The following is a 57,477-nucleotide window of genomic DNA, read 5'->3' on the forward strand; positions in this document are numbered from 1 at the left end:
GCACTTCCTCGGGCTGACGCGCATCGGGCTGCTGATGCGCGAGGGCCGGCTGCCGATCCCCAAGCCCGTCGGCCTCTGGGGCGCCTACATCATGGGGCTTGCCTTCGCCTTCGGCTGGACGCCCTGCATCGGCCCGATCCTCGCCGCGATCCTCTCGATCGCGGCCGCCGAAGCCACGGTGACCAAGGGCGCGGGGCTGCTCGCGGTCTATTCCGCCGGCCTCGGTATTCCCTTCCTGATCGCCGCGCTGATGATCGAGCAGTTCTCCGCCTTGTTCGCGCGCATGAAGGGCCATCTCGTCAATGTCGAGCGCGCGATGGGCGTGTTGATGGTGATCACCGGCATCGGCTTTCTCACCGGCGCGGTCTCCAACGTAAGCATCTGGCTGCTGGAGACGTTTCCGGCGTTGCAGACGATCGGGTAGGTCGCGGGAACCGGGTTTTCACGGATGAAGACGTAAAGGAACCATTGAGAACCGCCGGGCATGATTCTGCGAGAGCGACATGATTCCAGACCTTTCCGATCCGAATCGTTGAGGCCGGGACGATCTGCATGGTGGAGATCACGTGACCAAGACAGTGCGCTTAGAACCCTTGTCGGACAACGTGGCCCTGGTTGCCTGGCAATTCCTGGGACAGCCGTTGCAGGAGTGGCCGAGCTGGGTTCAGTCAAATTGCTCGCTTCAGAAGGATGCCGACGGAAAATTCGAACTTCGGCACGAGCGGCGCAGCGGCACCCAGATCGTCTATCTCGGCGAGTGGCTGGTGAGAGATCTCGACGGCGGCGTGGATTTCTACACGGACGCCGAGGTCTGGGCGCGGTTCGCTGCGAAGCGCTGAAGCGGATCATCGTCGCGCCTTAGTGTCTTTGGCTCGAGCTCCAGGCGATCAAAAGCCTGTGTCCGTGGTGGGGCAAAAAGCCTCGTCGGTAGGACCATGCAGAGAATGCAATCTGTGGTAATATTTCGTTTTACTGCACCCAGAGGGGCAATTTTCAAAAGCCTATATTGAAACGGGAATTTCAAGCCGATCGATAACTTCGTCGCCCCTCTCCCCTTACAGCATTTCAAGCAGGAGCAAGCGATGGGAACCGACGTCAACGTTCAGCCCGGTCATGGCAAAGCCGGACGTCAACCGACGCGACAATTTCTGGATACGCTTTCCGGGCACGACGATCCCGGCATGTTCGGTCGGATGTTTCCGACACTCGAACCGCTGGCTGTCGACGACGGCCCGCTGCATGAACTCGCCGATGCGATGAAGGATCCCAACCCCGGCGACCCCGCAGGGAACAATCCAAACGTTCCCGCCGGCTTCACCTATCTCGGGCAATTCGTCGACCACGACATCACGCTCGATCTGACCTCGTTCGGCGAGAAGGAAGCCGATCCGACCGCGGTCACGAATTTTCGTACGCCGGCGCTGGATCTCGACAGCATCTACGGTCTGGGTCCGGACGGAAGCCGTCACTTGTACGCGCGCAATTCGGCGAGCGACAACGGCAAGACCCCGGGTCCCAAGCTGTTGATCGGCAAGACGGTGAACGTCGATGCCATCACGGGAGATCATCGCAACGATCTGCCGCGCAGTCCCGAGGGATTTGCCCTGATCGGCGATCACCGCAACGACGAGAACCTGCTCGTCGCGCAAACCCACCTTGCGATGCTGAAGTTCCACAACAGGGTCTGCGACCAGCTCGCGGCGTCGGGTAAGCCGCCGGGCGAAATCTTCGAAGAAGCGCGCCGGATCGTGACCTGGCACTACCAATGGATGGTCCTGCACGATTTCGTCGAGCGGATCACCGAGAAGGGGATGGTGGCGAAGATTCTCGAGCAGGGACGGCGCTTCTACCGCTTCAAGAAGATCCCCTACATGCCTGTCGAGTTCTCCGCCGCCGTCTACCGTCTCGGCCACAGCATGGTTCGCCAGGTCTATAGCCACAACAGGATATTCACGCCGGGCGGCGTCGTTCCGGCGACGCTCGATCTGCTGTTCAGGTTCACCGGGCTCTCCGGAGGCATCATCGGAGATCTCGCGCCCAATCCCATCCAGCCGCCGCTTCCGCTTCCGGTGCTTTCAAGCAACTGGATCATCGACTGGCGCCGCTTCTATCAGGTCCTGCCGTCCAATCCGCCGGGTGTGGCACTCAATCCGTCGCGCAAGATCGACCCGTTTGTCGTGCCGCAACTCCACACCTTGCCCGGTGACGGCGGCAGCCTGCCGTTCCGCAATCTCAAGCGTGGCGTGCTGCTGGGGTTGCCGTCCGGGCAGGACGTCGCCAGGGCGATGAGGATCAAGAATCCCCTGACCTCGGCCGAGATATCCAAGGGGACCGACGGCGCAGTGGCGAAGAAGCACGGTCTGCACGAGCACACCCCGCTCTGGTACTACATCCTCAAGGAGGCGGAGCAGCGGGGCGGCGGTGAGAGGCTCGGGCCCGTTGGTGCGACGCTGCTTGCCGAGGTCTTCGTCGGCCTCGTCCATGGCGATCACCAATCGTTCCTTTGGCTCAAGGGCAAGAGCTGGAAGCCGACGCTGCCATCGCAAGTGCCGGGCGAGTTCACGATGGCTGACCTGCTGCGCTTTGTCGGGGATATCAGCCCGATCGACGGCATCTCGACCGTCTAGACGCCCGGCGATCTCTAGGCTGCACAAGTAAAGGCTGGGCCGCGAGCGGCCCAGCTCGCGCAAGGAGCGGCTGAAAGCGCGCCTCCGGTCAGTGCGCCTCGTCCAGCGTGCAAATCACGGTGCAGACGACGCCGCGCGGCAGGAAGTCGACGGTTGCCTCGCCGCCGAGCTGGTCGCGCGCGCTGCGCTCGATCAGGCGCGAGCCGAAGCCGCGCCGCACCGGCTCCGTCACCGGCGGTCCGCCGATCTCGGTCCAGATCAGCCGCAGCCGCGGCTTCGGCGTGTCGGCGATGACGTCCCATTCCAGCGTTATCCGCCCGGTCTCGTTGGACAGCGCGCCGTATTTCGCGGCGTTGGTGGCGATCTCGTGCACGATCATCGACAGCACCACGGCAAGCCGCGGCGACAGCGGCACCACGGGGCCCTCCATCCGGATGCGCTCGGGCGCGTTGAGCAGGAACGGCTGGAGCGCGCGCGCGATCACGTCCTTCAGCTCCGAGCCCGCCCATCTCTCCTGGCTGAGCAGATTGTGCGCCTCGGCGAGCGCGCCGAGGCGGCCTTCGAACTTGGCCCGCTCGTCGCGGCTGGCGCTGCGGAAGGTCTGCACCGCGATCGCCTGCATCAGGGCCAGCGTGTTCTTGACGCGGTGGTTGAGCTCCTCGACCAGGAGATTGTGCAGCATCTCGCCGCGCGCGATCGTCGTCGCCATGCGGACCGCAAAGGTGAGGCCGGTCAGCAGCAGGATGCCGCCGATCAGGCTGGTGATGGCGATGTTGCGCCAGAGCGGGGCGATCAACGAACTCTCGGCGACGCCGGCGGCGACCGTCCATCCGGTCAGTTGCGATCTTGTGAAGGCTGCGGCCAAGGCGACGCCGTCGAGCGACACCGTCGGCAGCGATGCCTCGTTGCTGCGGAACATGGCGGTGTAGAGCGACGGCGAGGCGCGCTTGCCGAATGTGTCACCGGGGTTCGGCGCGCGCGCGAACACGATGCCCTTGGCGTCGAGCAGGGACACCGTCCAAGCCGGGTCGGGCCGCTGCTTCTCCACCAGGTCCTGAAAGATGCTGACCGGCGGGCTGAAGCAGAGGTCGTAGACCACCTCGCCGTCGCGGATCACCGGCACCTCGACGGTGAGAATCTGTCGCCCGTTGAGCGCGCCGGTGAACAGGTCGGAATATTGCGGCGCCTTGGTCGCAAACACCTTCTCGACGATCTCCCGATTGCCGCGCGGCGGCAGGCTCGCGGTGTCCTCCGTCGCCGAGGAGAACAACAGCCGGCCCTTGCGGTCGGAAATCAGCAACAGGCCGCCCTTGCCATACTGGTCGAGAAAGCCGAGCGCGATGCGGCGAAAGTTCTGGAAGTCGTCGTTCCGCAGCGAATTCGTCAGCGCCAGGACCCGGAGGCCGCCGGTCATCCGCTGCACCTCGGAATCCAGCACCAGGCGCATGCTGCGCACGTTTTCCAGCACGCGGCGGGTCGCGTCGCTGCGGTCCTGCCTGTAGTTGTAGATTGCAATGCCAACGGCGAAGACGATCAGCGGCAACATCGTTCCCGCGACGAGGAGAGCGAGCCGGACCGGCAAGGTGAACCTAGACAAACGCGAGCGTCCCGATTCCAGCGCGACGGCGCCGGACAGCCAAAGCATAAAGCAGGGCCGTCCTTGTGGCACTGCTCAATTGGTCATGGACCGCACCCGTTCCCGTCCGCTGGAGGAGCATCCAAGCGGCGAAGGTTGCAGTGCAATAGATGGCGCGAGCGCGGCTCCTGCGTCGAACTGTATCAGCCGAGGGCCCATCATTGTCCGGACCACGCATCCGAATTGGCTTCCGTCCCACCACGGTTTTTCATACCCTCCTCGAACGCTGGCCGTAGACCGGCTGCGCTCACACCCCGGCGACAGGGGCGGAGCATCAAAGGGAGGGGAGACGATGAAGCGAAGATCATTTCTCGCTGGTATCGGTGCGACCACTGCGGCGGCTGCGATCGGCATGCCGTCGATCCTCAGGGCGCAAGCGCCGATCACGCTGAACGGCGCCGTCCAGTTCAACGACGACCACGCCTTCAACCGGGCCCTCGTCCGGTTCGAGGAACTGGTCAAGAAGTACTACGGCAAGCCCGTCAACTTCACCCTGCACAAGAACTCCTCGCTCGGCCTCGAGAAACAGTATTTCGAGTACATGTCGCAGGGCAAGGCGGTCGACTACGGCATCGTCTCGCCGGCTCACATGTCGACCTTCGCCAAGGCGGCTCCGTTCATCGATGCGCCCTTCGTGTTCAAGGGCATCGAGCACATGAACAAGGTCGTCGAAGCCAATATCCTGGCGCCGATCGCCGACGAGGTCGCGGCGAAAGCCGAGGTCGTTCTGATCGGTTATTCCGGCGGCGGCATCCGCAACATCTTTGCCAACAAGCCGCTCAAGAATCTGGCCGACCTCAAGGGCCTCAAGGTTCGCGTGCAGGGTGCGCCGATCTGGTCGAAGACCTTTGCGGCCGTCGGCATGAGCCCGACGGTGATCGCCTATAACGAAATCTACAACGCGATCCAGAACGGCGTGATCTCGGCCGGCGAAAACGAGGCGGCCGGTGTCGAGGCGATGAAGTTCTACGAAGTGGCCCCGCATCTCAACCTGACCCAGCACGCCGTGTCGATCCGGCCGATCTGCTTCTCGGTGAAGACGCTGAAGACGCTGCCGAAGGATTTGCAGGACGCGATCATGAAGGCCGGCAAGGAGGCCGGCGACTACGGCCGCCAGCTCGAGTCGAGCGAAGAGGTGGTCAAGCTCGACACGCTCGAGAAGGCCGGCAAGCTCAAGCGCGTTCCGTTCGAGGAGCGGGACGCCATGAAGAAACTCGCCGACCCCGTAATGGCCACCTACGCCAAGGAAATTGGTGCGGAAGGCATTTTCGAGAAGATCAACGTCGCCTGAGGTCGTTGCGTCCACCGACGACATTCCGGGCAGGCCCCGCTTCCTGCCCGGACGTGGCGGATGAGCCGCCGCACGGAGCCCCAATGTCTGAAATTCCCGTCCCGTCCACACCATCGCTGTGGCGTCGCGTCACGGCGGCTTATGCAAGGCTGCTGGAATTCCTGCTGGCCGCCTGCGTCGGCATTCTGGTCATTCCGGTCACGCTGCAAATCATCTCGCGCTACACGCCGCTCATTCCGTCCTACATCTGGACCGAGGAGATGGCGCGCTTCCTGTTCGTCTGGACCATCATGATCGGCGCCATGGTCGGCGTGCGGGAGGCGCAGCATTTCGAGGTCGACGTGTGGCCTGATCTGTCGCGGCGGTCGGAGGCTGCGGTGCGGATCCTCGCGCGGCTCGGCGTGCTGGCGCTGGCGCTGGTGTTCGTCTGGGCCGGCATCGAGTTCACCCGCTTTGCCTGGAACAGAACCTCGGAACTGGCAGATCTGCCGCTCTGGCTGATTCACGTCGCCTGGCCTGTGACCGGCGCCACGTGGATCGTCTTTGCGGGCGAGCAGATCATCGATGAAATGCGCGTTCTGGTCGGGGCTCAGCGATGAACGGAAATGTGCTCTCTGCCGGACAGGCCGCGCTGGTGCTGTTTGGGGTCTTCATCGGTCTGCTCGTCGTGCGCGTGCCGGTTGCGTTCGCGCTCGGCCTTGCCTGCGTGCCGATCCTGCTGATCGAGCCGCATCTGTCGCTGATGACGCTGGGGCAGGAGACCTTCAATGCGTACAATTCATTCATCCTGCTCGCGGTTCCGTTCTTCCTGCTGACGGCCAATCTGATGAGCATTGGCGGCATCACCGATCGCCTGGTGGCGCTGTCGCGCTCGATGGTCGGGCACTGGCCGGGATCGCTGGCGCAGATCAACGTGGTGCTGTCGGTGTTCTTTGCAGGCATCTCGGGTTCCTCGACCGCCGATGCGGCGAGCCAGTCCAAGATCTTCATCGATGCGCAGACCAAGGAGGGCTACGATCTGTCGTTTTCCATCGCCATTACGGCGGTGTCGGCGGTTCTGGCGGTCATCATCCCGCCGTCGATCCTCATGATCGTGTGGGGCGGGCTGATCTCGACTTCGATTGCGGCGATGTATCTGGCCGGCATCGTGCCGGGGCTGCTGATCGCGGGCGCACAGATGGCGACGGTGCACATCTATGCGGTGCGCCGCGGTTACCCGACCTATCCGAAGTCGACCTGGGTCGAGATGCGATGCGCCATTTGGCAGTCGCTGCCGGCCCTGATGACGCCGTTCATCATCGTCGGCGGCATTCTGCTCGGGTGGTTCACCGCGACCGAGTCCGCCTGCGTAGCGGTGCTGTATTCCGTGGCGCTCTCGACGTTCTTCTACCGCGAGACAGGTCCACGCGAATTGTACAAGGCCTTGCTCGACACCGGGCGTCTTGCCGGCGTCGCGCTGTTCTGTGTCGGCACCGCCAGTGCGTTTGGCTGGCTGCTCGCCTACTACAAGATCCCGCAGGCGCTGCTGGCCAACGTCTCGACATGGGGAATGGACGCCGTCACGGCCGGCTTCTTCATTTCCTTCTGCTTTCTGGTGGTGGGCTGCTTCCTCGACGCCATCCCGGCCATCATCATCGTCGGCACCGTGCTGGAGCCGCTGGCCAAGTCCGTAGACCTCCATCCGGTCCAGTTCGCAATCATTTCCATCGTGTCGCTGGCCTTCGGACTGGTGACGCCGCCCTATGGCTTGTGTCTGATGATCGCCTGTTCGATCGCCGGCGTGCGGCTGCGTTTTGCACTGAAGGACACGGTGATCATGCTGATTCCGATGCTGCTCGTGCTGGCGGCGGTCATCGTCTGGCCAAGCGTGTCGCTGTTCCTGCCGCGCCTGATCGTGCCGGAGATGCTCAAATGAGCGTCCGGCATCGCGATTCCGCGGCCGCCGGCCGCGGAATCGATTCAATCGGCTACAGATTGCTCTCGGTGATCGCGGCGTAGACCATGCTTCGCAGCTCGCGTCGGATCGGATAGGCGCTCGACGGCAGCACCTGCGTCATGAAGATCGCGATCAGCTCCTCGGCGGGATCGATCCAGAACGACGTCGTCGCCGCGCCGCCCCAATTATATTCGCCGGGGCTGCCGGCGATCAGCGTCTCGGCCGGGCGCATGGTTACGGCGAAGCCGAGCCCGAAGCCGATGCCGTTATAGGTCGCTTCCGAGAACAGCGAGCGTGATACTTCGGGGAGGAAGCGGCCGCCCGGAATGTGGTTGCTCGTCATCAGGGCCAGTGTCTTCGGCCCGATCAGCCTGACGCCGCCGAGCTCGCCGCCATTGAGCAGCGCGCGGCAGAAGGTGAGATAGTCGGCGACCGTCGAGCACAGTCCGCCGCCGCCGGAGATGAACGAGGGCGGAACGAGGAACGAGCTCTTGGCCGGATCGTCCTGGAGCGTCAGGCCCTCGCGGCGCTGGCCGGCGTGGAAGGTCATGCCGCCGCCCGGGTCGGCCGAATAGCAGGCGGCGAAGCGATGGGCTTTCGAGGCCGGCACGTGGAAGTCGGTGTCGGTCATGCCGAGCGGATCAAGGATCCGTGTCTTCAGGAACTGCTCGAACGGCATGCCGGAAATCTTGCCGACGAGGTAGCCGAGCACGTCGGTCGCCACCGAGTAGTTCCAGGCTTCGCCCGGCGAGAACTCCAGCGGGATTTTCGCGAGCGCCTCGATCATGGTCTGAAGCGTGCCTGACTTCTCGACCTCGCCGATCTTCTCGGCGCGGTAGGCGGCATCGACATTGGAGCGCTGCTGGAAGCCGTAGGTGAGGCCGGAGGTGTGGCGCAGCAGGTCGACGATCAGCATCGGCCGGGCCGGCGGCCGGGTCAGGAAGGCCGGCGCGGTGCCGGCGACGAACACGCCGAGATCCTTCCATTCCGGAATGTATTTGGCGACGGGCTCGTCGATCGCGACGAGGCCTTGCTCGACCAGCATCATGAAGGCGACGCTGGTCAGCGGCTTGGTCATGGAATAGATGCGGTAGATGGTGTCGTCCTTGACCGGCGCCTTGCGCTCGACATCGGCAAAGCCCTGGACCGAGCTGTGCGCGACCTTGCCGCGGCGATAGACCAGCAGATGCGCGCCCGGGAAGCGGCCGGCATCGATGTACCTGACCTTCAGATGCGCATCGACGCGGTCGAGCGCGGCCTTGGACATTCCGACGGATTCGGGCGAGGCGGGGGCAGGGGCGAGCATCGGTTCCTCCGGGCAGTTTTGTCAGGCGTTGATAGCCAAATGGCGGCCGCATTCCAAGCCGGTCCGCTTAACGCAGGCAGGCCGACTGGTGTAGTATCCAGCCTGGAACGCCTCCAAGGAGCCCCAAGGATCTCTAAAAGGATCTCTCATGGGGCCAACGAAAAACGTAGGGCAAACGCACCATGACCCAGTTCAACGAGACCGAACTCACCGCAGCCGTGGTCGAAAGCTTCGACAAGACTCCTGACACGCGGGCGAAATTCCTGCTCCAGGAATTGGTGAAGTCGCTGCACGATTACGTGAGCAAGACCGGTGTCACCTTCGAGGAATGGGAATACGCCGTCGATTTCCTGACCCGTACCGGCCAGAAATGCACCGACACCCGCCAGGAGTTCATCCTGCTCTCCGACGTGCTCGGCGTCTCCATGCTGGTGGACGCGGTCAACCACCGCGACCGCGAAGGCGCCACCCAGACCACGGTACTTGGCCCGTTCTATGTCGGCGAGCACAAGGTGACCGCGCACGGCACCGATATCTCGCCGAACAATCAAACCGGCGAGCGGATGTTCGTGCAGAGCCGCGTCACCGACCTTCAGGGCAAGCCGCTTGCGGGCGTGCCCGTCGACGTCTGGCATGCCGATGACGACGGCTTCTACGATTCACAGAAGCCGAACTATGACGAGGTCGGCGCCTCGGCGCGGGCGCGCTTCATCACCGACAGCGACGGCCGCTTCTACTTCCGCACCATCCTGCCGTGCAGCTATCCGATTCCGACCGATGGTCCGGTCGGCGAGATGATCGTGCAGACTAACCGTCATCCGATGCGCCCGGCGCATGTGCACTTCCTCGTCAATGCGAAGGGCTATGAGCCGCTGATCACGCATGTCTTCATGGACGGCGACAAATACCTCGATTCCGACGTGGTGTTCGGCGTCAAGGACGACCTCATCGCCAAGGTCGAGCCGCGCAAGGATCCGGCCATGCCCGACGGCACCAAGGCGAGCGGGCCGTGGCACCTGATGACCTACGAATTCCGCCTCAAGCCGGGCGGCGGCATGGCGCCGAAGCCGCTGGGGACGAAGGCGGCGGAGCCGGCGTGACCCGCCCGGCTATCGCAGCCGAAGTGCTGCGAGCAGCACGACGACCGCGCAGGCCAGGATCGCGGTGGTCAGTTTCCAGAACAGCAGCGGGTTGCGCTCCAGAAGGGGCGTGGTCCGCGTGGCGAGATAGGCTGGATTGGGGTTTCTGAGTTCGAAGACGAACTCGGAGAGGTCTTCGTGGCGCTTGTAGGGATCGGGATGCAGCGCTTTCCTGAGCGCGCCGTCGATCCATCCGGGGATGCCGCGCTCGGCATCGATGGCCGGGCGATATCTCAGTTTCCACGCGTCCGATCTGCCCCTGATCTTGGCGAGCTGGGCGCCGTAAGGGAGATGTCCGGTGAGCATGTGATAGCAAATGGCGGCCAGTGAAAACATGTCGGACCGCGGCGTGCCGCCCTCGCCGAGGAAATATTCCGGGGCGGTGTATTGGACGGTGCCAAGAATTTCCGCGTCCGCCGATTTCGGCGCCGCCTCGGCGACGCCCGCGACCCTGACCGATCCGAAGTCGATGATCTTCGCAGTGCCGGTCTTGTCGATCAGGACGTTGTCGGGCCTGAGGTCCTGGTGCAGCATCTCCATGCGATGGAAGGCGCGAAGTCCCGTGGCGATCTGCTCGACGATCCCACGGACCGTTTCCAGATCGGGACGCGGGTTGTCGAGCATCCACTGCCGCAGCGTCTGCCCTTCGACGAACTCGGTCGCGACGTAGAGGTAGTTGCGCCGGGTCGATCTCGACCGTGGCTTGAGCACGTACGGACTGTCGATCCGCCGCGCGATCCATTCCTCCATCAGGAAGCGTTTCAGATAGGCCGGGTTGTCGCGCAGGTCGATCGAAGGAATCTTGAGTGCGACCGGCTCCTCGGTGTCCGCATCGACGGCGAGATAGATGTGGCTGCGGCTGCTGCCATGGATCTCCCGGATGATCCGGTAACCATCGAACGCCGCCCGGGGTTCCAGCAGGGGCGGCAGAGGCAGCGCGGACGTCTGATCGAAGATGCCGGATTCCTCGTCCGGAGCTGCATCGATCCGCAGGATCTGGACGGTGATGTTGTCGTCGCTGCCGCGCCGATAGGCCTCCTCGACGATGGCTCTTGCGGCGCGGTCGAGGTCGCCGGCATGCTCATCGATGACGCCGGTCACGAAGCGCTGCTCGACGAACTCGTAGGCACCGTCCGTTGCCAGCACGAAGGTGTCGCCTTGCGTGATCTGTAGCGCCTGGTAGTCGATCTCGAGCTGCGGATTGATGCCGAGCGCGCGGCCGAGATAGGTCTGCTCGGAGGACACGATGATGCGGTGGTCGTCAGTCAGCTGTTCCAGAGCCTTGCCGGCGACACGGTAGATGCGGCAGTCGCCGACATGGAAGATGTGCGCGGTGGTCGCCTTGATGACCATGGCGCTCAGCGTGCAGACATAACCCTTGTCGCGGTCATAGGCATATTGGCTCTTGCGCGTCTGCGCGTGCAGCCAGGAATTGGTCGCCTCCAGCACGCGGCGGGCGGAGGTCTTCACCGTCCAGGATTCCGACGTGCAGTAATAGTCCATCAGGAAGCTCTTGACCGCCGACTCGCTGGCGATCTGGCTCACCCTGCTGCTGGAGATGCCGTCGGCCAGAACCGCCGCGATGCCCTTCAGGCTGAGCTGAGGCTCCTCCGGGATCAGGACGCCGTGAAAATCCTGGTTGACGGGCTTGCGACCCTTGTCCGAGTGCTGGCCGACCGAGATCTGGAGTCCGCTGGTCATCGTCATCACCAGGAGAGGGCAGGGCTGTCGCGTATGGTTTCTTGGCGGCGGCCTGAGCGCGCGCCTCGTCCTTCGAGACGACCGCTCCGCGGTCTCCTCAGGATGAGGCTAATCGGCATCGGTGCACGTTGAAACTGTCGCCGCGCACTCCGCCCTCATCCTGAGGAGCCAGCCAAAGGCGGGCGTCTCGAAGGATGGCCGCAAGAATCCCTGTTCGCGTTCGATAACTCTGCGAGCAAAGGGGAGCCTCACCCTGGTCGGGCGAGGCTCCCCTGTCGAGACGGATTCGATCAGGCTGCAACGCGGGGCTTCGCAGCCTTGTCGGCCTGGCGCTTCGGCAGGGTCATGACGTGCGTGGCGTAGAGGGTCATGCCGGTGAAGGCGAGGCCGCCGACGAGGTTGCCGAGCACGGTCGGGATCTCGTTCCAGATCAGGTAGTCCATGATCGAGAACTTCGCGTGCAGCATCAGGCCCGACGGGAACAGGAACATGTTCACCACGGAATGCTCGAACACCATGTAGAAGAACACCAGGATCGGCATCCACATCGCGATGACCTTGCCGGAGACCGAGGTCGAGATCATGGCGCCGACGACGCCGGTCGAGACCATCCAGTTGCAGAGCATGCCGCGCAGGAACAGCGTCGCCATGCCGGCCGCGCCATGCGCGGCATAGCCCAGCGTTCGGCCTTCGCCGATGTTGCCGATCGCGGCGCCGACCTTGTCGGGATCCTGCGTGAAGCCGAACGTCGTGACGAAGGCCATCATGAAGGCCACGGTGAAGGCGCCGGCGAAGTTGCCGACGAAGACGAGGCCCCAGTTGCGCAGCACGCCGCCAAAGGTGACGCCCGGGCGCTTGTCGATGAGGGCGAGTGGCGACAGCACGAACACGCCCGTCAGGAGGTCGAAGCCCAGGAGATAGAGCATGACGAAGCCGACCGGAAACAGCAGCGCCCCGACCAGCGGCTGGCCGGTGTTCACGTTGATGGTGACGGCGAACCAGGCGGCCAGCGCGAGGATGGCGCCGGCCATATAGGCCCGGATGATGGTATCCCGGGTGGACATGAAGATCTTGGACTCGCCCGCATCCACCATCTTGGTGACGAATTCCGAAGGCGCGAGATACGACATCAATGGTTCCTTTGCTTCGTAAGTGAGATCGACACGCCCCCAAAGAGAGCGCGGCTGAACGTTTTGGGCCGTGCGGACAGCTCTGCCGCGCACGAGGGCTGTGGAAGGTCTGGAAGCCTGGGGAATCGCGTCACGACGACTGAGCCGAGAAGGGCCGCGAAGCAGTTGAGCTTCCGGTTTGCAGCCGCCAGAGGCTGCAACAATGCGGCAAGCCGCAGTCTTCGTTGACGTCCAAGAGGAATGCAAGTTGCGTGCCGTCTGGTTTCGTTAGGAAAATCAAACGATATCAATTGGATGATGCTCCCCTTGATCGAGCGCTTGCGCGCCTGGCAGCCTTTTGCTTGGGCTCTTGCATAAGTTTTGTGCGACGCACAAGAATTGAGCAAGCCGCAAATTTCGCGTGCTATCACCGCCTGCGACAGTCTGGCGCGGTCGTCGTAACTCATTCATTTTTCAATGTTTTTCGTAGCTGCGGGCTTGGCATGAAGCTTGAATAGTTCCAGGCCGACGCCATTGAAGCCGTCCCGCGAGACTTCTCATCCGATTTGCTGACGCCACCCGAACGGGGGTCTCCCCGTCGTGCGTTCGCATGCGCCTTTTTCTGGCGTCACGGACGGACGGGCTGCTCGTGCGCACTGACGCAATCATTCCGCAACGACGCAAAGGACGACACCGCCTATGACCAAGCGCATACGCCGGCCTTCGGATACTGGCCTTAGCCGCCGTCAATTGTTGAAGGCCACCGGCAGCACCGCTGCCCTTCTTGCCGCCGCCAAGCTGAATTTCCCCGCCGGCGCCTTTGCGCAGGATGCAGGCCCCGAGGTGAAGGGCGCCAAGCTCGGCTTCATCGCGCTCTCCGATGCCGGCCCGCTCTTCGTCGCCAAGGACAAGGGCCTGTTCGCCAAATACGGCATGCCCGATGTCGACGTTCAGAAGCAGGCCTCGTGGGGCACCACGCGCGACAACCTCGTGCTCGGCTCGGAAGGCAACGGCATCGACGGCGCGCATATCCTGACCCCGATGCCGTATCTGATCTCGGCTGGCAAGGTGACGCAGAACAACCAGCCGACGCCGATGTACATCCTGGCGCGGCTCAATCTCGACAGCCAGTGCATCTCGGTTGCCAACGAATATGCCGACCTGAAGCTCGGCGTCGATGCCGCGCCGTTCAAGGCGGCGTTGGAGAAGAAGAAGGCCTCGGGCAAGTCGGTGAAGGCCGCAATGACCTTCCCCGGCGGCACGCATGATCTCTGGATCCGCTACTGGCTCGCGGCCGGCGGCATCGATCCGGACAAGGACATCGAGACCATCGTGGTGCCGCCGCCGCAGATGGTGGCCAACATGAAGGTTGGCACCATGGACTGCTTCTGCGTCGGCGAGCCGTGGAACCTGCAGCTCATCCACCAGAACATCGGCTATACCGCTGTCACCACCGGGGAGCTCTGGAACAAGCATCCGGAAAAATCCTTCGGCATGCGCGCCGCCTTCGTCGACAAATATCCGAAGGCCTCAAAAGCGCTGCTGATGGCCGTGATGGAGGCGCAGCAATGGTCGGACAAGGCCGAGAACAAGCCCGAGCTCGCCGCCATCATGGGCAAGCGGCAGTGGATGAACTGCCCGGTCGATGACGTGCTCGATCGCACCTCGGGCAAGTTCGACTACGGCATCCCCGGCAAGGTGGTCGAGAATTCGCCGCACATCATGAAGTACTGGCGCGACTTCGCCTCCTATCCGTTCCAGAGCCACGACCTCTGGTTCCTCACGGAGGACATTCGCTGGGGCAAGTATGAGGCGAATTTCGACACCAAGGCGCTGATCGCCAAGGTCAACCGCGAGGACATGTGGCGCGATGCGGCCAAGACGCTCGGTGTCGCGGCTGCCGAGATTCCGGCCTCCACCTCGCGCGGCAAGGAGACCTTCTTCGACGGCAAGGTGTTCGATCCCGAAAATCCGGCGGCCTATCTGAAGTCGCTCGCGATCAAGCGCGTCGAAGTCTGATGGAGCCTGCGGCCGCCCGCGCGGCGGCCGCATCGTCTTTTGGAGCCGGAGAGATATTGCGATGAATATGCCTGCCACCAAGATTGAGGTCGAGACCGCGACGCCTGCGGCCAGTGCCGCGCCTGTGGTCGCGATGACGCCAAAGCGCCCGCCGCGCAGCGAGGCCTACGCGCGGATGGCGAGGGAGACCGCCGTGCGTGTGATCCCGCCGCTGGTCGTGATCGCGCTGCTGACGCTGGTCTGGGAGTTGGTCTGCCGCCGTGCCGGCTCGGCGCTGCCGCCGCCGTCAAAGGTCTTCAAGGACACCAAGGAGTTGATCCTCGATCCGTTCTTCGACCACGGTGGCATCGACAAGGGCCTGTTCTGGCATCTCTCCGCCAGTCTCCAGCGCGTCGCGCTGGGCTACTCGCTCTCCGCGATCGCCGGCATCGCGCTCGGCGTCCTGGTCGGCCAGTCGGTCTGGGCGATGCGCGGGCTCGATCCGCTGTTCCAGGTGCTGCGCACCATCCCGCCGCTCGCCTGGCTGCCGCTGTCGCTGGCCGCCTTCCGCGACGGCCAGCCCTCGGCGATCTTCGTCATCTTCATCACCTCGATCTGGCCGATCATCATCAACACCGCAGTCGGCATCCGCAACATCCCGCAGGACTATCGCAACGTTGCCGCCGTGGTGCAGCTCAACCCGCTCGAGTTCTTCTCCAAGATCATGATCCCGGCGGCCGCGCCCTACATCTTCACGGGGCTTCGCATCGGCATCGGCCTGTCGTGGCTCGCGATCGTGGCCGCCGAAATGCTGATCGGCGGCGTCGGTATCGGCTTCTTCATCTGGGACGCCTGGAACTCCTCGCATATCAGCGAGATCATCCTGGCGCTGTTCTATGTCGGCATCATCGGATTCGTGCTCGATCGCCTGATCGCGGGCCTCGGCAAGATCGTCACCCGCGGCACCGCGACGAACTAAGGGGGAGAGACACATGACCGCCTATCTGAAGCTCGACCATATCGACAAGGTCTTTACCCGCGGTGCCGCCACGACCGAGGTGCTCAAGGACATCAGCCTGACCATCGAGAAGGGGCAGTACGTCTCGATCATCGGCCATTCCGGCTGCGGCAAGTCGACCCTGCTCAACATCATCGCAGGGCTGACCAACGCCTCCACCGGCGGCGTGCTGCTGGAGAACCGCGAGGTCAACTCGCCGGGGCCTGATCGCGCCGTGGTGTTCCAGAACCACAGCCTGCTGCCCTGGCTCACGGTCTACGAGAACGTCAGGCTCGGCGTCGACAAGGTCTTCGCCAGGACCAAGACGCGGGCCGAGCGCGACGCCTGGGTCATGCACAATCTCAACCTGGTGCAGATGGCCCATGCCAGGGACAAGCGCCCTTCGGAGATTTCCGGCGGCATGAAGCAGCGCGTCGGCATTGCCCGCGCGCTGGCGATGGAGCCGAAGGTACTGCTGCTCGACGAGCCGTTCGGCGCGCTCGACGCGCTGACCCGCGCGCATCTCCAGGACTCCGTGATGGCGCTGCACCAGAAGCTCGGCAACACCATTCTGATGATCACCCACGACGTCGACGAGGCCGTGCTCTTGTCCGACCGCATCGTGATGATGACGAATGGGCCGAGCGCGCGCATCGGCGAGGTGCTGGAAGTGCCGCTGGCGCGTCCCCGCAAGCGGCTCGAGCTCGCGACCAACACGACCTATCTCAAGTGCCGGCAGCGCGTGCTCGAATTCCTCTACGAGCGTCACCGCTTCGTCGAGGCCGCGTAAACGCGGCGTTAACGCGTGATGGCTCAACGCCTAATTTGAGATCATCAAGCTCAATCCTTGTGCGCCGCACAGGGATTGAGCGAATCGCAAAATTTGCGTGCGAAAGTGTCGTGCAAAAATTTCGGGCGATTCGAATAAGTTGCTGAATTCCCTGTACTTCCCGATCGCGGGCAGTTGGCACGGAAGTTGAATTACTTTGTCCGACGCCAACGACGACGTCCCTCAACATCATCAATCAGCATCGTGAACTCGCCACCGGGGTGAAGCCTCGGAGCGCGCCTCCATGCCTGGAGGCTGAGCCTGCAACGACGCAGCGGTGAGCCTGGAAGGGATAAGCAATGACCAAGAGTCCAACTTGGATTTCTGACTGGCGCCCCGAAGATGAGGCGTTCTGGAATGCGGGCGGTAAAACCATCGCCCGGCGTAACCTGATCTGGTCGATCGTCGCCGAGCATATCGGCTTCTCGGTGTGGCTGATCTGGAGCATCGTCACCACCAAGCTGCCGCAGGCGGGCTTCCACTACACCACCGACCAGCTGTTCCAGCTCGTCGCGGTGCCGGGGCTCATTGGCGCCTTCATGCGCTTTCCCTATACCTTCGCGGTCACGACCTTCGGCGGCCGCAACTGGACCATCTTCAGCGCGGCGATCCTGTTCATCCCGACGCTGTCGCTCGCCTATTTCGTCAGCCAGCCCGACACGCCGTTCTGGCTGATGCTGCTGATCGCCTCGACCGCGGGTCTCGGCGGCGGCAATTTCGCCTCCAGCATGACCAACATCTCGTTCTTCTTCCCGGACAGGATGAAGGGTTGGGCGCTGGGCCTCAATGCGGCCGGCGGCAATATCGGCGTCTCCAGCGTGCAGCTCCTGACGCCGATCCTGATGACGCTTGCCGTGATCAACCTGTTCCAGGCCACGCCCGTCGACGGCGTGTTCCTCCAGAACGCCGGCCTGATGTGGGTGCTGCCGATCGCGATCGCGGTGTTCGGCGCGGTGTTCTTCATGAACAACCTGACCACGGCCAAGTCGTCGATCAGGAACCAGCTTGCCGTCGTCAAGCGCAAGCACACCTGGATCATGGCGTATCTCTATATCGGCACGTTCGGGTCCTTCATCGGCTACTCCGCGGCGTTTCCGCTGCTGATCAAGACGCAGTTCCCGTCGGTGACGATTTCGATCGCGTTCCTCGGGCCGCTGGTTGGTTCGTTGTCGCGACCGCTCGGCGGCTGGCTTGCCGACAAGGTCGGCGGCTCCATCATCACGTTCTGGAATTTCATCGTGATGGCGGGCGCCACGGTCGGCGTGCTCTATTTCGTCGGGCACAGGGATTTCATCGGCTTCCTGTCGATGTTCCTGCTGCTGTTCGTCACCACGGGCATCGGCAACGGCTCGACCTATCGCATGATCCCTTCGATCTTCCGCGAGCAGAACCTGTTCAAGGCGCGCGGCAAGGGCGATGCGGCGCGCGCGGCAGCCCTGAAGACGGCGAGCATCGAGAGCGGTGCGGCGGTCGGTTTCATCGGCGCGGTCGGCGCCGTCGGCGGCTATCTGATCCCGAGCGGCTTCGGCAAGTCGATCGCCATGACCGGCGGCCCGTCGCTCGCGCTCGCGATCTATCTCGGCTTCTACGCCTCCTGCCTTGCCCTGACCTGGTGGTTCTACCTGCGCCGCAGTCCGCAAGGTGAAGGCGCGCCAAGCCTCGCCGAAGCACGGGTGTGACACTTGGTATGAAACTCGCTTCTCCCCGTACGCGGGGAGAAGTCTCTCTGATGACGTTTGACCCATGAACCTTGTTCGCAACGGCGCGCACCAAGGCAAACCGAACAGACAGGAGAACATCATGACGCCCGAACAGATCACCCTCATCCAGCAGAGCTTCTCCAAGGTCGCGCCGATATCGGAGCAGGCCGCAGTGCTGTTCTATGATCGCCTGTTCGAGGTGGCGCCGTCCGTGCGCGCGATGTTCCCCGAAGACATGACCGAGCAGCGCAAGAAGCTGATGGGCATGCTCGCCGCCGTCGTCGGCGGCCTGTCGAACCTCGACTCGATTCTTCCCGCGGCCTCGGCGCTCGCCAAGCGACACGTCGGCTATGGCGCCAAGGCCGAGCACTATCCCGTGGTCGGCGCGACCTTGCTGTGGACCCTGGAGAAGGGCCTCGGCGAAGCCTGGACGCCCGAACTCGCCACGGCCTGGACCGACGCCTACGGCGTGCTGTCCGGCTACATGATTTCCGAGGCCTATGGCGCGCAGGCGCAGGCCGCCGAATAGGAGATGCGTTGTGAGTGAACCGCTCGTCATCGTCGGTAACGGTATGGCGGCCGCGCGTCTGGTCGACGAGCTCGCCAAGACCGCGCTCGGCCGCTACGCGGTCGCCGTGATCGGCGAAGAACCGCGGCTCGCTTACAACCGCGTGCTGCTCTCCTCCGTGCTGGCCGGCGAGACCGGCTCGCACGAGATCGAGCTGCGGCCGGCCGACTGGTGGCGCCATCGCGGCGTCACGGTGCGCTACGGCTACCGCGTCACCGAGATCGACACCGGCCGCCGCGAGCTCAAGATCGAGGGGGAGGAGAGCATGGAATATTCCAAGCTCGTGCTTGCCACCGGATCGACGCCGCTGCGGCTGAACGTGCCCGGCGCCGATCTCGCCGGCGTGCACACCTTTCGCGATACCCGCGACGTCGACCTGCTGCTGACGCTTGCGGCGGCGAAGAAGCGCGTTGTCGTGGTCGGCGGCGGCCTGCTCGGACTTGAAGCGGCCTATGGGCTTGCCAAGGCCGGCGCGCCGGTGACGCTGCTGCATCTGATGGACCGGCTGATGGAGCGTCAGCTCGATCTGCCCGCGGCCGACCTGCTCAAGACGCTGGTCGAGCGCAAGGGCATCCGCATCCTGCTCAACGCCTCGACCGCCCGCATCCATGGCGAGGGCCATGTCGAAGCGGTCGAGCTCGCCGACGGTAGCCGCATCGAGGCCGACGCCGTGATCTTCGCCGCCGGCATCAGGCCGAACGTTGCGCTGGCCAAGGACGCCGGCATCGCGGTCAATCGCGGCATCGTCGTCAACGACGTCATGCAGACGGCTTCGCCCGATATCTACGCGCTCGGCGAATGCGCCGAGCATCGCGGCACCTGCTATGGCCTGGTCGAGCCCGCCTATGAGCAGGCGCGCGTGCTGGCGCAGCATCTCGCCGGCCGCCCCGCCGCCTATCAGGGCAGCGTGGTCTCGACCAATCTCAAGGTCTCCGGCGTCAGCGTGTTCTCCGCCGGCGACTTCATGGGCGGCGAGGGCAGCGAGAGCCTCGTGCTGTCGGACCGCAGGCGCGGCACCTACAAGAAGCTCGTCGTCGCCGATGGCCGGCTCACCGGTGCGGTGCTGATCGGCGATACCGTCGATGCGCTCTGGTATCTCGAGCTGATCCGCAACCGCGACAAAGTGGCGGCGATCCGCACCGACATGATGTTCGGCCGCGCGCTCGCGCGTCCCTCCAAAGCGGCTTGATAAGGCAGCTCGACATGACGGCGATCGACCCGAAGCTCCGTGCCACCAAGACCACCTGCCCCTATTGCGGGGTCGGCTGCGGCGTGCTTGCAACGCCCGACGGCAAGGGCGGCGCGGCGATCGCCGGCGACCCCGATCATCCCGCCAATTTCGGCCGGCTGTGCTCCAAGGGCTCGGCGCTCGGCGAGACCGTCGGGCTCGAGAGCCGGCTGCTCTATCCGATGATCCGCTGCAAGGGCGTGCTGGAGCGCGTCGCCTGGAGCGATGCGCTCGACCATGTCGCCCATCGCATGCAGCACATCGTGGCGCGCGACGGCGCCGACGCGGTTGCGTTCTATCTCTCGGGTCAGCTCCTCACCGAGGATTACTACGTCGCCAACAAGCTGATGAAGGGCTTTGTCGGCACCGCCAATGTCGACACCAATTCGCGGCTCTGCATGTCGTCCTCGGTCGCCGGCCATCGCCGCGCCTTCGGCGCCGACACCGTGCCTGGCTGCTACGAGGATCTCGACCAGGCCGATTTGCTGGTGTTCGTCGGCTCGAACGCGGCGTGGTGCCACCCGGTCCTGTTCCAGCGCATGCTGAAGAACCGTGGGGAGCGCGGCGCGCGCATGATCGTGATCGATCCGCGCCGCACCGACACCGCCGGCGACGTCGATCTGTTTCTTGGCCTCAGGCCCGGTACCGACACGGCGCTGTTCTCCGGCCTGTTCGTCCATCTCGCCGACAACGGCGCGCTCGACCAGGATTACATCGCGCAGAATACATCGGGCTTCGACGATGCGCTGGCCCGCGCGCGCAGCATCGCCGGCAGCGTCACCGCGACCGCGCTCGCCACGGGCCTCACCGAGCAGGACGTCGCGATCTTCTTCAAGATGTTCCGTGACACCGAGCGTGTCGTCACGCTGTATTCGCAAGGGGTCAACCAGTCGGCGCAGGGCACCGACAAGGTCAATGCGATCCTCAACTGTCATCTCGCCACGGGCCGCATCGGCAAGCCGGGTGCCTCGCCGTTCTCGCTCACGGGTCAGCCCAACGCGATGGGTGGCCGCGAGGTCGGCGGCCTTGCCAACCAGCTCGCCGCGCACATGAACTTCACGCCGCCGGACATCGACCGCGTCAGGCGGTTCTGGAAGGCGCCGCGCATCGCCACCCATGAGGGGTTGAAGGCGGTGCAATTGTTCGAGGCCATCAACCGCGGCGAGGTCAAGGCGCTGTGGGTGATGGGCACCAACCCCGCAGTGTCGCTGCCCGATGCCGATTTCGTGCGCGAGGCGCTGAAGAAGCTCGAACTGTTCGTGGTTTCCGAGAACGTGCTCTCCAACGACACCGTCGAGGCCGGCCCGCATGTGCTGCTGCCGGCGCTGGCCTGGGGCGAGAAGTCGGGCACCGTGACCAACTCCGAGCGGCGCATCTCGCGCCAGCGTTCGTTCCTGCCGGCGCCCGGCGAGGCACGGCCGGACTGGTGGATCCTGAGCGAGACCGCAAAGCGTCTCGGTTTCGGCGACAGCTTCAACTACAAATCCGCCGCCGATATCTTCCGCGAGCATGCCGCGCTCTCGGCCTTCGAGAACGACGGCAGCCGCGATTTCGACATCGGCGCATTGACCTCGCTGTCCGACGACGCGTTCGATGCGTTGAAGCCGGTGCAATGGCCGGCGCGCGAAGGCGCTGCGCCGGGCGAGCGCTTCTTCGCGGCGGGCGGCTTCTTCACCAATGACGGCAGGGGCCGCTTCGTCGCGCCGGAGGTGCCGGCGCTGCGCAGCGAGACCGGGCCGTCGCGTCCCCTGCGGCTCAACACCGGGCGCATCCGCGACCAGTGGCACACCATGACGCGTACGGGGCTGAGCCAGCGGCTGGGCGCGCATCTGCCCGAGCCGTTCGTCGAGATCCATCCTGACGACGCCAACAAATACAACATCGCCCATGCCGGCTTTGCCCGCATCACCACCGATTACGGCCAGTGCATCCTGAAAGTCGTGGTCAGCGACCGGCAGCAGCGCGGCACCCTGTTCGCGCCGATCCACTGGAGCGCGATGAACGCCTCGCACGGCCGTGTCGGCGCGCTGGTCGCACCGTTCACCGATCCGTTCTCGGGGCAGCCGGAATCGAAGGCGACGCCGGCTGCGATCACGCCCTATGAATACGTCTTCCGTGGCTTCGCGCTGTCGCGCAAGCAGCTCGACCTGCCGCCGAACCTGCTGTGGACGCGCGTCACGGTCAGCGGCGGCTTTGGCTATCTCTTTGCCGACAACGCCGATCTGTCGCGCTGGCCGGCCTGGCTCGAGAGTATTGCGGGCGAGGATGTCGCCGAGTACCGCGACTTCGGTGGCGGCGTCTATCGTGCGGCTTCATTCGCGGGCGACCGCATCGAGACCTGCCTGTTCGTCGGCCCCGCCCATGACGCCGGCGACTGGGAGGTGGTGAAGAGCCTGTTCGTGGCCGATCAGGTCACCGACGAGCAGCGCCGCATGCTGCTCTCGGGCAAGTCCAGCGAAGGCGCCGCCGCGACCGGCCCGATCGTCTGCGCCTGCTTCGGCGTCGGCCGCGGCACCATCTGCGACACCATCGTCGCCGGCGCGCGCACTGCCGCCGAGATCGGCGCAAAACTCAAGGCCGGCACCAATTGCGGTTCCTGCATCCCCGAGCTGAAGCGCCTCATTGCGACGACGGAAGTCGCGCCGGCGAAACCGGTGAAGGTCGCGGGAGCTGCGGGGTAGGTCTCGTGCCCCGGACGCTGCGCAGCACGAAGTGATGCGCTGCAGAGCCGGGGCCGATTTTGCAGAAGAGTGTGTGGCGTTCCTGGGTCCCGGCTCTGCACTGCAACGCTGGCGCGTTGCAGTGCGTCCGGGACACGAGAGCGGTATAGGATAGCACGCAGCCATGCCCTCCGCCCCAATCGACGCGCCGTCGATTGTGCCCTATGTTGCCGCGCTTCCCAATCAGCCCCAATAACAACAATGATGTACCTGGAAACGCCGCCGAGCCTGATCGAAACCAAGCTCTTCTCCGCGATGCCCGAAAAATTCCGCCGCAAGAGCGTGCGGACGGATTGGGCCGACGCCAACCGGCCAGGTGTGGCGACCGACAGCTTTATCGAGGGGCCGTCCTTCGACAAGGACGGCAATCTCTACATCGTCGACATTCCCTTCGGCCGTATCTTCCGCATCGCGCCCGATGGCGAATGGTCGCTGGTGATCGAGTATGAGGGCTGGCCGAACGGGCTGAAGATCGCAGCCGACGGCCGCATCCTGGTCGCCGACTACATGCACGGCATCATGGAGCTCGACGCGAAAGCCGGGCGTATCAAGCCGATCTTGACTGCGCGCAATTCGGAATCGTTCCGCGGCTGCAACGATCTGCATCTGGCGTCCAATGGCGACATCTATTTCACCGATCAGGGCCAGACCGGCCTGCATGATCCCAGTGGTCGCGTCTACCGGTTTGCGCCGAACGGCCGGCTCGAGTGCCTGCTCGACACCGGCATCAGCCCGAACGGCCTCGTGCTCGATCCCAGCGAAACCGTGCTGTTCGTCGCGATGACGCGCGACAATGCGGTGTGGCGATTGCCGTTCATGAAGGATGGCAACGTGTCCAAGGTCGGCCGCTTCTGCTCGCTGTTCGGCACCAGCGGTCCTGATGGCATGACCATGGATGCGAAGGGGCGCCTGTTCGTCGGCCACGCCTCGCTCGGCCACGTCTTCGTGTTCGCTCCGAACGGCGAGCTGATCGCGCGCATCAAATCGTGCGCAGGGCCGAATTGCACCAATGTCGCCATCGGTGGCGCCAGGAAAGATCGGCTCTATATCACGGAGTCAGCGACCGGCAGTGTGCTGGTCGCGGATATCGGCAGCCTCTAGAGTATCTGAAGGATCGCACATGAACACAAAACCCTTTGGCAGGACCGGCGCGAACGTCTCCGTCATCGGGCAGGGCACCTGGTATCTCGACCATGGCGACCGCAAGCGCGCGATCGCGGCGCTTGCGCGCGGGCTCGATCTCGGCATGACGCATATCGACACCGCCGAGATGTATGGCGACGCCGAGCTCGTCATCGCGGATGCGATTGCGGGCCGGCGTGACGAGGTGTTCCTCGTGTCGAAAGTGCTGCCGAGCAATGCGTCGCGCCGCGGCACGATCACGGCATGCGAGCGCTCGCTGAAGCGGCTGAAGACGGATCGGCTCGACTGCTATCTCCTGCACTGGCGCGGCTCCTATCCGCTCGAGGACACCGTGGCCGCGTTCGAGGAACTGGTGAAATCAGGCAAGATCAAATCCTGGGGTGTCTCCAATTTCGACGCCGACGATCTCGACGAGATTCTCGATGTCTCCGGCGAAGGACGTATCGCCTGCAATCAGGTGCTCTATCATCTCAAGGAGCGCGCGATCGAGCATGCGGTGATCCCGTGGTGCGAGAAGCATGGCGTCGCCGTCGTCGCCTATTCGCCGTTCGGTCACGACGACTTTCCGGACGCGCGCAGCAAAGGCGGCGCCGTGCTGGCGCGCATCGCGGATGCGCGGCGCGTGACGCCGCGTCAGGTCGCGCTGAGCTTCCTCACCCGTGCGACTACGGTGTTCGCGATTCCGAAGGCGTCGTCCGCGGAACACGCCGGCGAAAATGCGGCCGCCGGTGATCTCGTGCTGACGAAAGAGGAGATTGCGGCGCTGGATGCGGCGTTTCCACGCGGTCCGAAGCCGCGCGGCCTGCCCATGCTGTAGTGCAGCAAAGGCCTATTATTAATGGAGTATTGACGCGCGCGGACCTGAGCGCATATCGGCATCCTGTTTTCGGAAGTTGTGAAGGCGGCGCATTTGTCGTTTTTTACGAGCGTACTCGATTCGCATTTTTCCCGAGTTCCAGCCGTGACCCCGCCGCCAGCCGCAGCCGCAAGGCTCGACAGTATTTCCGTGTCCATGCCCGAGAAGAAGCATGTCGGCCGCCGCGCGCCTGCGCGCGTCGATCATCCGTTCAAGGGCATCGCGCTGATCCTGCTGTCGACGGTATTTCTGGGCTGCTCCGACACCGCCGCGAAATATCTCTCGACGAGCCTGCCCTCGATCGAGATCACCTGGATCCGCTTCCTTACCTTCGCGCTGATGTTCACGCCGGTGATGCTGCGGTCCTCGCCGTATTACGCGATGCGCACCGATCGTCTCGGCATGCATGTGATGCGCGGTGCGGTGCTGCTTGGATCGTCGCTGTTCTTCATCACCGGCTTGGGCTTCCTCCCGATCGCGGAGGCGTCTGCCACCGGCTTCGTCGCGCCGCTGTTCGTCACCGCGCTTTCGATCGTCTTTCTCGGCGAGAAGGTCGGCATGCGTCGCTGGTTCGCCACCGCGCTCGGTCTGATCGGCGTGCTGATCATCCTGCGGCCGGGCACCGGCGCGTTTCATCTGGCCGCGTTCTTCCCTGTCGTCTCGGCGGCGTGCTGGGCCGGCACGCTGATCCTGACGCGCATGATGAGTGGCCGCGAGGCCGTCGTCACCACCATGGCCTATTCCTCGCTGACGGGCCTTGCGATCCTCACCGCAATTGTGCCGTTCGTCTGGGTGACGCCGTCCTGGACCGCGATCGCGCTCGGCATTTTCATCGGCGTCGCCTCGACCGCGGGCCAGTGGATCGTCGTGCTGGCCTATCGCTACGGCGATGCCTCGGTGCTGGCACCGTTCTCCTACTCGCAGCTGTTGTGGGTCAGCATTCTCGGCTTCTTCATCTTCGGCGAGGTGCCGAGCGTCTGGACCATCATCGGCGCGGCCTTCATCGTCGCCAGCGGGCTCTACATTGCCCATCGCGAGCGCGTCCGCCGCGCCCAGCTCCTGGTGCTGGAAGAGCGTTCCCCGAACGCCTGACGCAAGTTCGCAGCTTCCGCGTCGTGCTATCAACAGCTCCAACAACACGGGAGGAGCCGGATGCGCGCTGCGATCTTCAGGAACGGCGAGATTGTCGTGGACCGGATGGCCGAGCCGACGCCGGGCCCCGGCCAGGTTCTGGTCAAGACGCTCGCCTGCGGCATCTGCGGCTCCGATCTGCACGCCCGCCAGCATGCCCACCGCATGGTGGAGATGGCGCGGAAGACCGGGCGCAAGCCGATGGACCTCGCCCGCGACGTCGTGTTCGGTCATGAATTCTGTTGCGAGATCGTCGATTACGGTCCCGGCACCGCGCGCAAGCTCAGGCCCGGCACCCATGTCTGCTCGCTGCCGGCGCTGGTGACGCCGCAGGGCATCGAGGGCATCGGCTATTCCAACGACAATGTCGGCGGCTACGCGGAAGCGATGCTGCTGAGCGAGGCGCTGCTGCTCGAAGTGCCCAATGGTCTGGCCCCCGAACATGCCGCGCTCACCGAGCCGCTGGCGGTCGGGGTTCACGCTGTGGCGAAGGCCAACATTCGCGGCGGCGAGGTGCCGCTCGTCATCGGCTGTGGCCCGGTCGGGCTCGCCGTGATCGCTGCACTGAAGATCAGGGGGCTGCACCCGATCGTCGCCGCCGACTATTCGCCGGCGCGGCGTGCGCTGGCGGCCAGGCTCGGCGCCGATATCGTCGTCGATCCCAGGGTGTCGCAGCCCTACGCCAACTGGGCCGAGCACGCCCAGATGTCGGAAGCGGAAAAGGCGGCGCGGCCGCCGTTCCAGGCGATGTGGCCCGCGCTGAAGCCCGCGCTGATCTTCGAATGCGTCGGTGTGCCCGGCCTGTTGCAGCAGGTGTTCGAGGGCGCGCCGCGCGATGCGAGAATCGTCGTGGTCGGCGTCTGCATGGAGAGCGACAGGAACGAGCCCATGCTCGGCATCATGAAGGAGCTCAACGTCCAGTACGTGCTCGGTTACACGCCGGACGAATTCGCCGCGTCACTGCGCCTGATCGCGGAAGGCCAGGTGGACGCCGCAGCGATGGTGACGGCCGAGGTCGGCCTCGACAGCGTCGCAAAGGCGTTCGCTGATCTCGCCAATCCCGAGGCGCACACCAAGATCATCGTGCAGCCGTGGCGATGACAGTGCGGCCGCGAAGACGGTGCGCTCCCTCTCCCGCTTGCGGGGGAGGGCTGGGGTGGGGGTGCCTCCGCATCGGGAATCTCTCCGTGGAGAAAGCCCTCACCCGCGCCTCCGGCGCGACCTCTCCCGCAAGCGGGAGAGGTTAACGGAGAGCGCCTACTCCAATCAATATTTCGACGGCACGTACATCTCCGGCGGGATCGGGCCGCGGTGATAATCGGGATTGCGCACGCGCGGCGGCAGCACCACCGGCACGCGCGCGACCTCCTGGTACGGCATCTGGCTCAGCAGATGCGCGATGCAGTTGAGGCGGGCGCGCTTCTTGTCGACGGCATCGACGATCCACCACGGCGTATCAGGCAGGTGCGTGTGTTCCAGCATCGTCTCCTTGGCCTTGGTGTACGCCTCCCAGCGGCTGCGGGCCTCGACGTCCATCGGGCTCAGCTTCCACTGCTTCAAAGGATCCCTGATGCGCATGCTGAAGCGGAACTGCTGCTCGTCGTCGGTGATCGAGAACCAGTATTTGACCAGGATGATGCCGGAGCGGATCAGCATCCGCTCGAACTCCGGCACGGTCTTGAAGAACTCCTGGTACTGCTCGTCGGTGCAGAAGCCCATCACGCGCTCGACGCCGGCGCGGTTGTACCAGCTGCGGTCGAACAGCACGATCTCGCCGCCGGCCGGCAGATGCGTGACGTAGCGCTGGAAATACCATTGCGTGCGCTCGCGCTCGCTCGGCGCCGGAAGTGCCGCGACGCGGCAGATGCGGGGATTGAGCCGCTGGGTGATGCGCTTGATGACGCCGCCCTTGCCGGCGGAATCGCGGCCCTCGAACAGCACCACGACCTTCTTCTTCTCGCTCTGCACCCAGTCCTGCAGCTTGACCAGCTCGCCCTGGAGCCGGAGCAGCTCTCTGAAATAGAGCCTGCGATCCACCGACGGGCGGAGCGCGTCGGTCTCGTCCAGCAGCTCGTCGAGCCTGCTGTCATCGAGCTCCATCTCCAGCTCTTCGTCGAGATCGTCGGTCATTTCCCGGATGATGCGCTCGCGTTTGGCCATTTCAGGGGTGCGGTCGGATGCGGTCATGGGTCCTTCTTTCGGCAGGGTGCCTGTCGCCCGTGACCATCGAGGGGGTTTGTTGCGGCCATGTGACAGCGGTGGCCGGGTAAGCTGTCAGACCGGCAGCGCGATCGAATATTTGACCTGGCTGAGCGCAAAGCTCGACTCGATCGAGGCGATGCCGTCGAGCCGGGTCAGCTTGGTCTTCAGGAAGGTCTCGTAGGAGGCGAGGTCGGCCGCCACCACGCGCAGGAGGTAGTCGCGGTTGCCGGTCATCAGATAGCATTCCAGCACCTCGTCCCATTTCGAGATCGCGCGCGCGAAGCGGTTGAGGTCCTCCTCCTTCTGCCGCGCCAGCTTGATCGAGATGAAGACGCTGACATGCAGCCCCAGCGCCTTCTGGTCCACGGTCGCGATGTAGCGCGAGATGACGCCGCGCTCCTCCAATAGCTTGACCCGGCGATGGCACGGCGAGACCGACAGCCCGACCTTGTCGGCGAGCTCCTGCATGGTCAGCCGGCTGTCGTTCTGGAGGTGACTGAGGATTTTGCGGTCGATGGCGTCGAGCTCGGGCATTGGGATGAAACCTTGGTCTGGGAGCGCTTGATTGGTAAAATATCCCAATTTCGGCGGGTATGGCGCGAAAGATTGAGAAGTTTGGCGCGGCCCGCAGGGGTATGATCCGCCTTATTTTCCGGAGCATCGCCATGCCCGTCGATTCCGCGCGTCTCGAAACCCTGACTGCCCTCAGCCGCAAGGCGCTGTGGCTGTCGTCATGGACCATCCACCACGCCAACCACATCCGCCCGAACGCGGACGGTCTCAAGGTCGGCGGTCATCAGGCCTCCTCGGCCTCGCTCGCCACCATCATGTCGGCGCTGTATTTCAGCGTGTTGCGGCCCGAGGACCGCGTTGCGGTGAAGCCGCATGCGAGCCCGGTGTTCCACGCCATCCAGTATCTGTTCGGCCGGCAGAGCCGCGAGAAGCTGGAGAATTTTCGCGGCTTCAAGGGCGCGCAGTCCTATCCCTCGCGCACCAAGGACGTCGACGACGTCGATTTCTCGACCGGCTCGGTCGGCCTCGGCGTCGCGCAGACACTGTTCGCCTCGCTGGTGCAGGATTACGTCAAGGCGCATGGCTGGATGAAGGACCGCCGCGAAGGGCGGATGATTGCCCTCGTCGGCGATGCCGAGATGGACGAGGGCAATATCTTCGAGGCGCTGGCAGAAGGGTGGAAGCACGGCCTGCGCAATACCTGGTGGGTGGTCGACTACAACAGGCAGTCGCTCGATGCGGTCGTGCGCGAAGGGCTCTGGGAAAAGTTCGAGACCATGTTCCGCAATTTCGGCTGGGACGTGGTCATCGTGAAATACGGCCGGCTGATGCGCGAGGCCTTTGCGGAACCCGGCGGCGAAGCGTTGAAGCGCTGGATCGACAACTGCCCGAACGCGCTCTATGCGGCGCTGTGCTTCCAGGGCGGCGCGGCCTTCCGCAAGCATCTCCACGACGAGATCGGCGACCAGGGTCCGATCACCAAGCTGATCGACAAGCGCAGCGACGAGGAGCTGCTCGCGCTGATGTCGAATCTCGGCGGCCACGACATGGCGAGCATGCTGGACGCCTTCGAATCCATCGCCCACGATCGCCCGGTCTGCTTCATCGCCTATACCATCAAGGGCGTCGGCCTGCCGTTCCAGGGCCACAAGGACAACCACGCCGGCCTGATGACGGTCGCGCAGATGGAGACATATCGCCAGAGCCAGAACATCCGGCCCGGCCACGAATGGGACAGATACGAGGGCCTCGCGCAGGACGCCGCCGAACTCGACGCCTTCCTTGCGCGCGTGCCGTTCAACCAGGATGGTCGCCGGCTGACCGCCCCCGTCGTCGAGGTGCCCCGGCAACTCGCCTTCAAGCCATCGCCGCAGATGTCGACCCAGCAGGGCTTTGGTCTCGTGCTGAACGAGATCGCGCGCGGCGACAGCGAGCTCGCCAGTCGCATCGTGACGACCTCGCCCGACGTCACCGTCTCGACCAATCTCGGCCCCTGGGTGAACCGGCGCGGCCTGTTCGCGCGCGGCGAGAAGGCGGACTTATTCCGCAGCGAGAAAATTCCCTCCACCTTCAACTGGGACTTCTCACCCAAGGGGCAGCATCTCGAGCTCGGCATCGCCGAGATGAACCTGTTCATCATGCTCTCGGCGCTCGGCCTGTCGCACCAGATCAACGGCGAGCGGCTGCTGCCGGTGGGCACGCTGTACGATCCCTTTATCGAGCGCGGCCTCGATGCGCTGAACTATGCCTGCTACCAGGATGCGCGCTTCATGGTGGCGGCGACGCCGTCAGGCATCACGCTCGCGCCCGAAGGCGGCGCGCATCAGTCGATCGCGACGCCGCTGATCGGCATGGCGCAGGATGGCCTGGCCTCGTTCGAGCCGGCCTTCGTCGACGAACTCGCCGTGATCATGGGCTGGGGTTTCAACCACATGCAGCGCGATCCGGGTGAGGGTGGTTCCGTGTACTTGCGGCTCTCGACGCGCAGCATCGAACAGGCGCAGCGCATCATGACGCCGGAGTTGGAGCAGGGCATCACCGACGGCGCCTATTGGCTGCGCAAGCCCGGACCCAATGCCGAGCTGGTGATCGCCTATACCGGCGCTGTCGCGCCCGAAGCGATCGAGGCGACCGGCTTCATCGGCGAGAGCCGGCGCGACATCGGCCTGCTCGCGATCACCTCGGCCGATCGTCTCCACGCAGGTTGGACCGCCGCACGGACATTGCGCCGCGACCGGCGCAGCGTGCAGCATCTCAGCCACATCGAGAAACTGCTGGCGCCACTGCCGCGCGATTGCGGCATCGTGACCGTGATCGACGGCCATCCGGCCACGCTCGGCTGGCTCGGCAGCGTCCGCGGCCACCGCGTCGAGGCGCTCGGCGTCGAGCAATTCGGCCAGACCGGCAGCATCGCGGACCTTTATCGGCACTACGGCATCGACGCCAATGCGATCATCGATGCGGCGGAAAGCCTCACCACCGGCGCGCCGGTGCTGCATCGGAAGATGGCGGTGTAGTCGAGGTAACCGCGGCGCATGGGCCCCGGCTCAGCAGCGCATCACTGAAGAAGTGCTGCGCTGCATCCGGGGCACGAGCGTGTCTGGACTCGTTATAATCCAGTGTCCCGGACTAGGCGCGACATGAAATGTCGCGTCGCGGAGCCGGGACCCAGAGCTGCGCTTGCCACCCCTCGCGATGCGCCCCATATTCCGCCCGTCCGCCGCAACGCTGGCCCCGCATATGGCGGGTTCAATTGCCGGCGCTTTCGTGCAAGGATGCCTGCCGAAACGCCCCCACCATGCCCCCAAGAAGAGGTTAACGATGGTCAATCGCATGCAATTCTACATCGACGGCGCCTGGGTCGATCCCGCCGTCAAGAAGTCCACCGCCGTGGTCAATCCGGCGACGGAAGAGGCGATGTACGAGGTTGCGCTGGGCTCCAAGGCCGACGTGGACAAGGCGGTTGCCGCCGCCAAGCGCGCCTTTGTGACCTTCTCCCAGACCAGCCGCGAGGAGCGCGTCGCGCTGCTCTCGAAAGTCATCGAGATCTACAAGGGCCGCCTCAAGGAGATCGGCGCTGCCGTCTCCGACGAGATGGGCGCGCCGCTGCCGATGGCGGAGAAGCTGCAGGCCGGCGCGGGCCTCGGCCATCTCATGACCACGCTCGACGTGCTCAAGAACTATCATTTCGAGGAGCCGGTCGGCACCGCCATGGTGCTGCGCGAGCCGATTGGCGTGGTCGGCATGATCACGCCCTGGAACTGGCCGCTCAACCAGATCGCTTGCAAGGTCGCGCCCGCGCTCGCCGCCGGCTGCACCATGATCCTGAAGCCCAGCGAGTTCACCCCGACCTCGGCTTTGATTTTTGCGGAAATCCTCCATGAAGCCGGCGTGCCGAAGGGCGTGTTCAACCTCGTCAACGGCCTCGGCCCCGAGGTCGGCGCCGCCATGAGCGAGCACCCCGACATCGACATGATCTCGTTCACCGGCTCGACCCGCGCCGGCATCGACGTGGCCAAGCGCGCAGCTCCCACCGTGAAGCGCGTCAGCCAGGAGCTCGGCGGAAAGTCGCCGAACGTCATCCTCGAAGGCGCCGACCTGACCAAGGCGGTGACCGGCGGCGTGATGCACATGTTCAACAACTCCGGCCAGTCCTGCAACGCGCCCTCGCGCATGATCGTGCCGGCCTCGAAGATGAAGGAAGTCGCCGCGATCGCGAAGGCCGTCGCCGACAAGACCAAGGCCGGCGATCCCCGCGGCGAAGGCACCACGATCGGTCCCGTGGTCAACCGCGGCCAGTGGGACAAGATCCAGGGCCTCATCAAGAAGGGCATCGACGAGGGCGCAACGCTCGTCGCCGGCGGCCCGGGCCTGCCCGAAGGCGTCAACAAGGGCTTCTACGTCCGTCCGACCATCTTCGCCGACGTCACCCCCGACATGACGATCGCCCGCGAGGAAATCTTCGGACCGGTGCTGACCATCATCGGCGCCAAGGACGAAGCCGAGGCCGTGCACATCGCCAACGACACGCCGTACGGCCTCGCTGGCTACGTCACCGGCGCTTCAGTGGAGGACGCCAAGCGCGTCGGCCGCCAGATCCGTGCCGGCAACGTCAACCTCCAGGGCGTGCCCAACGACCGCACCGCGCCGTTCGGCGGCTACAAGCAGTCCGGCAACGGCCGCGAATGGGGCAAGTACGGCCTCGAGGACTTCCTCGAAGTGAAGGCGGTCGCCGGCTTCAACGCGGCGTAGGTTTCAGCGCCTGACCAAACGAAGCGCCGGAGCGGGAAACCGCTCCGGCGTTTTTCGTTTTGCTCCGCCGTCGCCTCCTCTTCGTCGTTGCGAGCGCAGCGAAGCAATCCAGAATCCCTCCGCGGAGACAGTCTGGATTGCTTCGTCGCATCAGCGCAAAATTGCTCCGCAATTTTGTCGCGAGCTCCTCGCAATGATGGGGAGAGAGTTGTTATCCCCCCAACGCGCCCTGCGTGTTCACATACAGCGCGTAGATCGACTGGCTCGCCGCCATGAACAGGCGGTTGCGCTTGACGCCGCCGAAACAGAGATTGGCGCAGCGTTCGGGCAGCGCGATGCGGCCGATCATGACGCCGTCGGGCGCGAACACCACGACGCCATCGAGCTCGGGGTCGCCCATGCCCCAGCCGCACCAGAGATTGCCGTCGATGTCGCAGCGCATGCCATCGGGCGTGCCCGGGCCGGCATCGATGTGGACGCGCTTGTTGGAAATCGTGGTGCCATCAGCCGCAACATCATAGGCGAGGATTTTTCGGTTCGGCACTCCGCGGGATTCCACGACGTACAGGATCTTCTCATCCGGCGAGAAGCACAGCCCGTTCGGCCCGAGCACGCCCTCGGCGACGATGGTCGCCTTGCCGGTCTCCGGATCGAGCCGGTAGACATTCGGATCGATCTCGGGCTCGGCCTTGTAGCCCTCGTAATTGCCTAGCAGGCCGAAGGTCGGATCGGTGAACCAGATCGAGCCGTCGGATTTCACCACGACGTCGTTCGGCGAGTTGAGCTTCTTTCCGCCAAACGAGTCCATCAGCACGGTGATGCTGCCGTCATATTCGGTGCGGGTCACGCGGCGCCCGCCATGCTCGCAGGTGACGAGCCGACCCTGGCGGTCGCGCGTGTTGCCGTTGGCGAAATTCGAAGGCTTGCGGAACACGCTGACGGCCCCGGTCTCTTCTTCCCATTTGATGATGCGCTGGTTCGGGATGTCACTGCAGAGCAGATAGCGCCCGTCGCCGAACCACACCGGCCCCTCGGCCCAGCGCAGCCCTGTTGCAATCCGCTCCACTGCCGACAGTTTCAGCCAGTATTTCTCGAAGCGGGGATCCAATGCCTTTATCGCTGGATCGGGATAGTAGCTCGCCGGCCGCCAGCCCGACCGCTCCTGGGTGTGGGACGATGCCTCATTCATGTCGGTTCTCTCGTTTCGTTCCCTCTGGACAATCCTGCTATCATTAGAGACACGTGACGGCAAATCGGTCACCAACGGCGAGGGAAGACATGCCGCGTATCTTGATGACGGGAGCTTCGGGCGGAATCGGAACGCGCCTGCGCAAACTGCTGCCGCCGATCTATCCGGACCTGCTGCTCAGCGACATCCGCACGCCCGCCGATCTCGGCCCCAACGAGCAATTCGAGGCGGCGGATCTGTCCGACCTCGCGCAATGCGAGGCGATCTGCGAGGGCGTCGACGGCATCATCCATTTCGGTGGCTATTCGGTCGAAGGCCCCTGGGACGACATCCTCCAGGCCAACATCATCGGCGGCTACAATCTGTTCGAGGCCGCCTACCGCAAGGGCGTCAAGCGCGTGGTGTTCGCCTCGTCCAATCACGTCGTCGGCTTCTATCCGCGCCACCACAAGATCGGCACCGACGTCACGGTGCGTCCCGACGGTCGCTACGGCGTCAGCAAGGTGTTCGGCGAAGCGGTCGGCGCGCTCTATGCCGACAAGCACGGGCTCAAGGTCACCTGCATCCGGATCGGCAATTGCGACGAGAAGCCGCTCGACCACCGCCGCATCTCGATGTGGCTGAAGCCGGAAGACCTGGTGCAGCTCTGCCGGATCGGGCTCGAGCATCCCGACATCCGTTTCGAGGTCTTCTACGGCGTGTCGCTGAACGAGCGTGCCTGGTGGGACAACCACCGCGCCTACGAATTCGGCTACCGCCCCACCGGGCGCTCCGAGGATCATGTCGCGCACGCGATGGCCGAGCAGGCCAAGCTGAAGCCCGATCCGATCGCCGACCACTACCAGGGCGGCTCATTCGCGAGCCTCGAGTTCGACGGCGATGCGAGCCGCATCATCGATTGGAATAAGCGGTAGGGCAGTGGTGCCGTGGCGCGTTCGTTTACGAAACCCACCAAGCTTGATCCTTGCAACCGGATCGAGCGAACAAGAATGAATAGATGCAGCGTTGACTTATCACGGCATGGGGGCGCGGTACACGAGGCGTCTCGATAGGATCCGACCATGATCTCCGTATGCACTCACCTTATGTTTCAAGGCGGTAAAGCGCGGGCAGCGATCGACCTGTACGGGTCTGTCTTCCTGGGCTTCAGGATCGTGTCCATGGAAGAGTATGGGCCAGGTGGTCCCACTCATGGCCTCATCAAGATGGCCAAGATCGATTTTCATGGGCACGCGTTGATCGTTATCGACAGTCCGGTGCCCCACAAGTTTGATTTCACGCCCTCGATGTCCTTGTTTGTCGATTTTGACCAGCCCGCGGAATTGGATCGAGCGTTCGATAGGCTTGCCGTGGGCGGTGACGTCAAGATGCCATTGGGCGACTATGGTTTCAGCCCGCGATTTGGATGGTTGACGGATCTGTTTGGTGTCTCTTGGCAGCTCAATCTGCCGAAGGCTCAGTGACCGCTTGGAGTCAAAGAGCCAGACCCTGGCGTTCAGCTTCCTCCCCCGCAATCCTCGCCAGATAATCCTTCTTGCTGAACTGCATGTGATCCACGCACAGCTGGGCCAGCGCCCAGCTGTCGCGGCCCTTCAACAGCTCGATCATCAACTCGTGCTGGCGCCGCGATTGCGCCAGCCCTTCGCGGTCGGCGAGGTTTTTCGCGCGCATCGGCAGCGTCAGGTTCATGTAGTCCTGGAGCGAGCGCACCAGATAGGGATTGCCGCAGGCTGAGAACAGCGCGAGGTGGAAGGCGTCGTTGGCCTCGTGGATGCCGCGCAGATCCTGCAAATCGGCCTTCGCACAATATTGCCGTTGCAGCGCAGTCAGCTCGTCGATCAGGGCCTGCGGCGCGGGCAGAGGGATCATCAGCGCGGCCTGCCGGGTCAGCATCTCCCGGACCTCGTAGATCTGCCTGACTTCCTCGGCCGAGCAGAACCGCACGGTGGCGCCGACATTCTTCTCGCGGCGGACGATGCCGCGGCGCTCCGCATCCACCAGCGCCTGGCGCACGAAGTGGCGCGAGGTGCCGTAGGCCGACATCAGCGCGTCCTCGGTCAGGCGCGCGCCCGGCGCGAGGCGGCCGAAAATGATGTCTTCCTCCAGCCGCGCGACCACGTCGTCCGGATCGTCGCGCCGGACCGTCATCGCGTCTGCCGTGCGAATGTCGGCCATCCCCTCAGCCTCCGGCCCAGCGCCGGTCCGTCCTGTGGAGCAGGGAAGGAGCAGATTGTCAATAATCCAGTCGCTTTGCGGTGCGAAGATCCAGAAATTTGCAAGATGACGCCTATCTTATTGACAATCGAGGGGCAGTCTGTACGACAATGGCTGGGTGAATGGAGTGGCATGATGACGAGTGGCTTGCGCAAGGGTTTGACGAGCTATGGCGATGCCGGCTTCTCGCTGTTCCTGCGCAAGGCGTTCATCAAGGCCATGGGCTATTCCGACGACGCGCTGGAGCGTCCGATCGTCGGCATCACCAACACCTATAGCGACTACAACCCCTGCCACGGCAACGTGCCGCAGATCATCGAAGCCGCCAAGCGCGGGGTGATGCTGTCGGGTGCGATGCCGTTCGTGTTCCCGACCATCTCGATCGCCGAGAGCTTTGCGCATCCGACCTCGATGTATCTGCGCAACCTGATGGCGATGGACACCGAGGAGATGATCCGGGCCCAGCCGATGGATTCGGTGATCGTGATCGGCGGCTGCGACAAGACGCTGCCGGCGCAGGTGATGGCGGCGATCAGCGCCGATCTGCCGACTGTGGTCATTCCCGTTGGCCCCATGGTGGTCGGCCATCACAAGGGCGAGGTGCTGGGCGCCTGCACCGACTGCCGCCGGCTCTGGGGCAAGTATCGCGCCGGCGAGATGGACGATGCGGAGATCGAGGCGGTCAACGGCCGTCTCGCGCCCTCGGTCGGCACCTGCATGGTGATGGGCACGGCATCGACCATGGCCTGCATGATCGAAGTCATGGGCCTGTCGCTGCCGATGAGCGCGACGATTCCCGCGCCGCATGCCGAGCGCTTCCGCCTTGCCGAGGCGAGCGGCCGGGTCGCGGCCGAGATGGCCAAGACCAAGGGGCCGAAGCCGAGCGAGCTGTTGACGCCGGCTTCGTTCAAGAACGCGCAGGTCGTGCTCCAGGCGATCGGCGGCTCGACCAACGGCCTGATCCATCTGACCGCGATGGCGCATCGCTCGCCGCACCGGCTCGATCTCGACGTGTTCGACCAGATCGGCCGCGATGTGCCGGTGCTGGTCGATCTCAAGCCGTCCGGCGAGCACTATATGGAGCACTTCCATCACGCCGGCGGCGTGCCGAAGCTGCTGGCGCAGCTCGGCGATCTCGTCGATCTCGATGCCAAGACCATCTCCGGTCAGACGCTGCGCGATATCGCGGCGAATGCGGAAGACGTGCCCGGCCAGGACGCGATCCGCCCGCGCAACAATCCGATCAAGAAGGAAGGCGGCCTTGCCGTCCTGCATGGCAATCTCGCCCCGCGCGGCGCCGTCATCAAGCAGTCGGCGGCGAGCCCGAAACTGTTGCAGCACACCGGGCGTGCGGTGGTGTTCGAATCCGTCGAGGACATGACCTTGCGGGTCGACGATCCCGAGCTCGACGTCACCGCCGATGACGTGCTGGTGCTGCGCAACGCCGGCCCCAAGGGCGCGCCGGGCATGCCCGAGGCGGGCTATCTGCCGATCCCGAAGAAGCTCGCGCGCGGCGGCACCAAGGACATGGTGCGCATTTCCGACGCGCGCATGAGCGGCACCGCGTTCGGCACCATCGTGCTGCACATCACGCCGGAATCCGCGGTCGGCGGGCCGCTGGCGCTGGTGAAGAACGGCGACATGATCCGGCTGGACGTTGCCAAGCGCAGCATCGAGCTGCTGGTCGATGCCGGCGAACTGGAGCGCCGGCGCGCGGCGTTGAAGCCGGCGGCTGCTCCGGAGGAGGCGCGGCGCGGCTACGCCTGGCTGTTCAACGAGACCATCATGCAGGCCGACGAGGGCTGCGATTTCGATTTCATGCAGAGGACTGGCAAGACAACCTAGAGGCAGACCGAGAAGGGGTGATCAACCACCCGAACGAACGCTCAGACCGCACAAGCGGCGGGCGATAAAACAGGGGGAAACGATGATTGCGCGATCCATGCCAAGATTCTTGCAGGGCCTGGCGGCTGTCGCCGCTATGCTGTTCGTCACGGGCGCGTCGGCGCAGGAGGTGAAGCATTATCGCTTCGCCTACGACCAGCCGCGCAACACCGGCTATTCCATCGCGGGCGACCTCTTTGCCGACAAGCTCAAGGAATTGAGCAAGGGCACCATGATCATCGACCAGTATCCCGGCGCGCAGCTCGGGCAGGAGCCGCAGGTGCTCCAGCTCGTGAAAGCCGGCGACGTCGAGTTCGCGATCATCTCCTCGGCCAACACCGCGACGATCTCGCCGCAGGCCGGCGTGATGTCCTTGCACTTCCTGTTCCGCGACGAGAACCACGTGGTCAAGGGGCTGGCCGACCCCCGCGTGTTCGAAGCGCTCAAGACCATGATCGACGAGACCACGCAGGGCCTGCACGTGATCGCAACCGGCTCGCAGGGCGTGCGCCACATGTATTCGAAGCGGGAGATCCACAACGTCGGCGACGTCAAGGGCCTCAAGGTCCGCGTCCAGGCGACCGCGACCGAGGACATGATGTTCCCGGCCTATGGCGCCCAGACCGTGCACATGCCGTTCGGCAGCGTCTACACCAGCTTGCAAACCGGCGTGGTCGACGTCGCCGAGAACAGCATCAACGTCTATCTCGTCAACAAGCATTACGAGGTCGCCCCCGTCCTCAACATCACCGAGCACGAGGCCAACAACGCGCTGGTGTTCATCTCCGACAAGCTCTGGCAGAGCCTGTCGGCGGAGCAGAAGGGCTGGGTGCAGGCGGCGGCCAACGAGGTCAGCACGAAGGAGCCGCAGAAGGCGTTCGAGCTCGAGCGCACCGCGGCCGAGAAGCTGAAGAAGATGGGCGTGAAGATCGTCGACAACGTCGACAAGAAGAGTTTTACGGCGATCGCCGACCCCTATCTCGACAAGCTCGCCAAGGATCTCGGCCCGCATGCCGAGAAGATCAAGAATCTGATCCGGTCGATCAATTAGGCGGCTTACGTAGGCGTTCTCCGCGTCGTCCCGGCGAAGGCCGGGACCCATACGCCGCGGCAGAGCTTGGGGCAGAATAGCCGCCTGCTTGCTTTCACCACGTGCAGCTGGGGGTATGGGTCCCGGCCTTCGCCGGGACGACGAGGGAATTGAATGTCGATTTCCGACAAACTGCTCGTGCAGCGCCAACGCCACCTGAAATGGCGCTGGCTCGACTGGCTCGAGCTTGCGCTGATGATCCTGTGCGGCGTGCTCTGCTTCGGCTTCTCGCTGTCGGTGACCGCCGACATCGTCACCCGCACCATCGGCCATCCCTGGCTGTGGCTTCAGGAAGTCACCTCGACGCTGTTCATCTACGCGATCTTCGTCGGCACGGCGGCGGCGACGCGCCGCAACGATCATCTCTATCTCACTGCGATTTCCGAGGCGATGCACGGTACCCCGCGGCTGATCGTCGAAGTCATCATCCGTCTGGTCGTGCTCGGCGTCGCCTTCTGCCTGATCCGCTCCGGCTACGAGAACTATCTACGCGGCTTCGGCAGTTTCCGGCTGCCGTCGGGCACGCCGATCGCCTCGCTCTATGCGATCATTCCGCTGTCGGGCGTGCTGATCGGCCTCTTCACCATCGAGCAGCTCGTCAACGGCCTGCGCAATGGCTTTGACCATCCCGAGCCGCCGGAGGAGGATGCCGCGCCCGGGCTCACCGAGGCGCAGATGAGGGCGCAGCCATGAGCGCACCCATCGTCCTGACCTTGATGACGTTCTGCTTCCTCTTCTTCGGCTATCTTGGCGTGCCCGTGCCGTTCTCGCTGATGGCCGGCGTCTTCATCGGCGCGCTGCTGTCCGATGTCTCGCTTGCCGCCATCATCCAGAAGATCTTCGACGGGGTCGATTCCGAGGCGTTGCTGGCGATCCCGTTCTTCCTCCTGGTCGGCGAGCTCATGAGTTCGGCCAACGTGGTGGTGCGAATAGCCAACCTGTCGGTGTCGCTGGTCGGACACATCAGGGGCGGGCTGTCGCAGGTGGTCGTCGTCTTCAGCATGTTCTTTTCGGAGATGTCGGGCTCGACCACCGCCGACGTCGCGGTGATGAGCCGCGCGCTCGGGGGCCCGATGAAGCGCGAGGGTTATGAGCCTGCCTTCATCGCGGCGATCATCGCGTCAGCCTCGACCATTGCCGCCCTGGTGCCGCCGAGCATCACAGCCGTGGTCTATGGCGCCGTCGGCAACGTCTCGATCGCCGGCCTGTTCATGGCGGGCGTGGTGCCGGGCCTGATGATCGGCTTCGGCCTGATGATCTACTGCTATTTCTTCGGCCCCTCCGGCCTGCGCAAGCCGCGCGCGCCGCTGCGGCAAGTGGTGTTCGCGGCAGGCGATGCCGCCCTGCCGCTGATGATCCCCGTGATCCTGCTCGGCGGCATCCTGACCGGCTGGTTCACGCCGACGGAAGCCGGCGTCGTCGCCGTGGTCTGGATCGTCCTCGTGGTCATACCCGCGCTCAATCGTGGCCACATCAGGAAGATCCCGTACGATTTCTGCCTCGCCGGCCTGATCTTCTCGCTGCCGCTGGTGACGATCGGGGCCGCCAACGCCTTCGGCTGGATGCTCGCTTATTTGCGCGGCGCCAGCTACATCGCCGACATGATCACCTCGATCGCCGGCAACGATCCGCATCTGATCATGCTGCTGATGGTGCTGCTGTTCACCGTGGTCGGTGACTTCATCGAGCCGGTGCCGACCATCATCATCTTCATGCCGCTGGTCAATGCGCTGACCGAGGCGGGCGACATCAATGCCGTGCACATGGGCGTGGTCCTGATCGCAACGCTCGCCTTCGGCCTGATCACGCCGCCTTACGGCCTGGTGCTGCTGATGGCGTCGAAATTCGTCGGCATCAGCTTTGCCAAGGCCTTGCGCGCCGCATTGCCGATCTACCTGGTGTTTCTGGCGACGATCGCGTTCGCGATCTATTTCCCGAGCGTCGTGCTGTGGCTGCCGCGGCACGTGCTGCCGGAATCGGTCGGCTGCTTCAAGTCGCCGGCGGGGACGGGGTATATCTGTCCGCAGTGACGACCTGCTCGATCCGCCATTGCGCCTGCTCGTGCACGTAGCGGAACGGCGTGCCGTGGCTGTTCTTGAAGTAGCTGCCGCACAGCGCGTTTGCCATGCCCTGCATCACAGCGTCGTGGCAGACGAACAGCAGATTGTCGTCGGGGTGACCGTCGAGCCACGCGGAGACGCAAGCCAGCGACCGTTCCGTCATGGCGTCCCAGCTCTCGCCATCGGCGGGCAGGATCGAGACCAGGCCCGTCGCCGACTTGACGCCGTGCTCGATCATGAGGTCGCGAACGGGGAGGCCTTCAAAGCTGCCGAAGTCGAACTCGATGATGCCGTCGTCGATCGCGAGCGGCACCGAGATCGCGGCCGCGATGATCTCGGCCGTTCGCGCCGCGCGGACCAGGGGGCTCGCCACGATGCGGCTGATGCCGGCGCCGCGCAGCAGGTCCACGGCCTCGTGCGCTTGCCGCAGACCGTCCTCGTTCAGCGGGTTGTCGGTCCGCCCCTGGAATCGTCCCTCGCGATTCCAGTCGGTCGCGCCGTGGCGAAGGCCGTAAAACGTACGCGCGGGTGTCACTTCGACTTGCTCGTGAATTTCTTCACGGCGGCACGAAACTCCTCCGTGTTCATCGCCATGATGATCTTGTGCTCCTCGGCATCTAACTGCTGTTTCACCGGCGTGGTGGCCGCCTGGTAGACCAGCTGTTTGGTGCCGGCGATGGCCGCCGGCGGGTTCCGCGCGAGACGCTCGGCGAGTTGCCGCGTCGCCGCCTTCAGCTCGCTTGCAGGAACGGTCTTGGCGACCAGACCCCATTCGCAGGCTTGCTGAGCGGTAAAATTGTCCTCGGAAAGGAAGATCTGGAGCGCGCGGCGGGATCCCACGGTGCCGACGATGCCGACCGTCGAGCCGCCGTCCGGCGATACCCCGATCTTGGCATAGGCCGGCGTGAATTTGGCGTCGTCCGCGGCAATGCAGAGATCGGTGACGAAGGCGAGGCCCATGCCGGCGCCGGCGGCCGAGCCGTGCACGCTGGACAGCGACAGTTTCGGCATGCGCCTGAGAATCTCGATGAAGGCGTGATAATGCTTGAGCAGCTCGCCGACGACAGGCGTTACCGTGCCCGCTTCGGCCGCAGCTCCAATCGTCTGCAGATCGCCGCCGGCCGAGAAGGCGCGGCCCTCGCCCTCGATCACCAAGACCCTGATGGCATCGTCGCCTTCGATATGGGCCGCGAGCTGCTCGAGCTTTTGCGCGATGGCCAGGTTGATCGAGTTGAATGCCGCGGGGCGGTTGAGCGTGATGGTCGCGATCGGGCCGTCGATCCGCAGCAGGGCGGGGTCGTCGGGTTTGGAGACGGGAGCTGGCATCTGGAATATCCCCGGCATGAGGTGGTTGGTCGCGACTAAATCGCAGAAGGCGAGGGGTGACAATCCCCGCTTGCCGCTCTTGCGAAAGCCGGAACGATAGGCTCAAATGGGCCCGCCTTCGTTAGGGACGGACACGAGCGCCGGCTCCTTCTGGGCAAGCCAAGCCAATATCAGCGTGAGAGGAGACGACATGGGTCACGCTCGTGTCTTGCGGAAATGGGCTGTCCAATGACTGGCGGTCCAGTGATCATTGTCGGCGCCGGCCATGGCGGCTACCAGGTCGCGGCATCCCTGCGCCAGGCGGGCTTTTCCGCTCCTATCTGCCTGATCAATGACGAGGCGCACCTGCCTTATCAGCGGCCGCCTTTGTCCAAGGCCTACATCAAGGGTTCCGCCGGACCGGAGAGCCTGATGTTCCGGCCGGAGAAGTTCTACCAGGACCAGAAGATCGAGCTGATGGCCGGCCGCGCGGTGTCGATCGACCGTGCCGGGCGCAAGGTGCATCTCGCATCGGGCGAGACACTTCCCTACGGCCATCTCGTGCTGGCGACGGGCGCCCGCAACCGGCTGCTCGATCTGCCCAACGCCAATCTGCCCGACGTCAAATATTTGCGCATCCTCGACGACAGCGAGTCGCTGCGGAAGATCATGCCGTCGAAGACGCGCGTGGTGGTGATCGGCGCAGGCTTCATCGGCCTGGAATTCGCGGCTACCGCGCGGATCAAGGGGCTCGAGGTCGACGTGCTCGAGCTTGCCCCGCGCGTGATGGCGCGCGCGGTGACGGCGGAGGTCTCGGAATATTTTCAGGCGCGGCATCGCGAGGCCGGCATCCGCATTCACCTCGGTGTGCAGGCAACCAGCATCGAAGCCGAGAACGGCAAGGTCACCGGCGTCTCCCTGAGCGACGGACGGCATCTGCCCGCCGATCTCGTCGTGGTCGGTGTCGGCGTGCTGCCGAACATCGAGCTCGCCGCCGAAGCGGGTCTGCCGGTCGCCGCCGGCATCATCGTCGACGAATATCTCGCGACGGCTGATCCAGATATTTCTGCGATCGGAGACTGCGCGCTGTTCGCAAGCCCGCGCTTCGGCGGCTCGCTGCGGCTGGAGTCGGTGCAGAATGCCACCGATCACGCCCGCTGCCTCGCGGCACGGCTGACCGGCGACAGGAAGGTCTATGATGGTCATCCCTGGTTCTGGAGCGACCAGGGCGATGACAAGCTCCAGATGGCGGGCCTTACCACCGGCTACGACCGCGTCGTGCTGCGCGGCAATCCCGCCAACAAGGCGTTTTCCGCGTTCTGCTACAAGGGCGACAAGCTGCTCGGCATCGAGTCCGTCAACCGCGCCGGCGACCACATGTTCGGCCGCCGCTTGCAGGCCATGGATCGCTCGATCACGCCGGAGCAGGCTGCGGACGAAAGCTTCGATCTGAAGAGCGCGCTGGCGTGATCAGCCGGCGCTGAGCACCGCAGCCACTTCCCCCGCCGTCGGCATCGACGGCCCGGCGCCCATGCGCTGCACGGAGATCGAGGCGGCGGCGTTGGCAAAGGCGAGAGCGGCGCGTAAGGGTGCGCCGTCAGCCAGCTGCGCTGCGAGCGCGCCCACAAAACAATCGCCTGCGCCGGTGGTGTCGATCGCCGTCACGGCACGGCCGGGCACTGAAAGTTCCTCCCGGCCGGCGAGTGCGAGCACGCCGCGCTTGCCGAGCGTGACGCAGATGGTCTGGTCCGCGCGCGCCTGGAGTTTTCGCGCGACGTCGATGATCCGCGCAGCGGTAGCGTCTTCGGAGAGTTCCACACCGGTGAGGAAGCCGAGCTCGGTCTCGTTCAGCACGAGGATGTCGACGAGCCCGAGCAGCTCGCCGGACATCTTTTGCGCCGGAGCGGGGTTGAGCAGCGTCGTCGCTCCGGCGTCACGGGCGCGCTGGAAGAACGCGCCAATCGTCGGCAGCGGGATCTCGAACTGGCTGACCGCGACGTCGCCCTTCGCGAGCGGAACGGCCGCTACATCATCGATGCCGACCAGCGCATTGCTGCCGGGAATGACCACGATGGTGTTGTCGGCCGCCGCGACCGTGATGATCGCGGTGCCGGTATGCGTGTCGGCCTCGCGCACAGAGCCGAGATCGACGCCCTGAGCGCCGAGGAACGTCCTCAGCTCGGTCCCGAACGCATCGTTCCCCAGCCGCCCGATCATCGTGGTCCGTGCGCCGAGTCGCGCCGCAGCCACGGCCTGGTTCGCGCCCTTGCCGCCCGGAAAATACAGCACCTGGCGGCCGGCGACGGTCTCGCCGACCCTCGGATGGCGGTCGGCCGTCGCCACCACATCCATGTTGATGCTGCCGGCGACGAAGACGCGCCCCATTTGAACCTCTGTGAAGACTAGGCTTTGACCTCGAACTCGTGCCTGACCTTGGCGATGTCGACGAGCGTCGGCAGGCCGGCCTCGTTGCCGAGGCGCTGGATCTTGAAGGTCGAGGCGGCCCGCGCGAAGTCGAAATGCTCGCGCCAGCTTTTGCCGGGATGGGCGAGGTAGGAATAGACATAGGCGCCATGGAAGACGTCGCCGGCGCCGTTGGTGTCGATCACCCGTTCGCGCGGGATCGGCATTGCCGGCATGATCTCGACGGCACCCGTTTCATTGTACCAGAGCAGGCCCTTCTCACCCATGGTGACGCCGCCGATCTTGCAGCCGCGGCTCTTCAGGTAGTCCAGCATCTTCTCCGGCGTCAGATCCATCTGCTCGCACAGCCGCTCGGCGACGATCGCGACGTCGATGAATTCCAGCAGCTCATGCGTGTTGGTACGCAGGCCGCCGCCGTCGAGCGAGGTCAGGATGCCGGCCTCACGGCACACCTTCGCATAGTGGATCGCCGCATCGGGCTGGTGGCCGTCGATATGCAGCGCGCGGCAGCCGCCGAGATTGAGGATCGGGAACGGATGGATGTGCTCGTCGTCGCGGCAACGGACGATGGCGCGCTTGCCGTCCTTGGGCATGATGAAGGACAGCGAGGACTGGTTCACCTTCCGCGCGTGCAGCGAGATCGCATATTTCGCGCACATGTCCTGGAACATGCGCCCCAGCCAGTCATTGGCCGCCGTGGCGATCAGATCGGGCACGATGCCGAGCTTGGCGCAGCAGAATGCCGCCGTCACCGCATTGCCGCCGAAGGATACCGCGTAGTCCGAGGCCACGTGCTTCTCGTCGCCGGTCGGCATGTGGTCGGTGATGAAGACGACGTCGATATAGGTCTGTCCGATAAAGAGAGCCTGCATTGGTTGTCCGTGATGCGCTGGGTGGTCCCGGCCGGCGGCTTACCTTAGCACCGCTTCGGCGGGAGCCAAAAATATTCGCAAAGCCAAAATATTTGCAGAGTCATGGTGATAGGCGCTTGAGGTCGGCCTGGGGCCGGAATACGACCGTGGCAGGGCCAGCGTTGCCCCGGGCAGAGCCAACGCCCCTTTCGGGCTGTTTCGGTTCCGGCCCCCTTGGGAGGGAGGGAACATGATCACCGGTCTCGATCACGTCGTCGCTCTGGTCAGGGACATCGGTGCGGCCAAGGCGGCCTATCAGACGCTTTTGGGACGCGCGCCGGCCTGGCAGAATTCCGGCGAGGGCGCCGACCGGGTGCTGTTCACCCTCGAGAACATGACCATCGAGCTGATGGCGCCGAGCGGCTTCAGCGTCACCGCCGACCGGATGCGCGCGCTGCTCGACGACCACGAGGGCGTGCTCGCCAGCCTGTGCTTTCGTGTCGCAGACATGAGCCGGATGCACCGGCGGCTGGAGCGGGTGGCGCTCAAGCCCGATCCGGTCGCCGAGGTCGAGAGCAGCGACGCCGAAACCGACGCCGTCCTGCACTGGAAGCGCACCCGCGCCGCCACCGAGCTCACGCGCGGCGTGCGCATGTTCTTCCTCGAGCTCGCCGACGAGCGCCCCAAATCCGCCGTGACCGACATCGCGCCGATCGACGCGCTCGACCACGTCGTGATCACCACCGAGGATTCCGATCGCGCCGCCGCGCTCTATGGCGCGCGGCTCGGGCTCGATCTGGCGCTCGACCGCTCGCACCAGGATTGGGGCCAGCTGATGTTCTTCCGCTGCGGCGACCTCATCGTCGAGGTGGTGCGCCGCCCCGTGGCGGGCGGCGATTCCGCGCATGATCGTCTCTGGGGCCTGAGCTGGCGGGTCGCCGACATCGACGCCACGCGCGCCCGCCTGATCGCTAGCGGCCTCGACGTCACCGAAGTCCGCAACGGCCGCAAGCCGGGCACGCGGATCATGACGGTCAGGACCGGCACCTGCGGCATCCAGACGGTGCTGCTGGAGCGTTCGCCGAAGCCGGTGGAGTGAGGAGCGACGGTCTTTCCACCGTCATTGCGAGCGCAGCGAAGCAATCCAGAATCCCTCACCGGAGACAGTCTGGATTGCTTCGTCGCAAGGGCTCCTCGCAATGACGGCGCGCGCGTGTTACATGGCATCCTGACGGCACCCAGCGAGCAACCGGTTTGGCGAAAGCGAAGGCAAAGCGAACTCTGAAATGGCAGCGCGATCCCGAGGGAATGCGGCTGCGCATTCTCGAAGCCGCCAAGCAGGAATTCTCCGCCCACGGGCTCGCCGGCGCGCGCGTCGACCGCATCGCGGCCAAGGCCGGCGCCAACAAGCGCATGCTGTACTATCACGTCGGCAACAAGGACGAGCTTTACCTTGCGGTGCTCGAAGGCGCCTATGACAAGATCCGCAGCGAGGAGCGCGGACTCGATCTCGAACATCTCGATCCGCCCGAGGCGATCCGGCGCCTGATCGAGTTCACCTGGGGTTACTTCCTGCGTAACCCGGAATTCCTCTCGCTGCTCCAGACCGAGAACCTCGCGCGCGCAAAACACCTGAAGAAGTCGACCAAGGTCAAGTCGATGCACTCGCCCTTCGTCGAGATGATCCGCACCGTGGTGCGGCGCGGCGTCGAGAGCGGCGACTTCCAGGTCGCGGTCGATCCGGTGCAGCTCTACATCTCGATCGCGGCGCTGAGCTTCTTCTATCTCTCCAACTCGGCGACGCTCAGCGTGATCTTCGGCCGCGACCTGCTGGCCAGGGACGCCAAGGACGAGCGTCTCGCGCACATGGCCGGCCTCGTGCTGGCGGCGCTCACGGGCAAGTCCGCCGAACTGTTCGCGATCGCCAAGGCGCCGAAGTCGCGCAGCGCGGTGGCGCAGACGGTGTAGCGGCGTAGTCCGCGCATTGGCGGCTGTCGCGTCCGCTGCCTCCACAATCTCCGCCGTCATTGCCCGCGAAAGCGGGCAATCCAGTATTCCAGAGACGGAAGTGGCATACGGAAAAGCCGCGGCGTACTGGATTCCCCGCTTTCGCGGGGAATGGCACCGAGGGTGCGGCGATATCTCGTGTCCCGGACGCGCTGCAGCGCTCTTGCGCTGCTGCGCAGAGCCGGGACCCAGCGGCCGCGAACTCTGTGGTCATATGGGCCCCGGCTCCGCAGCGCACCGCAAGAGCGCTGCGCTGCGTCCGGGGCACGAGAGGAGCCCCGGAACCTGCGCAAGACGTCACAGGGAAACCTCTGGACAGTATTTATCCAACGGGTTAATTTCTCCCCACAACGAAGAAGAATGCCGGGAGTGAAAATTGGCCGAACCGAAGCAGCAGGGTGCTGTGTCCAAGGTGCTGAATGCGGCCTGGGTTCGGCCGTTTCTGTTCCTGGTCTTCATCGTGATCGCCTGGGATCTCGCGATCCGCATCTTCAGGATTCCCGCCTACCAGATCCCGTCGCCGGGCGATGTCCTTGCCGTGCTGCGCACCGAATGGCCCGAGCTGCTGCGCCAGTCCTGGCCGACGACTTATGCGACCGTCTGCGGCTTCCTGCTGTCGGCGCTGTTCGGCATTCCCGTCGCGATGCTGATCGCGGGCTCGAAGACGGTGGAGAGCTACGTCTATCCGCTGCTGGTGTTCTCGCAATCCGTGCCGAAGATCGCGATCGCGCCGCTGTTCGTGGTCTGGTTCGGCTTCGGCATCATTCCCAAGGTCATTTCCGCCTTTCTGCTCGGCTTCTTCCCGGTGGTGGTCTCGGCGGTGCAGGGCTTCAAATCGGTTGACCCTGATATGGTCGATCTCGCCCGCGCCATGCAGGGCAGCCGCTTCCAGGTGTTCCGCGCGGTGAACCTGCCGCATGCGCTGCCGGCGATCTTTTCCGGCCTCAAAGTGTCGGTGACGCTCGCGGTGGTCGGCGCCGTCGTCGGCGAGTTCGTCGGCTCCAATTCCGGCATCGGCTATGTGATGCAGCGCTCGATCGGCACGTTCGACCTGCCGACGATGTTCGCGGCGCTGGTGATCCTCGCGCTGCTCGGCGTGGTCCTGTTCTGGATCGTGGACCGGATCGAGAAGCTGGTCATCCCCTGGCATGTCAGCCAGCGCGAGGACGTGATTTTCGCAGCATAACTAGAGCAACGAACGGCCAACAACGGCCGGCGCAACAAACGGCAAGGGAGAGTGACGATGAAGCGGAGGATTGGGGCTGTTGCAGCGGCGCTACTGGCGTTCGCCATTGCGCCGGCGCAGGCGGCCGACAAGGTCGTGCTGATGCTGAACTGGTACGTCTATGGCGAGCATGCGCCGTTCTATTACGGCAAGGCCAAGGGCATCTATGCCGCCGAAGGCATCGAGCTCGAGATCCAGGAAGGCCGCGGTTCGGCTGCGACCACGCAGGCTGTGGCCGCCAAGACCGCCGATTTCGGCTATGTCGACGTGCCCACCATGATGCGCGCCGCGATCAAGGGCGCGCCCGTGGTCGCGACCGGCGTATTGCTGCAGACCAGCCCGATGTCCGCCATGGGCTTCGTCGACAAGAACATCAGGAAGCCCGAGGACATCAAGGGCAAGACGGTCGCGATCACGCCAGCGGACTCCATGACCCAGATCTGGCCGCTGTTCCTGAAGAAGACCGGCCTGAAGGAGAGCGACTTCCAGACCGTCGCCGGCGACGGCCAGACCAAGCTCAACGCCGTCATCAACGGCCAGGCCGATCTGTTGCTCGGCTACGTCATGGATCAGTCGATGAAGATCAAGGACGCGACCGGCAAGGACGTCTATCCGATCAAGTTCGCCGACTACGGCATCAACATGGTCTCCTCGGGCATCATCGCCAACGCCGACTATGTGAAGGCCAATGCCGATCTCGTGCGCCGCTTCATGTCGGCGACGACCAAGGCGGTCGAGGCCGCCGAGAAGGAGCCGAAGGCCGCGGCGCAGTCGATCCTCGATGCCAACCCCAAGGGCGGCAAGATCGACACGCTGACCCAGGGCTTTGAGCTGACCATTCCGCTGTACCGGACCGCGGAGACCAAGAGCAAGCGGCCGTTCCAGGTCACCGAGCAGAACATGACCGAGACCGTCAACCTGCTGGTCGAATATGGCGGGCTCGACGCCAAGGCCAAGGACAACCCGAAGGCCTTCTATACCAACGACTATCTGCCGAAGAGTGGCTCGTGAAAGCAGCGACGATCGTGAACGACGCCGTGCAGCCGGCCGCGCATCTGAAACTGGTGAGCGACCGGGCTGCCGGCGAGACGTCGGGCATCAAGCTGTCAGGCGTGTCGAAGACCTACCGGACGCGCGACGGCGACGTGCCGTCGTTGCGGCCGCTCGATTTCGACATCAACGAGGGCGAGTTCTTCGTCGTGGTCGGTCCAAGCGGCTGCGGCAAGTCCACGCTGCTCAAGCTGATCTCCGGCTTGCTGCCGCCGACGTCGGGCGAGATCCTGGTCGAGGGCGAGAAGGTGACGAAGCCGCACGGCAATGTCGGCATCGTGTTCCAGAACGCGCTGCTGCTGCCGTGGCGCAACATCCTGTCCAACGTGATGCTGCCGATCGACATGAAGCGGCTGCCGCGCGACAAATATCTCGCCCGCGCCAAGGCGCTGCTGAAGATGGTCGGGCTCGAAGGTTTCGAGAAGAAGCTGCCCTGGCAGCTCTCCGGCGGCATGCAGCAGCGCGCCTCGATCTGCCGTGCGCTGGTGCATGATCCCAAGATCATGCTGATGGACGAGCCGTTCGGCGCGCTCGACGCGCTGACGCGCGAGCGCATGAATGTCGAATTGATGCGGATCCAGCGTGAGACCAGGAAGACCGTGCTGCTGATCACGCATTCGATTCCCGAGGCCGTGTTCCTCGCCGACCGCGTGCTGGTGATGACCGAGCGGCCCGGCGCGATTGCCGCGATCTACGACGTGCCGCTGCCGCGCCCGCGTTCGCTCGACGTGATGGCAGACCCTGTTTTCACCGAGCTCGTGCAACGCATCCGCAAGCATTTCTTCTCGCAAGGTGCATTGGATTAGCGGCGATGCGATTGGTTTGGGCTGTAGCCACAGCGATGGTGCGCTCCCTCCCCCGCAAGCGGGGGAGGGTTGGGGAGAGGGTGTCTCCACATAGGGACTGTCCCGTTGCGGATAGAACCCTCACCCGGCGCGTTGCGCCGACCTCTCCCGCAAGCGGGAGAGGTGCACCGTCGCCGTGGCCAAGTCTGTCTCCATCAACTTCATATGGCAAAGCACCATGGCACCGCGCCTGAAGCTGCGAGACATCGCCTTCTTCGAACGTCCCGTGCATTTCGCGCGGCCGTTCCGCTTCGGCGCGATCACGCTTCACGCGACGCCGCAGCTGTTCGTGCGGGCCGAGATCGAGGTCGAGGGCAGGGGCACTTCGGTCGGCGGCAGTGCCGAACTTCTGGTGCCGAAATGGTTCGACAAGCGGCCGGAGCTGTCGCCGGAGCAGACGGTGGACGGTTTGCGACGCTCGCTTCAGATCGCGCGCGGTCTCTATCTGGCCGAGAGCGGATTTCGGCCCGCGTTTGGACTGCATGCGTCCTGTATCGGTGCCCAGGTCAGAGCATGCGCGGAAGAGAATATCCCGCCGCTTGCCGCGGCTTACGGTCCGGCGGAGATCGACAAAGCGATCCTCGACGCACTGCTGCGCGCGGTTGGGGCGAGCTTCTTCCAGGGAATGGCTGATAACATCGCTGGCGTCGACGGGCGGATGTCGCTCGATCTGACCGGTACCGAGATATCAGGGTTTCTGACAGGCCGAACGCCCCTGTCGCGCGTTGCCATCCGGCATACGGTCGGTCTCGATGACAAGATTGAAGGCAAGGGCGGCGTAGCGGACGTGCGCGAAAACGCCGGCGCGCGCTACTTCAAGCTCAAGCTGTCGGGCAATCCGGAAGCAGACGCGGCGCGACTGGTACGCATCGGCAAGGAGCTCGGCGCGCTCGAGCGCGACTACAAGGTCTCGCTTGACGCCAATGAACAATACGCCGATCTGGCTGCCTTGCGCACGCTGATCGGCCGGCTTGATCGCGACGCGGCGCTGGCCCCGATCGCGACCCGGCTCCTCTACGTCGAGCAGCCTATGCCGCGCGACATCACCTGGGAGACCGCGCTGGGCTCGCTTGCTGAGCGGGCCTTCATCATCGACGAAGCCGATGATTCCTACGATTCCTTCCTCAAGATGAGACCGCTCGGCTATCGCGGCATCTCCTCGAAATCATGCAAAGGTCTCTACAAGTCGATCATTAACGCGGCCCGCGCAGCACAGTGGACGAGCGGTGCCGAAACATTCTTCGTCACCGGCGAGGACCTCACCTGCCAGGCGGGCCTTGCCGTGCAGCAGGATCTCGCGCTTGGCGCCTTCATCGGCGTCACCCATGCCGAGCGCAACGGCCATCACTATGTCGACGGTTTTGGCGACACGCCGGCCACTGAAGCCCAGGCCTTCGCGGCCGCGCACCCCGATCTCTACACCGAGACCGGTCGGGGTATCCGCCTCAACATTCACGAGGGCGATCTCCTGACGGGATCGCTTCACGCAACGGGCTTTGCGACGTCGGTCCATCCGGACTGGTCGGCGCTGGCCCCGCTCGAACAGCCAAAATCACTCTGGGAGAAATCGGCATGACCACCCAACGCCTCGGCCTCATCATGAACGGCGTCACCGGCCGCATGGGGCTCAACCAGCATCTGATCCGCTCGATCGTCGCGATCCGCGAGCAGGGCGGCGTCCGCTTGAAGAACGGCGATCGCGTGATGCCGGATCCGATCCTGGTCGGCCGCAGCGCGGAGAAGGTCGAGGCGCTTGCCAAGCGATACAACATCACGCGCTGGACGACGGACCTCGATGCGGCGCTCGCCGACAAGAACGATACCATGTTCTTCGACGCCGCGACCACGCAGGCACGGCCGGGGCTTCTGACCCAGGCCATCAATGCTGGCAAGCACGTCTATTGCGAGAAGCCGATCGCGACGAATTTCGAAGAGGCGCTCGAGGTCGTCAAGCTCGCCAACGCCAAGGGCGTCAAGCATGGCACGGTGCAGGACAAGCTGTTCCTGCCCGGCCTGAAGAAGATCGCGTTCCTGCGCGACTCCGGCTTCTTCGGCCGCATCCTCTCGGTGCGCGGCGAGTTCGGCTATTGGGTGTTCGAAGGCGGCTGGCAGGAGGCGCAGCGGCCGTCCTGGAACTACCGCGACGAGGACGGCGGCGGCATCATCCTCGACATGGTCTGCCACTGGCGCTACGTGCTCGACAACCTCTTCGGCAACGTCCAGAGCGTGGTCTGCATCGGCAACACCGACATTCCCGAACGCTTCGATGAGCAGGGCAAGAAGTACAAGGCGACGGCGGATGATTCCGCCTATGCCACCTTCCAGCTCGAAGGCGGCGTCATCGCCCATATCAACATGTCCTGGGTGACGCGCGTCTATCGCGACGATCTCGTCACCTTCCAGGTCGACGGCACGCTCGGCTCGGCGGTTGCGGGCCTCTCCGACTGCATGATCCAGGCACGGCAGGCGACCCCGAGGCCGGTGTGGAATCCCGACGAGAAGCGGCTGCACGATTTCTATGGCGACTGGCAGAAGCTGCCGGACAACGTCGCCTACGACAATGGCTTCAAGGAGCAGTGGGAGATGTTCATCCGTCACGTCTACGAGGATGCGCCCTACAAGTTCACGCTGCTCGAAGGCGTCAAGGGCGTGCAGCTCGCCGAATGCGCGCTGAAGAGCTGGAAGGAGCGGCGCTGGATCGACGTCGCCCCGATCAAGGTCTGAGGAGGGACACATGAACAAGCCCGTCCTGCCGATGTCGTCGCTGTCATTGAAGCTGCCGAAGGCCGATCGCTCGATCGAGACCTACCGGCTCTCGGCCTCGCGAACGTTCCCCGCGAAACTCGAGGGACCGCTGAACCGTATCGCCTTCTCGGCCGTGCACACGGTGGCCGATCCCTTCGCCGACAACGATCCCTGGCTGTCCGTCGCCGTCGACTGGGACAAGACCATCGCCTTCCGCGAGCACGTCTGGGATCTCGGCCTCGGCGTTGCCGAGGCCATGGACACCGCGCAGCGCGGCATGGGGCTGGACTGGCCGACCTCGCTGGAGCTGATCACGCGTTCGGTGTCGGCTGCCAAGCGTCGCAACGCGCTGGTGTTCTCCGGTGCCGGCACCGATCATCTCGCGGTCGAGGACGCCAGGAACCTCGACGACGTGATCCGCGCCTATGAAGAGCAGCTCTCTGCAGTGGAGAAGGTCGGCGGCCGGATCATCCTGATGGCGTCGCGTGCTCTCGCAAAACTCGGTCGCAGCGCCGACGACTACGCCAAGGTCTACAACCGCGTGCTGTCGCAGGTCCGCGAGCCCGTGATCATCCACTGGCTCGGCGACATGTTCGATCCGGCACTGTCAGGATATTGGGGCACCAGGGATCTCGGCAAGGCGATGGACATCGCGGTGGCCATCATCAACAACAACGCCGCCAAGGTCGATGGCGTCAAAGTCTCGCTGCTGGACAAGCAGCGCGAGATCGACATGCGCCGGCGCCTGGACAAGCGCATCAAGATGTATACCGGCGACGACTTCAATTATGCGGAGTTGATCGCCGGCGATAGTCAGGGCTTTTCGCACGCGCTGCTCGGCATTTTCGATGCGATCGCGCCGGCCGCGTCCTACGCGCTGTCGCGGCTGGCTGCTGGCGACGAGGCCGGCTTCCACGACGTGCTGGGGCCGACGGTGCCGCTGTCGCGTCATATCTTCAAGGCGCCGACGCGCTTCTACAAGACCGGCGTCGTCTTCATGGCCTACCTCAACGGCCACCAGGATCATTTCACTATGGTCGGGGGGCAGGAGAGCACGCGCTCGACGCTGCATCTGGCCGAGCTGTTCCGGCTGGCCGATCAAGCCGGCCTGCTCGCCAATCCTGAAATGGCGACGCGGCGGATGAAGACCGTGCTGGCCTCGCACGGGATCGAATCCTGATGCGTGATTTTTCGTCCGACCATCGCTGGCTGTCGCTCAACACGGCGACGGTCCGCAAGCAGGGTGACCTCGTTCAGATCATCGACGCCTGCGCCAAGCACGGCATCCGCGCCATCGATCCCTGGCGCGATCAGGTCGCCGCCGTCGGTCTCGACCGGGCCGCGCGCGCGGTGCGCGAGGCTGGCCTCGATCTCTCAGGCTATTGCCGCGGCGGGATGTTTACTTCGGACGCATCGCGCCGAGGTGAGGTGCGCGACGACAACCGACGCTGCGTCGATGAAGCCAAGGCGCTCGGTGCCCCCTGCATCGTCCTCGTCGTTGGCGGCCTGCCGCAATATTCGCGGCCGGGCAGCGAGGCGTCCAAAGATCTCGTGGCGGCGCGCGGACAGGTCGAGGAAGCGTTGGCCGACATGCTGGACTACGCGAAACAGCTAAAACTTCCGCTGGCGATCGAGCCTCTGCATCCGGCCTATGCGGCCGACCGCGCCTGCGTGAACACCACAAAGCAGGCGCTGGATATCTGCGACCGGCTCGACCCCGGCCGCACCGGCATGCTCGGTGTCGCGCTCGACGTCTATCACATCTGGTGGGACCCGGAGCTGATGGGCCAGATCGCGCGGGCCGGCAAGGATCGCCTGCTTGCCTTTCATGTCTGCGATTGGCTGGTGCCGACCAGGGACATCCTCAACGACCGCGGCATGATGGGCGACGGCGTCATCGACATCAAATCGGTGCGCAAAGCGGTCGAAGCAGAGGGCTTTGCCGGCTTTTCGGAGATCGAGATCTTCTCCAACGTCTGGTGGAGCAAGCCGATGGACGAGGTGCTGCGCACCTGCATCGAACGCCACAGGGCGACGGTTTAGGCTGGGCGCATCGCGGCGTTCCGTCGCAAGCGCGCTTGCTCGGAATGCCGGATTTGTGATCTTCCGCAAGTGGGATACTTCACATAAGGTCACCACAAGTTGTGGCAGCGTGGAAGCTGCTGCTGGCAGGCGTTTTGCCTGCCCATTTCTTTGCATGTCCTTTTGCCTTTCGTGGCGCCGGCGTTGCGAGACGCGTCGCATGTTGTGAGGGGGCGCGAATGGATTTCAAGAACGACGTCTTCATCAGCTTCAGTCACATCGACAACGAGCGCATCAGCGAGCGGTTCGATGGCTGGATCACGCGCTTTCACAAGGTCCTCGCGACATTCCTGAGCAAGCGCCTCGGATCCGAGGCGAAGATCTGGCGCGACACCAGGCTTGCCGACGGTGCGGTCCTCCAGAACGAGATCATCGCCCAGTTGCAGCAGTCGGCGGTGATGCTGTCCGTGATCTCCCCGCGCTATCTCAAATCGGAATGGTGCACGAAGGAGATGAACGAGTTCTGCGAGCACGCCCGGCGCAGCGGCGGGCTCGTCGTCGGCAGCACGCAGCGTCTGATCCCGATCGTCAAGACGCCGGTCGATGGTCCGCTACCGCCCATCATGAAGGACGTCTGGTTCCGCGAATTCTTCACGCTGGAAGACGGCGTCCCGATCGAGTTCGACGAAGCCTATGGCGAAAGGTATGGCCAGGATTTCCTGAAGCAGGTGATCCAGCTGGCCTACCGTCTCAAGGAGACACTCGAGGCCCTGCGCGGCAACGGCACCGCAGTGTCGCAAAAGCCGGTCGTCTACCTCGCCGAATGCAGCCACGATCGCAAGCGTGACAGGGAATTGATCTGCGGGGAGCTGCTGCGGCGCGGATACACCGTTCTGCCCGATCGCCGGCTGCCTCCGGACGAGGACGAATGCATCGCCGTCGTGGACGATATGCTGGCTCGTAGCGCGCTGTCGGTCCATCTGGTCGGGACCGGCTACGGGGCCGTGCCGGACGGTCCGTCCGGCAAATCGGTCACGATTCACCAGAACGAGCGTGCCGTTGCACGCGCCAAAGGCGGTGGCCTCAAGCGTCTGATCGGTCTGCCTGCGGCGACCCAGTCGGAGCAACAAGCCCAGCAGGCCTTCATCAAGGCGCTCCGCGAAGATGCCGAGGTGCAATACGGCGCCGATCTCATCGCGGGAGACGTCGAGGAATTGAAGGCGTCGATTCTCGTGACGCTCAAGGCGATCGAGCAGCCCGCCCCGCCACGCGTCAGCGAGCCGGACGCGGAAGCAGCGGTGCAGGACAGCGGATTGATCTATCTCATCTGCGACCAGCGGGATCGCGAACGCAAGATCACGCTTCCACTGCGAAAGCTGTGCGGCCAGCTCGGCTTCAGGGTCGAGACGCCCGCCTTCGAGGGCGATGCGGCGAGCATACGCAAGGCCCATCGCGATCTGATAGGCGCATGCGATGCGATCATTCTGTTCTATGGCGCCGGCGATGCAGCGTGGAAACGCGCGATGGAGAGCGAACTCAGGAAGATGGGCAGCTATCGGCGCGGCAAGACGCCGCCGGCGCGATACACCTGCGTGGCCGGAGAAAACACCCTGGATAAGCAGGAACTCATCGAGATGAAAGAGAACGGGCTGATCGTCGCTCTGGAAGGCGTGACCGACGCAGCG

General features: G+C 64.4%; 49 protein-coding genes (2 of these 49 cut by a window edge). 37 read left to right on the top strand and 12 right to left on the bottom strand.

Annotated features, from left to right (window positions below; genetic code table 11):
* From AC1RUR_RS16740 to AC1RUR_RS16750, 3 genes are all read left to right on the top strand, one after another.
* Positions 1 to 424 carry the 3' portion of a cytochrome c biogenesis CcdA family protein gene (locus tag AC1RUR_RS16740; RefSeq protein WP_492845851.1) on the top strand. 308 nt of this gene lie to the left of the window's left edge, so only the last 424 of its 732 coding nucleotides appear in the window; its start codon lies beyond the left edge, outside the window; it ends in the stop codon at positions 422 to 424.
* A 142-nt stretch (positions 425 to 566) separates the two neighbouring features.
* Positions 567 to 839, top strand: coding sequence for a hypothetical protein (locus AC1RUR_RS16745; protein ID WP_492845853.1), 273 nt, complete (start codon positions 567 to 569; stop codon positions 837 to 839).
* 243 nt (positions 840 to 1,082) lie between these two features.
* Positions 1,083 to 2,627, top strand: coding sequence for a peroxidase family protein (locus tag AC1RUR_RS16750; protein ID WP_492845855.1), 1,545 nt, complete (start codon positions 1,083 to 1,085; stop codon positions 2,625 to 2,627).
* A gap of 88 nt (positions 2,628 to 2,715) precedes the next feature.
* On the opposite strand, the gene AC1RUR_RS16755 is transcribed toward AC1RUR_RS16750, so the two are convergent.
* Positions 2,716 to 4,173, bottom strand: coding sequence for a sensor histidine kinase (locus AC1RUR_RS16755; protein ID WP_492845949.1), 1,458 nt, complete (start codon positions 4,171 to 4,173; stop codon positions 2,716 to 2,718).
* 382 nt (positions 4,174 to 4,555) lie between these two features.
* Here AC1RUR_RS16755 and AC1RUR_RS16760 point away from each other — a divergent pair, with 382 nt between their 5' ends.
* The 3 genes from AC1RUR_RS16760 (at position 4,556) to AC1RUR_RS16770 (ending at position 7,469) form a co-directional block, all read left to right on the top strand.
* Complete coding sequence (locus AC1RUR_RS16760) at positions 4,556 to 5,554, top strand: TRAP transporter substrate-binding protein (RefSeq protein WP_492845857.1); 999 nt, start codon at positions 4,556 to 4,558, stop codon at positions 5,552 to 5,554.
* 83 nt (positions 5,555 to 5,637) lie between these two features.
* The gene (locus AC1RUR_RS16765; protein WP_492845859.1) at positions 5,638 to 6,153 is read left to right on the top strand and encodes a TRAP transporter small permease; all 516 of its coding nucleotides are present in this window, start codon (positions 5,638 to 5,640) and stop codon (positions 6,151 to 6,153) included.
* Positions 6,150 to 7,469 carry a TRAP transporter large permease gene (locus tag AC1RUR_RS16770; RefSeq protein ID WP_492845861.1) on the top strand — a complete coding sequence of 440 codons (1,320 nt, stop codon included), beginning with the start codon at positions 6,150 to 6,152 and terminating at the stop codon, positions 7,467 to 7,469. The genes AC1RUR_RS16765 and AC1RUR_RS16770 overlap by 4 nt, the downstream gene beginning before the upstream one ends.
* 52 nt (positions 7,470 to 7,521) lie before the next feature.
* Here AC1RUR_RS16770 and AC1RUR_RS16775 read toward each other — a convergent pair whose 3' ends face one another.
* Positions 7,522 to 8,796: a serine hydrolase domain-containing protein gene (locus tag AC1RUR_RS16775; RefSeq protein ID WP_492845863.1), complete on the bottom strand. Its 1,275-nt coding sequence runs from the start codon at positions 8,794 to 8,796 to the stop codon at positions 7,522 to 7,524.
* 182 nt (positions 8,797 to 8,978) lie between these two features.
* Between AC1RUR_RS16775 and AC1RUR_RS16780 the strand changes: the two genes are divergently transcribed.
* Positions 8,979 to 9,896 (top strand): intradiol ring-cleavage dioxygenase, encoded by a 918-nt coding sequence (locus AC1RUR_RS16780; protein ID WP_492845865.1) that lies wholly within the window; start codon positions 8,979 to 8,981, stop codon positions 9,894 to 9,896.
* 9 nt (positions 9,897 to 9,905) lie between these two features.
* On the opposite strand, the gene AC1RUR_RS16785 is transcribed toward AC1RUR_RS16780, so the two are convergent.
* Positions 9,906 to 11,642 carry a bifunctional protein-serine/threonine kinase/phosphatase gene (locus AC1RUR_RS16785; RefSeq protein ID WP_492845951.1) on the bottom strand — a complete coding sequence of 579 codons (1,737 nt, stop codon included), beginning with the start codon at positions 11,640 to 11,642 and terminating at the stop codon, positions 9,906 to 9,908.
* A 284-nt stretch (positions 11,643 to 11,926) separates the two neighbouring features.
* The gene (locus tag AC1RUR_RS16790; protein WP_492845867.1) at positions 11,927 to 12,766 is read right to left on the bottom strand and encodes a formate/nitrite transporter family protein; all 840 of its coding nucleotides are present in this window, start codon (positions 12,764 to 12,766) and stop codon (positions 11,927 to 11,929) included.
* Between the two features lie 678 nt (positions 12,767 to 13,444).
* Here AC1RUR_RS16790 and AC1RUR_RS16795 point away from each other — a divergent pair.
* The 11 genes from AC1RUR_RS16795 to AC1RUR_RS16845 all read left to right on the top strand — a co-directional run bounded on the left by AC1RUR_RS16795 (position 13,445) and on the right by AC1RUR_RS16845 (position 27,016).
* Positions 13,445 to 14,764: a CmpA/NrtA family ABC transporter substrate-binding protein gene (locus AC1RUR_RS16795; RefSeq protein ID WP_492845869.1), complete on the top strand. Its 1,320-nt coding sequence runs from the start codon at positions 13,445 to 13,447 to the stop codon at positions 14,762 to 14,764.
* A gap of 61 nt (positions 14,765 to 14,825) precedes the next feature.
* Positions 14,826 to 15,722: a nitrate ABC transporter permease gene (gene ntrB / locus AC1RUR_RS16800; protein WP_492845871.1), complete on the top strand. Its 897-nt coding sequence runs from the start codon at positions 14,826 to 14,828 to the stop codon at positions 15,720 to 15,722.
* A 13-nt stretch (positions 15,723 to 15,735) separates the two neighbouring features.
* The gene (locus AC1RUR_RS16805; RefSeq protein WP_492845873.1) at positions 15,736 to 16,530 is read left to right on the top strand and encodes an ABC transporter ATP-binding protein; all 795 of its coding nucleotides are present in this window, start codon (positions 15,736 to 15,738) and stop codon (positions 16,528 to 16,530) included.
* 338 nt (positions 16,531 to 16,868) lie between these two features.
* Positions 16,869 to 18,248, top strand: coding sequence for an MFS transporter (locus AC1RUR_RS16810; RefSeq protein ID WP_492845875.1), 1,380 nt, complete (start codon positions 16,869 to 16,871; stop codon positions 18,246 to 18,248).
* A gap of 121 nt (positions 18,249 to 18,369) precedes the next feature.
* A complete protein-coding gene (locus tag AC1RUR_RS16815) occupies positions 18,370 to 18,798 on the top strand; it encodes a globin family protein (protein WP_492845877.1) in 429 nt (142 codons plus the stop codon).
* A gap of 10 nt (positions 18,799 to 18,808) precedes the next feature.
* Positions 18,809 to 20,026 carry an NAD(P)/FAD-dependent oxidoreductase gene (locus AC1RUR_RS16820; protein WP_492845879.1) on the top strand — a complete coding sequence of 406 codons (1,218 nt, stop codon included), beginning with the start codon at positions 18,809 to 18,811 and terminating at the stop codon, positions 20,024 to 20,026.
* Between the two features lie 14 nt (positions 20,027 to 20,040).
* Positions 20,041 to 22,746 (top strand): nitrate reductase, encoded by a 2,706-nt coding sequence (locus AC1RUR_RS16825; protein WP_492845881.1) that lies wholly within the window; start codon positions 20,041 to 20,043, stop codon positions 22,744 to 22,746.
* 243 nt (positions 22,747 to 22,989) lie between these two features.
* Complete coding sequence (locus tag AC1RUR_RS16830) at positions 22,990 to 23,886, top strand: SMP-30/gluconolactonase/LRE family protein (RefSeq protein ID WP_492845953.1); 897 nt, start codon at positions 22,990 to 22,992, stop codon at positions 23,884 to 23,886.
* A 19-nt stretch (positions 23,887 to 23,905) separates the two neighbouring features.
* Complete coding sequence (locus AC1RUR_RS16835; RefSeq protein WP_492845883.1) at positions 23,906 to 24,745, top strand: aldo/keto reductase; 840 nt, start codon at positions 23,906 to 23,908, stop codon at positions 24,743 to 24,745.
* 189 nt (positions 24,746 to 24,934) lie between these two features.
* On the top strand, positions 24,935 to 25,876 hold the full coding sequence (locus AC1RUR_RS16840; protein WP_492845955.1) for a DMT family transporter: 942 nt from the start codon (positions 24,935 to 24,937) through the stop codon (positions 25,874 to 25,876).
* Positions 25,877 to 25,936: 60 nt separating this feature from the next.
* Positions 25,937 to 27,016, top strand: a complete 1,080-nt coding sequence (locus AC1RUR_RS16845; protein WP_492845885.1) for a zinc-binding dehydrogenase — start codon at positions 25,937 to 25,939, stop codon at positions 27,014 to 27,016.
* Between the two features lie 165 nt (positions 27,017 to 27,181).
* On the opposite strand, the gene ppk2 is transcribed toward AC1RUR_RS16845, so the two are convergent.
* The gene (gene ppk2 / locus AC1RUR_RS16850) at positions 27,182 to 28,102 is read right to left on the bottom strand and encodes a polyphosphate kinase 2 (protein ID WP_492845887.1); all 921 of its coding nucleotides are present in this window, start codon (positions 28,100 to 28,102) and stop codon (positions 27,182 to 27,184) included.
* A gap of 87 nt (positions 28,103 to 28,189) precedes the next feature.
* Entirely contained in the window at positions 28,190 to 28,651 is a 462-nt protein-coding gene (locus AC1RUR_RS16855) for an Lrp/AsnC family transcriptional regulator (protein ID WP_128953055.1), read from the bottom strand.
* A 131-nt stretch (positions 28,652 to 28,782) separates the two neighbouring features.
* Here AC1RUR_RS16855 and AC1RUR_RS16860 point away from each other — a divergent pair, with 131 nt between their 5' ends.
* Positions 28,783 to 31,146, top strand: coding sequence for a thiamine pyrophosphate-binding protein (locus AC1RUR_RS16860; protein WP_492845889.1), 2,364 nt, complete (start codon positions 28,783 to 28,785; stop codon positions 31,144 to 31,146).
* Positions 31,147 to 31,450: 304 nt separating this feature from the next.
* Entirely contained in the window at positions 31,451 to 32,881 is a 1,431-nt protein-coding gene (locus tag AC1RUR_RS16865) for an aldehyde dehydrogenase family protein (RefSeq protein ID WP_492845891.1), read from the top strand.
* 211 nt (positions 32,882 to 33,092) lie between these two features.
* On the opposite strand, the gene AC1RUR_RS16870 is transcribed toward AC1RUR_RS16865, so the two are convergent.
* On the bottom strand, positions 33,093 to 34,070 hold the full coding sequence (locus tag AC1RUR_RS16870; protein ID WP_492845893.1) for an SMP-30/gluconolactonase/LRE family protein: 978 nt from the start codon (positions 34,068 to 34,070) through the stop codon (positions 33,093 to 33,095).
* 89 nt (positions 34,071 to 34,159) lie between these two features.
* Here AC1RUR_RS16870 and AC1RUR_RS16875 point away from each other — a divergent pair, with 89 nt between their 5' ends.
* Both AC1RUR_RS16875 and AC1RUR_RS16880 read left to right on the top strand, forming a co-directional pair.
* Positions 34,160 to 34,984: an NAD-dependent epimerase/dehydratase family protein gene (locus tag AC1RUR_RS16875; protein ID WP_492845895.1), complete on the top strand. Its 825-nt coding sequence runs from the start codon at positions 34,160 to 34,162 to the stop codon at positions 34,982 to 34,984.
* Positions 34,985 to 35,131: 147 nt separating this feature from the next.
* Positions 35,132 to 35,533, top strand: a complete 402-nt coding sequence (locus tag AC1RUR_RS16880; RefSeq protein WP_492845897.1) for a VOC family protein — start codon at positions 35,132 to 35,134, stop codon at positions 35,531 to 35,533.
* Positions 35,534 to 35,543: 10 nt separating this feature from the next.
* On the opposite strand, the gene AC1RUR_RS16885 is transcribed toward AC1RUR_RS16880, so the two are convergent.
* Positions 35,544 to 36,245, bottom strand: coding sequence for a GntR family transcriptional regulator (locus AC1RUR_RS16885; RefSeq protein ID WP_492845899.1), 702 nt, complete (start codon positions 36,243 to 36,245; stop codon positions 35,544 to 35,546).
* 174 nt (positions 36,246 to 36,419) lie between these two features.
* Here AC1RUR_RS16885 and AC1RUR_RS16890 point away from each other — a divergent pair, with 174 nt between their 5' ends.
* The 4 genes from AC1RUR_RS16890 (at position 36,420) to AC1RUR_RS16905 (ending at position 41,288) form a co-directional block, all read left to right on the top strand.
* On the top strand, positions 36,420 to 38,129 hold the full coding sequence (locus AC1RUR_RS16890; RefSeq protein ID WP_492845900.1) for an IlvD/Edd family dehydratase: 1,710 nt from the start codon (positions 36,420 to 36,422) through the stop codon (positions 38,127 to 38,129).
* Positions 38,130 to 38,211: 82 nt separating this feature from the next.
* A complete protein-coding gene (locus AC1RUR_RS16895) occupies positions 38,212 to 39,219 on the top strand; it encodes a TRAP transporter substrate-binding protein (RefSeq protein WP_492845902.1) in 1,008 nt (335 codons plus the stop codon).
* Between the two features lie 153 nt (positions 39,220 to 39,372).
* On the top strand, positions 39,373 to 39,951 hold the full coding sequence (locus tag AC1RUR_RS16900) for a TRAP transporter small permease (protein WP_492845904.1): 579 nt from the start codon (positions 39,373 to 39,375) through the stop codon (positions 39,949 to 39,951).
* On the top strand, positions 39,948 to 41,288 hold the full coding sequence (locus AC1RUR_RS16905; protein WP_492845906.1) for a TRAP transporter large permease: 1,341 nt from the start codon (positions 39,948 to 39,950) through the stop codon (positions 41,286 to 41,288). Before AC1RUR_RS16900 ends, AC1RUR_RS16905 begins: the two co-directional genes overlap by 4 nt.
* Here AC1RUR_RS16905 and AC1RUR_RS16910 read toward each other — a convergent pair.
* Complete coding sequence (locus AC1RUR_RS16910; RefSeq protein WP_492845908.1) at positions 41,248 to 41,853, bottom strand: histidine phosphatase family protein; 606 nt, start codon at positions 41,851 to 41,853, stop codon at positions 41,248 to 41,250. The genes AC1RUR_RS16905 and AC1RUR_RS16910 overlap by 41 nt on opposite strands.
* On the bottom strand, positions 41,850 to 42,644 hold the full coding sequence (locus AC1RUR_RS16915; protein ID WP_492845910.1) for an enoyl-CoA hydratase/isomerase family protein: 795 nt from the start codon (positions 42,642 to 42,644) through the stop codon (positions 41,850 to 41,852). Before AC1RUR_RS16915 ends, AC1RUR_RS16910 begins: the two co-directional genes overlap by 4 nt.
* A gap of 228 nt (positions 42,645 to 42,872) precedes the next feature.
* Between AC1RUR_RS16915 and AC1RUR_RS16920 the strand changes: the two genes are divergently transcribed.
* Positions 42,873 to 44,093 (top strand): NAD(P)/FAD-dependent oxidoreductase, encoded by a 1,221-nt coding sequence (locus AC1RUR_RS16920; protein ID WP_492845912.1) that lies wholly within the window; start codon positions 42,873 to 42,875, stop codon positions 44,091 to 44,093.
* On the opposite strand, the gene AC1RUR_RS16925 is transcribed toward AC1RUR_RS16920, so the two are convergent.
* Together AC1RUR_RS16925 and AC1RUR_RS16930 are read right to left on the bottom strand one after the other, a co-directional pair.
* Complete coding sequence (locus AC1RUR_RS16925) at positions 44,094 to 45,008, bottom strand: ribokinase (RefSeq protein ID WP_492845914.1); 915 nt, start codon at positions 45,006 to 45,008, stop codon at positions 44,094 to 44,096.
* Positions 45,009 to 45,025: 17 nt separating this feature from the next.
* Complete coding sequence (locus AC1RUR_RS16930) at positions 45,026 to 45,919, bottom strand: sugar kinase (RefSeq protein ID WP_492845916.1); 894 nt, start codon at positions 45,917 to 45,919, stop codon at positions 45,026 to 45,028.
* A gap of 229 nt (positions 45,920 to 46,148) precedes the next feature.
* Here AC1RUR_RS16930 and AC1RUR_RS16935 point away from each other — a divergent pair, with 229 nt between their 5' ends.
* The 10 genes from AC1RUR_RS16935 to AC1RUR_RS16980 all read left to right on the top strand — a co-directional run.
* Positions 46,149 to 46,997: a VOC family protein gene (locus tag AC1RUR_RS16935; protein ID WP_492845918.1), complete on the top strand. Its 849-nt coding sequence runs from the start codon at positions 46,149 to 46,151 to the stop codon at positions 46,995 to 46,997.
* Between the two features lie 209 nt (positions 46,998 to 47,206).
* Positions 47,207 to 47,866 (top strand): TetR family transcriptional regulator, encoded by a 660-nt coding sequence (locus tag AC1RUR_RS16940; protein ID WP_492845919.1) that lies wholly within the window; start codon positions 47,207 to 47,209, stop codon positions 47,864 to 47,866.
* Positions 47,867 to 48,281: 415 nt separating this feature from the next.
* Positions 48,282 to 49,091: an ABC transporter permease gene (locus tag AC1RUR_RS16945; RefSeq protein ID WP_492845921.1), complete on the top strand. Its 810-nt coding sequence runs from the start codon at positions 48,282 to 48,284 to the stop codon at positions 49,089 to 49,091.
* Between the two features lie 57 nt (positions 49,092 to 49,148).
* On the top strand, positions 49,149 to 50,141 hold the full coding sequence (locus AC1RUR_RS16950) for an ABC transporter substrate-binding protein (RefSeq protein ID WP_492845923.1): 993 nt from the start codon (positions 49,149 to 49,151) through the stop codon (positions 50,139 to 50,141).
* On the top strand, positions 50,138 to 50,986 hold the full coding sequence (locus AC1RUR_RS16955) for an ABC transporter ATP-binding protein (RefSeq protein WP_492845925.1): 849 nt from the start codon (positions 50,138 to 50,140) through the stop codon (positions 50,984 to 50,986). The genes AC1RUR_RS16950 and AC1RUR_RS16955 overlap by 4 nt, the downstream gene beginning before the upstream one ends.
* Before the next feature lie 217 nt (positions 50,987 to 51,203).
* Entirely contained in the window at positions 51,204 to 52,601 is a 1,398-nt protein-coding gene (locus AC1RUR_RS16960; RefSeq protein ID WP_492845927.1) for an enolase-like domain-containing protein, read from the top strand.
* Positions 52,598 to 53,749 carry a Gfo/Idh/MocA family protein gene (locus AC1RUR_RS16965; RefSeq protein ID WP_492845929.1) on the top strand — a complete coding sequence of 384 codons (1,152 nt, stop codon included), beginning with the start codon at positions 52,598 to 52,600 and terminating at the stop codon, positions 53,747 to 53,749. The genes AC1RUR_RS16960 and AC1RUR_RS16965 overlap by 4 nt, the downstream gene beginning before the upstream one ends.
* A 10-nt stretch (positions 53,750 to 53,759) precedes the next feature.
* On the top strand, positions 53,760 to 54,950 hold the full coding sequence (locus AC1RUR_RS16970) for a dihydrodipicolinate synthase family protein (protein WP_492845931.1): 1,191 nt from the start codon (positions 53,760 to 53,762) through the stop codon (positions 54,948 to 54,950).
* Complete coding sequence (locus AC1RUR_RS16975) at positions 54,950 to 55,813, top strand: sugar phosphate isomerase/epimerase family protein (protein ID WP_492845933.1); 864 nt, start codon at positions 54,950 to 54,952, stop codon at positions 55,811 to 55,813. Before AC1RUR_RS16970 ends, AC1RUR_RS16975 begins: the two co-directional genes overlap by 1 nt.
* A gap of 218 nt (positions 55,814 to 56,031) precedes the next feature.
* On the top strand, positions 56,032 to 57,477 hold the 5' portion of the coding sequence (locus AC1RUR_RS16980) for a TIR domain-containing protein (RefSeq protein WP_492845935.1). The gene runs 51 nt beyond the window's last position; the window shows 1,446 of its 1,497 coding nt (coding positions 1-1,446); its start codon is at positions 56,032 to 56,034; the stop codon falls past the right edge of the window.

The organism is Bradyrhizobium sp. GW821-FHT12B03 (genome assembly GCF_058807535.1).

Coding starts and splice junctions, on each gene's coding strand:
- AC1RUR_RS16925 (WP_492845914.1), bottom strand. CDS start 45,008: ATGGGGCGCGTCTTCGTCGCCGGCAGCATCAACATGGATGTGGTGGCG.
- AC1RUR_RS16885 (WP_492845899.1), bottom strand. CDS start 36,245: ATGGCCGACATTCGCACGGCAGACGCGATGACGGTCCGGCGCGACGAT.
- AC1RUR_RS16875 (WP_492845895.1), top strand. CDS start 34,160: ATGCCGCGTATCTTGATGACGGGAGCTTCGGGCGGAATCGGAACGCGC.
- AC1RUR_RS16950 (WP_492845923.1), top strand. CDS start 49,149: ATGAAGCGGAGGATTGGGGCTGTTGCAGCGGCGCTACTGGCGTTCGCC.
- AC1RUR_RS16755 (WP_492845949.1), bottom strand. CDS start 4,173: ATGTTGCCGCTGATCGTCTTCGCCGTTGGCATTGCAATCTACAACTAC.
- ntrB (WP_492845871.1), top strand. CDS start 14,826: ATGAATATGCCTGCCACCAAGATTGAGGTCGAGACCGCGACGCCTGCG.
- AC1RUR_RS16890 (WP_492845900.1), top strand. CDS start 36,420: ATGACGAGTGGCTTGCGCAAGGGTTTGACGAGCTATGGCGATGCCGGC.
- AC1RUR_RS16975 (WP_492845933.1), top strand. CDS start 54,950: ATGCGTGATTTTTCGTCCGACCATCGCTGGCTGTCGCTCAACACGGCG.
- AC1RUR_RS16760 (WP_492845857.1), top strand. CDS start 4,556: ATGAAGCGAAGATCATTTCTCGCTGGTATCGGTGCGACCACTGCGGCG.
- AC1RUR_RS16905 (WP_492845906.1), top strand. CDS start 39,948: ATGAGCGCACCCATCGTCCTGACCTTGATGACGTTCTGCTTCCTCTTC.
- AC1RUR_RS16960 (WP_492845927.1), top strand. CDS start 51,204: ATGGCACCGCGCCTGAAGCTGCGAGACATCGCCTTCTTCGAACGTCCC.
- AC1RUR_RS16855 (WP_128953055.1), bottom strand. CDS start 28,651: ATGCCCGAGCTCGACGCCATCGACCGCAAAATCCTCAGTCACCTCCAG.
- AC1RUR_RS16785 (WP_492845951.1), bottom strand. CDS start 11,642: ATGACGATGACCAGCGGACTCCAGATCTCGGTCGGCCAGCACTCGGAC.
- AC1RUR_RS16845 (WP_492845885.1), top strand. CDS start 25,937: ATGCGCGCTGCGATCTTCAGGAACGGCGAGATTGTCGTGGACCGGATG.
- AC1RUR_RS16815 (WP_492845877.1), top strand. CDS start 18,370: ATGACGCCCGAACAGATCACCCTCATCCAGCAGAGCTTCTCCAAGGTC.
- AC1RUR_RS16770 (WP_492845861.1), top strand. CDS start 6,150: ATGAACGGAAATGTGCTCTCTGCCGGACAGGCCGCGCTGGTGCTGTTT.
- AC1RUR_RS16775 (WP_492845863.1), bottom strand. CDS start 8,796: ATGCTCGCCCCTGCCCCCGCCTCGCCCGAATCCGTCGGAATGTCCAAG.
- AC1RUR_RS16810 (WP_492845875.1), top strand. CDS start 16,869: ATGACCAAGAGTCCAACTTGGATTTCTGACTGGCGCCCCGAAGATGAG.
- AC1RUR_RS16750 (WP_492845855.1), top strand. CDS start 1,083: ATGGGAACCGACGTCAACGTTCAGCCCGGTCATGGCAAAGCCGGACGT.
- AC1RUR_RS16900 (WP_492845904.1), top strand. CDS start 39,373: ATGTCGATTTCCGACAAACTGCTCGTGCAGCGCCAACGCCACCTGAAA.
- ppk2 (WP_492845887.1), bottom strand. CDS start 28,102: ATGACCGCATCCGACCGCACCCCTGAAATGGCCAAACGCGAGCGCATC.
- AC1RUR_RS16895 (WP_492845902.1), top strand. CDS start 38,212: ATGATTGCGCGATCCATGCCAAGATTCTTGCAGGGCCTGGCGGCTGTC.
- AC1RUR_RS16965 (WP_492845929.1), top strand. CDS start 52,598: ATGACCACCCAACGCCTCGGCCTCATCATGAACGGCGTCACCGGCCGC.
- AC1RUR_RS16805 (WP_492845873.1), top strand. CDS start 15,736: ATGACCGCCTATCTGAAGCTCGACCATATCGACAAGGTCTTTACCCGC.
- AC1RUR_RS16930 (WP_492845916.1), bottom strand. CDS start 45,919: ATGCAGGCTCTCTTTATCGGACAGACCTATATCGACGTCGTCTTCATC.
- AC1RUR_RS16865 (WP_492845891.1), top strand. CDS start 31,451: ATGGTCAATCGCATGCAATTCTACATCGACGGCGCCTGGGTCGATCCC.
- AC1RUR_RS16825 (WP_492845881.1), top strand. CDS start 20,041: ATGACGGCGATCGACCCGAAGCTCCGTGCCACCAAGACCACCTGCCCC.
- AC1RUR_RS16870 (WP_492845893.1), bottom strand. CDS start 34,070: ATGAATGAGGCATCGTCCCACACCCAGGAGCGGTCGGGCTGGCGGCCG.
- AC1RUR_RS16765 (WP_492845859.1), top strand. CDS start 5,638: ATGTCTGAAATTCCCGTCCCGTCCACACCATCGCTGTGGCGTCGCGTC.
- AC1RUR_RS16830 (WP_492845953.1), top strand. CDS start 22,990: ATGTACCTGGAAACGCCGCCGAGCCTGATCGAAACCAAGCTCTTCTCC.
- AC1RUR_RS16795 (WP_492845869.1), top strand. CDS start 13,445: ATGACCAAGCGCATACGCCGGCCTTCGGATACTGGCCTTAGCCGCCGT.
- AC1RUR_RS16935 (WP_492845918.1), top strand. CDS start 46,149: ATGATCACCGGTCTCGATCACGTCGTCGCTCTGGTCAGGGACATCGGT.
- AC1RUR_RS16940 (WP_492845919.1), top strand. CDS start 47,207: ATGCGGCTGCGCATTCTCGAAGCCGCCAAGCAGGAATTCTCCGCCCAC.
- AC1RUR_RS16835 (WP_492845883.1), top strand. CDS start 23,906: ATGAACACAAAACCCTTTGGCAGGACCGGCGCGAACGTCTCCGTCATC.
- AC1RUR_RS16970 (WP_492845931.1), top strand. CDS start 53,760: ATGAACAAGCCCGTCCTGCCGATGTCGTCGCTGTCATTGAAGCTGCCG.
- AC1RUR_RS16780 (WP_492845865.1), top strand. CDS start 8,979: ATGACCCAGTTCAACGAGACCGAACTCACCGCAGCCGTGGTCGAAAGC.
- AC1RUR_RS16790 (WP_492845867.1), bottom strand. CDS start 12,766: ATGTCGTATCTCGCGCCTTCGGAATTCGTCACCAAGATGGTGGATGCG.
- AC1RUR_RS16915 (WP_492845910.1), bottom strand. CDS start 42,644: ATGCCAGCTCCCGTCTCCAAACCCGACGACCCCGCCCTGCTGCGGATC.
- AC1RUR_RS16920 (WP_492845912.1), top strand. CDS start 42,873: ATGACTGGCGGTCCAGTGATCATTGTCGGCGCCGGCCATGGCGGCTAC.
- AC1RUR_RS16880 (WP_492845897.1), top strand. CDS start 35,132: ATGATCTCCGTATGCACTCACCTTATGTTTCAAGGCGGTAAAGCGCGG.
- AC1RUR_RS16860 (WP_492845889.1), top strand. CDS start 28,783: ATGCCCGTCGATTCCGCGCGTCTCGAAACCCTGACTGCCCTCAGCCGC.